This window comes from Staphylococcus caprae (assembly GCF_002902725.1).
Taxonomy (GTDB): domain Bacteria; phylum Bacillota; class Bacilli; order Staphylococcales; family Staphylococcaceae; genus Staphylococcus; species Staphylococcus caprae.
The window spans coordinates 1-57671 of sequence record NZ_PPRT01000034.1; the positions used below are offsets into that span (position 1 = coordinate 1).

Here is a 57671-nt window from a genome sequence, read left to right on the forward strand (position 1 = left end):
AAATAACGCATTATTACAAAAATAGCCCTTAAAATGAACTTTTAAATACACTCACTTTATGGGCTATTATTTATGTGTAATAATCTTACGCTATCATTTTTTGTCGGAAAGAAATTAATTTTCATTTTCTCATTTATTATTCAACTATATCGATAAGTTCTGATAAATCACTTATTTCAAAATGTGGTTGAATATCAGTTTGATTTATTTTATTCCGTTTATTAAACCAACATGTTGCAATATTTGCATTTAATCCTCCCATAATATCAGAAGTCAATGAATCCCCAACTATCATTGATTGTTCCCTTTCATTTTCTCCGATTTTTTCGAAAATGTAATCAAAAAACTCAGGCATAGGTTTTTGATAACCTGTTTGTTCCGAAATAAAAATCCCATCAAATATCTCATTAAAATTTGTCTGTGCAATTCGACGCTGCTGCGTTATTGTCACTCCATTAGTAACAATATATAAACAGTGATTGTGTTGAAGCTGTTCGATTGTTTGAATAGTATGATCAAAAAATTTTAAAGGTGCTTTGGCTAATTCGTCTCGAAATATTTCATCAGCTTCTTTACCATTAACTTCAATTTGATAGTCTTTAAAATAATTGATAAATCTGTGTGATAACACTTGTTCTTTAGTTAATTTATTTTGTTGAAAAGCTTCCCAATGCGCTTGATTGACCTTTCGAAAATGTAGAAAATCTTTTTCACTAGGAAAATGGTGATACTGATGTGCCATATTATAAAAAGCCTTCTCCTCAGCATCAAAAAAATCTACAATTGTATCATCAAAATCTAAGAATATATTTTTATATGTCATTACTACTTCTCCTAGTCCAAATATGATTAAAGTAATTCATATATTTCATATTATCAAATATTTTTACATTAAAAAAAGACCAGAGCGCTTGCCCTGGTCCATTTATATATTAAGAAAATTAGAATCCGAATACTTTACCTAATAAGCTGATTCCATTTTCTGCAATTCCTACGATGCTTGTACCTAATTTTGCCCAGTCTTGGTCTTGTCCTGCTTTAACTGCATTTGCAATTGCGTCTGCTAATTTTGTCATGAAAATCTCTCCCTAACTTTTAATAAGATTGATAATTTAGCGTGAAAATTAACCGCCAAATACTTTGCTTAATAAACCAATACCATTTTCAGCGATACCAACGATACTAGTTCCTAATTTTGACCAATCGTGATCTTGTCCTGCTTTTACTGTATTTGCGATTGCTTCTGCTAATTTTTCCATTCTTATCTCTCCCTTTAGTAATTGATTATTATAATATTTGTAATTTGTTTAACTTAGAATCCGAATACTTTACCTAATAAGCTGATTCCGTTTTCTGCGATTCCTACGATGCTAGTTCCTAATTTTGCCCAATCGTGGTCTTGTCCTGCTTTTACTGCATTTGAAATTGCTTCTGCTAATTTTGTCATGAAAATTTCTCCCTTTCTTTATTTAAATTTATTTATTATCCACCGAATACTTTAGTAAGTAAGTTAACACCATTTTCTACGATATCTACAATGCTTGTACCTAATTTAGTCCAATCGTGATCTTGTCCTGCTTTTACTACGTTTGCGATTGCGTCCGCTAATTTTTCCATGTTAATCTCTCCTTAATATTTGTATTAATATTTAAAAATTAAGCACCGATTAATTTAGAAATAACACTTACACCGTTTTGAACGATGTCTACGATGCTTGTACCTAATTTAGTCCAATCGTGGTTAATACCAGCATCTACAGTATTTTTAATTGCGTCGAATAATTTTTCCATTACAAACACTCCTTATAGTATATTAGAATAATGCGTGAGTTAATTAATTTAAAACGATGAATGAACTTGTGTTGTTTGTTTATCTATCGTTTTGTTACTTATACTATAAAGCCCATATGGCACAATTTGTTCATATTTTCTTAAGACGGCAATTAAAGGTCATAACTGTCGAATGTAAACGTTTACACAACAGTTTGGCATTCATCACTGTATTGTTTGCAATTTAATTGTTAAAAATTCCTTGCACCTTTACAATTAATTAACATTTAAGGATAAAATGCACTACTATAGTGAAAAATATAAACATTTTTTATAAGTCAGCTATTGCTAAAAGCCTCCTGTTTAGATATAATAATTCTTGTGTTAAAAAATGTCCTGGTAGCTCAGCTGGATAGAGCAATGGCCTTCTAAGCCATCGGTCGGGGGTTCGAATCCCTCCCAGGACGCTAATAACCTAAAGTTAAACACTTTTCGACATTGAGAACTCCGTAACGACGGAGTTCTTTTTATTTTGTCTATTAATAGCACACTATATAATACAAACCTAAACTGCACCAAGACTTCACCAAAAATGTTGTGAAACAAAATTAGTTCCTACCATTGTATGTTTGATTTTTTGAGGTATAAATAAAAAACCACGCCTTTTAGTGACGTGGTTAATAATTGAAGTACAATTATGATATTTCTATTCCATATAATACATAAAATTTATTTTTGTAAAATCTTTCCTTTGTTAGCGACTATTATTCCATTTTCAGGTACATCTTCAATAACTAAAGCCATCGCTCCAATTTTAGCATTATCTCCAATTGTCACATCCCCAATTATAGTCGCTCCAGCACCAATTAACACATTATCCTTAATTACTGGTGTTCCACCTTTTGAATTGCCTCCAATAGTTACGTTTTGGAGTATCTTACAGTTTTTTCCGATAACTGTTCTTTCATGTATAACACAACCTAAACCACTGTGAGCGAATTTAGTACCTTTTCCAATTTTAACGCTTTTAGGTATATCAGTTGAAAACAATGCTCTGTTAAACCATTGCATAACTCTAGGTACGATTGGAACTTTCTTCTGATATAATTTTGTTGTTAAATGAATCGATTTGTTCATTAATGACATATTTTTCTTCTCCTCGAACAATAAAAGTGTATTACAGACTATAATTATAATACACTATTTACTTTTCATTTTATATGTATAAATATATGCAGTCTGAGATATAGTCTTTGATACGCTCCCTCCAAAGTGACATTTAAAAATGAAAACTTTAAAGGAATCACTTCGATTTAATATCTCAGCCTCTTTAAACATATAGGAAGTATATATAGATGAATTGAAGTTGCACATATATCAAGCTCCTATCGATTCTAGTCATCTTTGCTGGTGGGTCTTCAACATAGAAAATTTCTTTTTAAAGAAATTTTGCAAACAATGCAAATTGAATGAGGGATAACGAAAATAATTTTGCTAAATTATATTTCTGTGTCACTCCCTTACCATGCTTAACTGTTTAAATAACTATCTTAACTGTATCGATAACTTTATTTTCTCTATTTCTAAAGTTTAGTTTTGCTTGCTTATTCGTATCATCAATAAGCAGTTCGGCAAATGTCTCTTCTATATTACTTCGTGATTGTGAAATACTACCTGGATTAATGACGTGAATTCCACCAATATTTTCATATTTAGCTATATGAGTATGTCCATAAAATGCAAATTGACAAGCGAGAGATTTAGCCTTTTCAGCAAGTTTCATGCGTGTGCGATTAACATCATAAAAATGACCATGTGTATAAAAAGCTTTAATACCGCTATTTTCAATTATTTCTTCCTCAGGAAACTCAGGATAAAAATCACAATTGCCTTTTACTCTATGATATAAACTTAATTCCGTATCATCATATTGAAATTGAGAATCTCCTAGATGAAGAAATACATCTGCGTCTTTGTGCGCTTCAAACACTTCATATAGAATCCCTGCTTCATTATGATTATCACTCACTATAATCCATTTAGACATGGTTCTCACCTTCTAAGTATGCATTCAACTTTTGAATCGCATTACTTCTGTGACTTATTTTACTTTTTTCTTCATTAGATATTTCTGCCATAGTACGATCTTTATCAGGTACAAAGAAAACGGGATCATACCCGAAGCCATTCTCTCCTCTTCTTTCACGAGTTATCTCACCAGAAACTGTTCCTTTAAACGTTTTGGTTTCTTCACCTGGGGCACTCATGCTAATAACACAAACAAATTGCGCACGACGGTCGGACTCATTTTCCAAATTAGATAATAACTTATCAATATTGGCATCGTCGCTCTTATCTAAACCTGCATAACGTGCGGAATATACACCAGGCTCCCCATCAAGTGCGAAGACTTCAAGACCACTATCATCAGCAATCACTCGTTTATTAAGTACTTTAGCCACTGCTTCTGACTTTAATATTGCATTCTCTTCAAACGTCGTACCAGTTTCTTCCACATCGAAGTCTTGAATCAGTTCAGAAATACCAATCACGTGATCATCTTTAAATATCGCTTTAAAGTCATTAATTTTACCTTGGTTGTTTGTAGCAATGACAATATCTTCCATAGTCATCGGTTCCCCCTTTATCTAGTTATCTAAAGTAATTCGTTCAACATGTACATTCATCTTTAGCCATTCAGCAATAATGTTCTCAATGTGTGTCGTATCTCCAGTAGCGAAGAAACGGTGTTTTGGATGTTCAGTATAACTTGCATGTTCGTTACTGAATGTTAATAATGCGCTCACTTCACGTGCCGTTTCTAGTCCAGAAGAAATAACAGTTTTTGTACCGTCAAAGTAATCATAAATTGGTTTATAAAGTAATGGATAATGCGTACATCCTAATATGACTGTATCCGCATCACTATTTCTCCATTGTTTCAATGTTTGGTGAATGACAATACTTGTAATCGTTGGGTCGTTGTATCTCATTTGTTCAACTAATGGAACGAAGCCTGGACAAGCAACACCGTATACATTCACATTGGGATTAATCTTTTTAATATGTGTACGATATGCTTCAGATTTAATTGTACCTTCCGTACCTAATACTAATACATTTTGATTTTTGGTCGTCATAATGGCTGTTCTTGCACCAGGTTCAATAACGCCAATAACAGGGATAGGCAGTAATTTTTGTAAATGTTCCAATGCGACGGCAGTTGCAGTATTGCATGCAATCACTAACATTTTGATATTAAACTCCATTAATTTTTGAGCTATTTCAGTAGTAAACTGTTTCACTTCTTCACCGGGTCTAGGACCATATGGACATCGGCCGATATCACCAAGATAATATATCGTTTCGTTAGGTAATTGTCTCATTATCTCTTTAGCTACCGTTAAGCCTCCTACACCGGAGTCAATAACACCTATAGGTTTATTCATATGTCTTCATCCTTATTTTTTCAGTTAACTTTCATTTTATCACAATGGACTTTCGCTGTTGATTATTACGATTTTTGCTTCAATATTTATTTTTTAAAATAACCGCAATATCGATGAATGTTATTTTTAATCATTCAATCTTTCAAGCCTTTATTTTCAAAATTAAATAAAAATACAAAAAACGACTAAGACTTGATAGCCTTAGCCGTTACATTATATATATTAATCTACTTTGTGATCAGAACCGAAGAATGATTTAAACATATGGAATGAAGTTTCTCGGTTTAATGCTGCAATTGAAGTTGTTAAAGGAATACCTTTAGGACAAGCATTCACACAGTTTTGAGAGTTACCACATTCTTGTAAACCACCTGTGCTCATTAATGCATCTAAACGTTCATCCTTAGTCATTGAACCAGTTGGATGTAAGTCGAATAGACGTACTTGTGAAATCGCTTGAGCACCTACGAATTTATTATTAGGTGTTACGTTTGGACATACTTCCAAGCAAACACCACAAGTCATACATTTAGATAATTCATATGCTGTTTGACGTTTTTTCTCTGGCATACGTGGTCCTGGTCCTAAATCATAAGTACCATCGATTGGGATCCAAGCTTTCATACGTTTTAAGTTGTCAAACATTCTTGAACGGTCTACTTGTAAGTCACGAATCACTGGGAATGTGCTCATTGGTTCTAAACGAATAGGTTGTTCTAATTGATCAACGATGGCAGAACATGATTGTCTCGCACGACCATTGATTACCATTGAACAAGCACCACATACTTCTTCAAGACAGTTCATATCCCAAGTTACTGGTGTTGTTTTTTCACCTTTTGCATTCACTGGGTTACGTCTGATTTCCATTAAACAAGCGATAACATTTAAATTTTCTTTATATGGAATTTCAAATGTTTCTTCGTATGGTTTAGATTCATTATTGTCTTGACGTTTAATAATTAATTTAACCGTTTTTTGTTTAGGTTGTTGATTCTTTTCTTCTGTTTGTTGATTACCTTGAGTGTCTGGAGTATTTTTTACTGATTGTTCAGCCATTATTTTTTACCTCCTTTAGACTTACTAGTGTAATCACGTTTACGTGGTGGGATTAAACTTACATCTACTGGCTCGTAAGTAAATTCTGGTTTTTCAGTTCTACCTTTGTAATGAGCCATTGTAGTTTTTAACCATTCATCATCGTTACGATCTGGGAATTCTGGTTTGTAGTGAGCACCACGAGATTCATTACGGTTGTAAGCCCCAATAGTAATAACACGTGCTAATACTAGCATATTCCATAATTGACGCGTGAAGAATACTGCTTGGTTACTCCAAGTTTGTGTATCTTCCATATCGATATCTTCATAGCGTTTCATTAATTCTTGAATTTTCTGATCTGTTTCTAATAATTTATCATTTTCACGTACTACTGTTACGTTGGCTGTCATAATTTCACCTAGTTCACGGTGAAGTTTATACGCATTTTCAGTACCACGCATATTTAACAATTTATCGAATCGTTCTTGTTCTTCTTTTACGCGTTTTTCGTAGATACTTTCATCTAATTCAGTATAAGATGTCTCAATATCTTGAACATATTTGATCGCATTTGGTCCAGCTACAGTACCACCATAAATTGCTGATAGTAATGAGTTGGCACCTAAACGGTTACCACCATGTTGAGAGAAATCACATTCACCAGCTGCGAATAAACCTTTGATATTCGTCATTTGATCATAGTCAACATATAATCCGCCCATTGAGTAGTGAACCGCTGGGAAAATTTTCATTGGTACTTTACGTGGATCGTCACCAGTGAATTTTTCATAAATCTCAATGATACCACCTAATTTAACATCTAATTCATGTGGATCTTTGTGAGATAAATCAAGGTATACCATGTTCTCGCCATTGATACCTAATTTTTGGTTAATACATACATCAAAGATTTCACGTGTGGCAATATCACGAGGTACTAAGTTACCGTAATCTGGATATTTCTCTTCTAAGAAGTACCATGGTTTACCATCTTTATATGTCCAAATACGTCCACCTTCACCACGAGCTGATTCACTCATCAGACGTAATTTGTCATCACCAGGAATAGCTGTTGGGTGGATTTGGATAAACTCACCATTTGCATAAATTGCACCTTGTTGGTAAACAATTGATGCAGCTGAACCTGTATTAATCATTGAGTTCGTTGTTTTACCGAAGATGATACCAGGGCCACCTGTTGCCATGATAACGGCATCAGAACCAAATGATTTAATTTCTGATGTTGTCATATTTTGAGCAACGATACCTCTTGCAGCATCTTCATCATCTTTAACGATACCTAGGAATTCCCAGCCTTCGTATTTCGTTACTAATCCATCTACTTCAAAAGAACGAACTTGTTCGTCAAGTGCATATAATAATTGTTGCCCTGTCGTAGCACCTGCGAATGCTGTTCTGTGGTAAAGCGTACCACCGAAACGTCTAAAGTCTAATAAACCTTCGTTTGTTCTACTGAACATAACGCCCATTCTATCTAATAAATGGATAATTTTCGGTGCCGCTTCAGCCATCGCTTTTACTGGTGGTTGGTTAGCTAAGAAGTCTCCCCCATAAACAGTGTCATCGAAGTGAATCCACGGAGAATCTCCTTCACCTTTCGTATTAACCGCACCATTGATGCCCCCTTGGGCACAAACAGAGTGCGAACGTTTTACAGGCACTAATGAGAATAAATCTACATGCGCACCTTGCTCTGCCGCTTTAATTGTTGACATCAGACCGGCAAGCCCTCCACCGACAACAATAACTTTTTTCTCTGCCATAGAAATGTCACTCCCCTGATATTATAAATCTAAGACTTAAGTTGAAATGTTTCTCAATTACATAAACGCGATAATAGCTGATACACCGATATATGAAACCACTAAGAATACAATTAATGAAATCCAAGTGAATACACGTTGAGATTTCTTAGATTGTAAAAAGCCCCACGTCACACAGAATGACCATAAACCATTTGCGAAGTGGAATACCACAGCAATAATACAAATGATATAGAAAATTGCCCATAATGGATTTTTCAATGTTTCATGCATCATATTGTAATCTACTGCTTTACCGAAAAATGCTTTCTGTAAGCGTGTTTGCCATAAGTGCATTGCAATAAATACGAACGCTAAAATACCACTAACACGTTGGAAAAAGAACATCCAGTTTCTGAATAAAGAATAATGTCCGATGTTTTCCTTAGCAGTAAATGCAATATGTAGTCCAAATAAACCATGGTATAACAATGGAATGTAGATAAGTACAAATTCAACCACTAAAAGAAATGGTAATGATTCCATAAAACCAGATGCTTTATTGAAAGCTTCTGCGCCTTGTGTTGCTTGATGGTTTACCAATAGGTGAACAATTAAAAATGCACCGATTGGGATAATACCTAATAACGAATGAAGTCGTCTAAGGTAAAATTCGTTTTTTGATTGAGCCAAAAGGAGTCCCCCCTGTGAAACAAATAATTAAATTTGCTAATTCCCCCAAAATTGTATGCAATATGCCCCGAAATTCCATATAAAAGACTAGCATACATTTACTTCTTTATTTTGTACTTGCACGCCAAAACATCACAAAGAAAGTAAATGAGTTATGAATCCACACACAAGTATTGCTTAAAAAAGTAAAAGGCTAGTGATTTAATAGAATTCTTTAATAAAGATGTGACGACTCATGGCTGTTGTTATCAATACCTAATTGATAACACTTCTCATTTAGAAAACGCTTCCACACAACCTTAAAAAAATTAGCTTTTTGTTAACCATATTGTAACATTATTTCTAGTATTTTTGGGCATGAGAATAATTCTCACACCCATTTTTTTAAATTTTTACTTATTTTGTAGGGCTTGTTGTAGGTTTTTCGCAACTTTTTCTGGTAAACCAGATTTTTTTAAATCATCTAAGCTGGCTTCTTTCATCTTCTTAATAGAGCCAAATGTTCTTAAAAGTGTAGTTTTTCTCTTGGAGCCGATACCATCTACATCATCCAATACTGATTTGAGTCCAGTTTTTTGTCTAGTTTGTCTATGAAATGTAATTGCAAAACGGTGTACCTCATCTTGTATTCGATGAAGTAAATAAAACGCTTGGCTATTTTTCTTTAATGGAACAACTTCTGCACTTGCACCATAGAGTAATTCTGATGTTTGGTGTTTATCATTCTTTTGGAGACCAGCGACAGGAATATCTAATCCTAATTCATTTTCAAGGACATCCATTACCCCATTCATATGACCTTTACCACCATCAACAATAATTAAATCTGGTAATGGAAGACCTTCATTTAATACACGCGTGTATCGACGTCGAACAACTTCGCGCATTGACTTATAATCATCAGGGCCTTCTACTGTTTTAATCTTATATTTACGGTAGCCTTTCTTATCTGGTTTACCATCTACGAATGTAACCATCGCAGAAACTGGATCCACGCCTTGAATATTAGAATTATCAAAAGCTTCTATTCTAATAGGTGTTTGAATTCCCATACGTTCACCTAATTCTTCAATCGCTTTTACTGTACGAGATTCATCTCTCGCAATCAATTCAAATTTATTCTCTAATTGGACCTCGGCATTATGATTGGCTAAATCAATCATTTCTTTTTTGCTACCACGAGATGGTTGAACAATTTTGGTATCAACCACTGATTTAATAATATCTTTATCAAGATTTTTCGGTACATGAACTTCTTTCGGAAGGATATGTTGATTGAGACTATAAAATTGACCAATAAATGTATAGAACTCTTCTTCTTCCGTCTGCTGAATGGGTATCATCGTTGCATCGCGTTTAATCATATTTCCCTGTCTGATAAAGAATACTTGGACACACATCCAACCTTTGGACACGCTATAACCAAAGACATCTCTAATCGTATTATCCGTAGACATAATTTTTTGTTTCTTAGTTAAATTATGAATATGTTGAATCATATCACGATACTCTTTCGCTTGTTCGAAATCGAGAGATTCACTCGCTTTAGTCATTTTATCTTCGAGATTATTAATAATGGTTTTATCTTCACCATTTAGAAAGTCCGTAATTTCTTTAGTCATTTGAGCGTAGACATTTAAATCAACATCATACACACATGGACCCATACATTGCCCAATATGATAATATAGGCATAATTTATCCGGCATATTATCACATTTTCTAAATGGATAAATACGGTCTAGTAATTTTTTAGTCTCTTGTGCCGAATAAGCATTGGGATAAGGTCCAAAATATTTCCCTGTCCCTTTCTTTACCGTACGAGTCACTATAAGACGCGGATGCTTCTCTTTTGTAATCTTAATAAATGGATAACTTTTATCGTCTTTAAGTAATATATTGTATCGTGGCTGATACTGTTTAATTAAGTTTAGTTCCAATAACAACGACTCTGTTTCACTAGACGTGACGATAAACTCGAAATTTCTTATTTCACTTACGAGTCGGGTTGTTTTAGCATCGTGCGCACCAGTAAAGTAAGAACGTAGTCGGTTTCTTAACTTTTTCGCTTTCCCCACATAAATAACCTGAGCATTTCTATCCTTCATTAAATAGCAACCAGGTTCTAAAGGTACGACATTGAGTTTTTCTTTAATTTTCTTTTGATAATCCTCCAATGGCCTCCTCCTTTCTTCAATTTTTTGAAAATAAATGTTCCAATAACATAATAAAGCTGGAGCATTTACTTAATGAAATGCCCCAGTCTTCAGTCATCTATTTCTTATAGGTGTTTATCTAATACTTCTGCTAAGTTTTCTTTAGGTTGGAAACCTACAACTTTATCAACTGGTTGACCATCTTTAAATACGATTAAAGTTGGAATACTCATTACTTCGTATTTCGCAGCAGTTGATGGGTTTTCATCAACATCTAATTTTAAAATATCAGCTTTACCATCATAGTCCCCAGCTAATTCTTCTAAAACTGGAGCGATCATTTTACAAGGTCCACACCAAGTAGCCCAGAAATCTACTAATTTAACGCCAGATTCAATTTTTGTATCGAAATCAGAATCAGTTACTTTTACGATTGCCATAAATGCCAATCCTCCTTAATTTTTCAATGATGAGCAAATTATAACAGACTTTAAGCGTAACTGCATTGCTATTGCTCAATTAAAGTATTGTTATCGTTTTGCTCTATCATATCATTTTTAATTATCAATAATACTGCGTTCATTGTACGTTATTTTCTCAAAAAATCAAATGCAGTGCTCTCTCAAAATCAACAACACTTTATTTAAGTTCTGCTACAGTAACACCAAATCCACCTTCACTTGGCATACCACCTCTAAAGTTGCTTACACTTTTATGTTTTTTTAAGTGCTGTTGCACACCTTTTTGAAGTGCGCCGGTACCTTTACCATGTATTATATAGACTTGCTCGTAATTACTTAACACTGCTTGATCGAGGTATTGATCCAATTCCGTTAACGCTTCTTCATAACGATAACCTCTTAGATCAAGTTCAGTTTTGATCGTTTGTCTATTTTGGCGAGTGACCATTTTCGTCGGTTTTTCTTTTTTCTTCTTCGTTTTCTCTAAATCTTCAATAGGTAATTTCATTTTAATAATACCCATTTGTACTACTGCTTCATCTTCGCCTACGAGTTCTAGCACTTCCCCTTTTTGACCATAGGATAGTACTTTCACTTCATCACCAGCGTTGATCTTATCGTATTTCTTCTTCTGAACATTTTGTTTAATTGATTTTTCTTCATATTGTTCATCCAATTGCTTTTTCTTATCAATTAATTCATGTTCTTTAACCTCAACGCCTTTATTATCCCTTAAATCTCTTAATTCTTTAAGAATTGAGTCCGCTTCTTTAGTTGCTGATTTCACGCGTTGATTTGCTTTTTCCTTAGATTCGTCCATTAATGATTTTTCGTAATTTTGGTATTGCTGATATTGTTTTGATAGTGCATCGTGCGTTTCTTGAGCTTCACGTACAAGTCGATCTAACTCAATTCTTTGTTCATCCACACGTTTAGAATTTCTCTCCAATGATTCAATCATTGAATTGATTTCTTGTTCATCTGTACCAATCATTGTCTTCGCTTTATTAATGATGTTGAGGCTGAGACCTAACTTTTTAGAAATATCGAATGCATTAGAACGTCCAGGTACACCCATCAATAGTTTATAGGTCGGACTTAACGTATCCACATCAAATTCAACACTCGCGTTCATCACACCTTCACGATTGTAACTATAAGCTTTCAATTCAGGATAATGTGTTGTCGCCATGACAAGTGATCCTAAGTTGCGAACGTAATCGAGTATACTCATTGCTAAGGCAGCACCTTCACTCGGATCTGTTCCAGCTCCTAATTCATCAAATAATATTAAGCTATTTTTATCTGCTTCATGTAAGATCTCGACTATATTTTTCATATGAGAAGAAAATGTTGATAGTGACTGTTCTATCGACTGTTCATCGCCAATATCGCAGTACACATTTTCGAAAACACTTAACTGACTGCCATCTAAAGTAGGTACTAATAACCCTGATTGCGCCATCACAATAATAAGCCCTAGCGTTTTGAGTGTAACTGTTTTACCACCTGTATTCGGTCCAGTAATAATGACCGTTTCCACATCATCAATAAATTCAATCGTGTTCGCAACGACTGTTTCCTTATTTAATAATGGATGAAACGCATTAGGTAAATAAACCGTTCGTTCCTTTTTAAAAGTAGGTTTCGTCCCCTTAATTGAACGTGCATAGCGCGCTTTAGCCGTTAAGAAATCGATTTGGCCCATCACTGATTCAGCAATGAGTAACGCATCAGCCTCTGCAGCTACTTGCCCAGTCAGTTCAGTAAGAATTCGTTCTCGTTCTACCGCCTCATCATTACGTAAACGGCTGATTTGATTATTCATTTCAACTACAGAACTCGGTTCGATGTAAAGTGTCTGTCCAGAAGCTGATTGATCATGAACAATACCATTGAAATCTTGACGATATTCCGCTTTGACAGGAATCACATTGCGATCATTTCTAACTGTTACAATCGCATCAGATAATTTCTTTTGATTACTTTGACTTTTAACAATACGGTCTAAATTTTGACGAATGCGTTGATTTGTACTAGAAATTTTACTTCTAATTCCCTGTAATGCATAACTTGCATGATCAAATAAATCATATGTGTCACATTTATCTTTAATTTCTTGGAATAAATCACTCAATACAGGTAGCTGATTCATTTTTTCGTCTAAAATAGGATACTTTACTTCTTCATCTTCTTCTAAAAGTTGGTTATAGAATGTCTTGAATTGATTTTGTACTTGAATCAATCGTTTAATCACATTGAGTTCTGTGACATTCAGTACGCCACCAATATTCGCTCTATGAATGAGTGGTGAGACCTTTGCTAGGCCACTCAAACTTGGTAAACGATGTTTATTGTAGATTTGAGAAATTTCATCGGTTTCATTAATTTGAAATTCTACCGTATCAAAATCTGTCGCCGGAGCCATTTGCTCTACCTTTTCACGACCTAAATCACTTATCGTTTCTTCAGCGACGAATGATTTAATTTTATCGAATTCCAAGACATCTAATGTTTTCTGTCTCATGCAATCCCTCTATTTCTTCAATTTAATATTATTTTCAATGAATGATTTAAACGCTTCTCGTGATAACGTATTAATCACTCTATCTTTTTTAACAAAACCTTTTTGTGCAGTCGCAACCCCATATTTCATAAATTCCAAATGATTCGTATGATGAGCGTCCGTATTGATAGTTAACTTCACATTTGGGTATTTACGTACCGTTTCAGCATTTAGATCTAAACGCTTAGGGTTCGCATTTATTTCTAAAATGGTATGAGTTTCCTCAGCAAGTTGCATCAATTTCTCTATATTAGGTTCATAACCAGGACGTCGTCCAATAATTCGGCCTGTTGGATGAGCGATATGACGAACATATGGATTTCTACATGCCGTTTCTAATCGTTTCATAATTTCTTCTTCAGATTGATTAAAACTTTGGTGAATCGCGGCAATAACATAATCAAGTTGTTTTAGAACGTCATCTTCATAATCTAATGAACCATCTGGCAAAATATCCATTTCCGTACCAGAATATATATCAATGTCTTTATATTCTTCATTTAACTTTTTAATTTCTTCATTTTGGCGTAGAAGACGCTCAACCTGTAATCCATTTGCAACTTTTAAACTTTGAGAGTGGTCTGTAATAACCATAAACTGATAACCTTTAGCAATATTTGCCTCAATCATATCTCTAATTGAAAAAGCCCCATCACTATAGGTTGTATGCATATGAATATCACCATTAATATCATTTAATTGAATGATATCGCTTAAATCTTTATCAAATTCACTACCATCTTCACGCATCGCTAGTGCAATCCAATTCACATTAAAGTGTTGATATATTTCTTCTTCACTCTGGTACTGTAATAAATTTCCATCCGCTTGTTCAATTCCGTATTCACTTACTTTTTCATTACGTTCCTTAGCTAATTGACGGATACGGATATTGTGATCTTTTGAACCAGTGAAATGTTGAAGCGTATGATAAAAAGCTTCAGGTTCTATCAATCTGAAGTCTACACCAATCGTCTCATCGTCATATGATAACTCTAAAGACACCTTCGTATCTCCTACCGCCACTTCTTTTATTTTATTTGGAATTTCAAGCAATTGTTGTTGTACCTTTTCAGGAGCGCGCGTGCTAATAATAAAATCTAAATCCTTACTCATTTCTTTGTAACGTCTAAAACTACCCGCTGAAGAATAATTATCAACATCATCCAATTGTTTAATAAATTCAATGATTTCATTGTTTAATCCTCTCATTTGGTCAATCGGGTAGCGTTCTTTTTTAGCGCCTAGAGCTTTAACCGCTTCTAAAATGTTTTGTTCTGTTTTCTTAGCGAATCCACTTAATTCACTTACTTTCCCCTCTTCACAAGCCTTTTGTAAACTTGCTTTATCAGTAATATGAAGCTCTTTATATAATTTAGCTATTTTCTTACTACCTAAGCCTTGAATCTTCAATAATGGGACTAAACCTTCAGGCACTTCCTTTTGTAGTTCTTCTAGAGCTGTAGATTGACCTGTTTCTCTATATTCATTAATAACGTCCCCCACGCCTTTACCAATACCTTTAAGCTCTGTAACATCCTCAATTTCATCCAGTGGACGTTCATCAATTTCTAAACTTTGTGCTGCCTTTCTATATGCAGATACTTTAAAGGTATTTTCACCTTTTAATTCCATATAAGTTGCTATTTTCTCTAATAATTGAATTACATCTTTTTTAGTCATATACATCTCTCCATAAAAAGAAGACCAGGACACAACATCAAAGTTCGCTCTTGTCCTGACCTCATATCATAGTTTATAAATTTAAAATAAAATGCGATACAAACGGCATATTTAAAATCCATCGTTTACATAATAGTGATTGTGAAATTTGGTTCTGTATAAACGTATCTGGATACAGAGAAATTAAATAAAGTCCAATTTGAATGACAATCAAACTCATTAATATCCCTAAGATCACTCCCATTATACGACTTACTAAATGTAGTTTCTTATACGCCACTATCTTATCAAATGTAACAATAATTAGATACAAAATAAGCTTGACTAAAATCACTAATAAAATAAAAGCGACGATATTTTCAAACCTTTGTTGCAATGAATTAAAATGAATTGCATACTCTGTGTCGTAGGCAACTGTTTTAGGAAACGGTAAAAAAACAATCAGCCTCTTTGCAATAGGTTGATAGAATTGATATGCAATCCATAATGATACAATTGAAGAAATAAAATGTAATGTCGACAACCAAATGCCTCTTCGAAAACCAATCACCATGAAATAAGCAATAATGATAATAACGATGAAATCGAAAATCATCTATTCTTCACTTTGTTTTAATTGATTGATTTCTTGTTGTAATCGACGATTTTCTTCTTCTAGTAAAACCTTTTCATGCATAATATTTACTGCTGTTAAAATCGATTTGCGTGTTGTATCTAAGCCTGCTGATTTTTGACCTAACTCTTGCATCTTCTCATCTACAAGATGTGCAACATAACGGATATGTTCAGGACTATCTTCGCCAATAATTGTGAAATGTTTATCGTTAATCGTAACATTTATTCTATTTTTAAATTCACCCATATTTAATTGCTCCTGACCTTATATTTAAATGATTTTAACTTTCTTTAGTTGACTTCTCAAAGAGGTTCGAACATCACCGTTTATCATGACCTCATATGAGATATGTACTTTTTTACTTATCAACACACATTATACATGAGAGTATTTAATTATGTAAGTAGCTGTTAACAAAACATTGAAACGACCAACTCGTGTTGATGATGTAATCTAAAATTAAGTTGTTTGGCTTAAATGTTTTCATTAGTAAAATTTGATAAAATGTAGAAATACGTAGTTAAAAGTGAGGATTGAAAAATGGGAAATGTCGTTCATAAATTAACACAAAACGAAATTCAAAATTTAATGTCTAAAATACAATTTGAAACGAGCAATTTGCCTCAAGGAATGAAAGCAAGAACGAAACATCAAAACACAACGATTAACATTTATAACTCAGGTAAAGTGATGTTTCAGGGGAAAAGTGCTGAAACAGTAGCGCTACAATTGTTGCCAAATGATGCTTCAGCTACTCCGACAGCTTCAACTAAGCCATCAACTAACGTTTCATCTACTATTAAATACAATACACATAATTGCATTGGCAGTGACGAAGCCGGTAGTGGCGATTACTTTGGGCCTTTAACTGTCTGTGCTGCCTATGTTTCAGAAAAAAACGCTCAAGTATTAAAGACACTTGGTGTCGATGATTCGAAAAAATTAACCGATACTAAAATTGTAGAAATTGCAGAGCAATTAATTACATTTATTCCTCACTCATTGCTTACACTTGATAACGTTAAATATAACGAACGTCAAAAAATGGGCTGGTCACAAGTTAAAATGAAAGCAGTTCTACATAATGAAGCAATTAAAAATGTTACTCAAAAAATTGAAATCGAAGACTTAGATTATATCGTTATTGACCAATTTGCTAAACGAGAAGTGTATCAACATTATGCTCTATCTGAACTACCGTTTCCTAAAAAGACTAAGTTCGAGACGAAAGGTGAATCTAAATCTTTAGCTATTGCAGCCGCAAGTATTATTTCTCGCTATGCTTTCGTAAAACATATGGATCATATCACACGCCAAATTAAAATGGACGTTCCAAAAGGCGCAAGTAATAAAGTAGATTTATTTGCAGCAAAGGTCATACAAAAGTATGGAATCGGTCAACTAGATGCCATTTCTAAAAAGCATTTTAAAAATCGAGACAAAGCACTCGCTTTAATTGATAAAAAATATAATTAAACAGATAAAAGCTGAGATATCACTCGATATCTCAGCTTTTTAACATATTGGCAGTGATAACTGAACTGAAAGTGCACTTATATCATGCTTCTTTCAATTCTAGTCATTACGCTCCAATTATCTAATTGTTGCACCTTGTTGTTGAAGTGCTTCTAAAATTTTATCGTGTACAGCAGTGACACGTTCATCTGTAAGTGTATTTTCTGTATCTAAATAACTCAATCTAATCGCAACTGATTTCTTACCTTCTTCTAAATGTTCACCTTCGTAAACATCAAATACCAACGTATCGTTTAAGATATCTTCACCATTTTCATGAATTGTAGATAATAGTTCAGATGCTGGGACTTCATGATTCACTTCTAAGGCAATATCTCGAGTGACACCTGGGAATCTAGGAATAGGTTCATAATTGATATAACCTACAGAAACGTTCATTATTGCATCATAGTTAAGTTCAAACACATACGTACGTTTTAAATCATTGTCTGCCGCTAATGTTGGATGTAATTCTCCGATAAATCCAATATCCTCGCCATTTAAAGAAACGATGGCAGTTCTACCTGGGTGTAATCCATTGATTTTACCTGCGCGATAATCAAATTTGAGGTTTAGTTTTTCAGCAACACGGTCCACGACACCTTTAGCTAAGTAAAAATCAACAGTTTCTTTCTTACCTTGCCAAGCATGATTCACATATTGACCTGTTAAGATACCACTTAAGTATTCAACTTCATCAGGTAATTCTCCTTCTCCATTACCAAAGAAGACACGACCAATTTCATATAATTTTACGTCTGTATTTTTACGAGCAACATTATATGCTACAGCTTCAATTAAATGTGGTAAAAGACTTTGTCTCAAGGTAGAATGCGCTTCACTCATTGGCATCAATAGTTCTATAGTTGAACGATCTTGTAATGCAAAATCTTTAGCATGGTCTTTAGATACTAATGAATATGTGATGGCTTGATCAAGACCCGCACCTTCTAATGTGTCTTTAACAGTACGTGTTTTATACTGACGGTCCGTAAGAGATCCACTCGTTACATCATCGAAGACTGGAAGTGTAGACGGAATATTATCGTAACCGTAAATACGTGCAACTTCCTCAATTAAATCTTCTTTAATTGAGATATCTTTACGACGTGACGGCACATTCACTATCAATTGACCATCTTTATTTTCAGTGTCAAAACCGAGTTGTTCAAAGATATTAACAATATCTTCATCACTTAGACTAAATCCAATTGTTTGATTAACCTTGTCAGCAGTAATTTCAATTGGAGTAACAAATGAACCTAAATCGCCAGCTGATACTCTATCGCTTAGGACTGTACCAGAAGCATACGTTTCTAGTAAATAACAAGCTCTGTCTACAGCTTCATCTACAAATTCTGTTGCTATACCCTTTTCAAAGCGACTTGAAGATTCGCTTCTTAAATTTAAACGACGTGATGTATGACGAATTGATACTGGGTCAAAAATGGCACCTTCTACCACAACATTACGTGTTTGGTCCGTTACTTCAGAGAAGTCTCCGCCCATCACACCACCTAAAGCAATCGGTTCACGACCATTAGTAATAACGATGTCCGTATTTAGAAGTTGACGCTCTACATCATCTAATGTTGTCATCTTCTCATCTTCATTCGCTTGTCGTACTTCTATCATTTTTGAACCGATTTGATCTTGATCAAACATATGAAGAGGTTGACCATATTCTAATAATACATAATTAGAAATATCTACTACATTATTAATTGGTCGAATGCCTGCTTTCATTAAACGTGCTTGCATCCAGATTGGTGATGGTGCAATTGTGACATCATGAACAACTCTTGCACTATAATAAGGTACTTTGTCCTCATTTTTAACGGAAACTGATAATTCATCTTTCGCAGAAATATTACTTTCTTGACTAGAAGTTTGAGGTTTCGTCATGTCCGTTTGATATAATGCAGCAACTTCATATGCTGTACCTACCATGCTTAACGCATCCGCACGGTTAGGTGTTAAATCAAATTCCATAACTTGATCATTAAGATATAACGCTTCAAGTGCATCTGTACCTGGTGTGACTTCTGTAGGGAAGACGAAAATGCCATTTTCAAATGCTTTTGGCGTCACATGACTTGAAATACCAATTTCTTGTAAAGAACAAATCATACCTTCAGAACGTTCGCCACGTAACTTCGCTCGTTTAATTTTAACGCCACCTGGTAAACGGCCACCTACTTTTGCGACAATCACATATTGACCTTCGTCAACATTTGGCGCACCACATACAATTTGAACTGGTTCGTCCTCACCTAAATCAACCTGGCAAATATTTAATTTGTCGGCATCTGGGTGTGGGGATTTTGAAACGACATGACCGACAACTAAATTTTTAATATCTTTTGTATAATCAATAATATCGTCTACTTCGATACCAGTTCTTGTAATTTTTTCCGCTAAATCTTGAACTGATTGGTTTACATCTACATAATCTTTTAACCATTCATTTGAAATCAACATTACTGGTCACCTCTATCTTCTACTGCTTTAAATTGATCTAAGAAACGTACATCATTTGTGTAGAAATGACGAATATCTTCAATACCATATTTCAACATTGCAATACGATCTGGACCCATACCGAAAGCAAATCCTGAATATTCATTAGAATCAAATCCTGCCATTTCGAGTACATTAGGGTGTACCATTCCTGCACCTAAAATTTCAATCCAACCGGTATGCTTACATACGTTACATCCTTTTCCTTTACATTTAAAACAAGAAATGTCTACTTCAACAGAAGGTTCTGTGAATGGGAAATAACTTGGGCGCAAACGAATTTCGCGTTCTGGACCAAAAAGTTTTTTCGCAAGTAGGTCTAATGTCCCTTTCAAGTCACTCATTTTAATATTTTTATCGACGACTAATCCTTCAATTTGTGTAAATTGGTGACTATGCGTCGCATCATCTGAGTCACGGCGATACACTTTACCTGGACAAATAATTTTAACCGGACCTTTGCCTTCACGTTTTTCCATTGTTCTCGCTTGAACTGGAGACGTATGTGTACGCATTAAAATTTCTTCAGTAATGTAAAAACTGTCTTGCATATCTCTTGCAGGATGAGATTTAGGCAAATTCAAAGCTTCAAAATTGTAATAATCTTGTTCAACTTCATAACCATCAACAATTTCATAACCTAAACCGAGGAATAAATCTTCAATTTCTTCGACCGTTCTTGTTAATGGATGTTTTGAGCCAATTTCAATATGTCGACTAGGTAAAGTCACATCAATAGTTTCTTCTGCAAGTTGTTGATTTAATTTTTCTTCTTTAAGTATATTTTGTCTTTCATCTAATTCATTTTGAATCGTTTGACGTAGTTCATTCACTTTTTGTCCGTAAGCAGGCTTTTCTTCATTAGGTAAATCTTTCATATTCTTCATTAATCCACTTACAGAGCCCTTTTTACCTAAATACTTAACCTTCACATCTTGTAATGCACGTTCATCATTAGCTTCATTAATATCGACAAGCGCTTGTTGTTTTAACTCAGCCATCGTATCATTTTGAGTCATGACCAAACTCCTCCTTTTTAAATGCCACTTTTCAATTTTGATTTCGGAAAATAAAACACTCAAACTTCAACATCAAAAAAAGCTTCCACCCCAAATCAAACTGGGACGAAAGCTTTCCGTGGTACCACCCAAATTTATGCATAAGCATACACTTGTAAATCTATTGATAACGGAATGACAATTCCGACTTAAATTTCTTTAAGTAACCAAAAAGATGAAAAAAATTATTTCAGGTTGGAATAACTTTCAGTCGCGGTCATTCTCCCTTGGCAACCCTTTAAATAATTTACGTCTTTTTATTGGCAGTTCATTTAGTTGTTTAAGTGATGTTCAAATTGATGATGATTGCTTTAATTCTTATAAATTTCATTCATTATTATAGCCGAACTTTGAACATAGGGTCAACCTTTCAACTGATATAACAGTATACTTCCAGCAATAGCTACATTTAAACTTTCCGCTTTACCGTAAATTGGAATAATTAAATTTTTCGTTGTTTGTTGTAACAATTCCTGATTAACCCCTTCGCCTTCATTGCCTAATAGCAAAGCGAAAGTTGATTGAGCTTCTATTTCTTTAAAGCTCACCGCATTTTCAAGTGCAGTACCGTAAACCGGCCCATCAAAATTGTTCATGTAGTTCGCCAAATCTTCCGTTACAACTGGAATATGGAAGATGCTTCCTTGACTTGCACGCATGACTTTATCTTGATAAGGATCAGCAGTGCCCTTTTCCATTACAATTAAATCTAAACCTGCAGCATCAGCCGTACGAATGAGCGTGCCTAAGTTACCTGGATCTTGAATACGATCAATTAATAACACTTGTTGTGCTTTCGATACATCATATTGTGGTTTGTCAATTACTGCAAAGAAACCTTGTGGCGTAACAGTACCTGAGAGCGCCTCAGCAACTTTCATATTAATTTCATACGTTTCATTCGCATAGTTTAAAAGCGCCTCATCAGTTCTATCTGGTTCTATAACAAATAATTGTTGAATCGTAATGCCGCTTTGCTGAGCCTCTTCAATAAGATGAATACCTTCAATCAAAGCCTGTCCTGTTTTATCACGGTCGCGTTTCTTTTTTAATTTATTGGCATTTTTTATTTTATTATTTTGAGCAGACGTAATTTGTTCCATTATATAGATTCTCCAACTCTTAAAGTGATGTATATATTGTAATTCAATTTGAGCGGATTTCAAACCTTACATTCATTCTATTATCAACTCAATGGTAAAAAATAAAAGCAAATCGGGAGCCTATTCAATTGGAATGACTGCATCGACTTGCTTCATAGGATTGCATTTAATATTTTGAAAATAAGTGTATGTAATTTAAGCTATAACTTGAACTATATACATACTCATTTAAATGATTACTTAAAATATTGATACCCTATATCGTATTTTTTCACGACATTTTCATGAATTGGACTCGTAGCATCTGCAGATTGATGACGCACATTTTTGTGCGCTTTCTTGAATACGTCAGATTTCAACCAGTCTGTAAATGCTTGTTCAGATTCCCATAAAGTTAAGATTTTCACTTCATCAAAGTCGTCTTGTTCTTGCGTTTTAGTAACAAACATTCCTTTGAAACCTTCTAATGTTTCAATGCCATGCCTTGTGTAGAACCTTTCTATAATACCTGGCGCTGTCCCTTTGTCTAATTTTAATTTGTTTTCTGCCATAAATTTCATGATGTTTTCCTCTTTTCTGTTAATTTATTTTGACTAATTTTGCGACCACAACGATTCTTCCAGATGTTTGATTATAAGCATCCTCGCATGTTGAAAAGGTCACTAACTTATCTTGATCACTGACTTGAACATGAGATTGAATCACTGATTTTTGTTTTGTTTTATTTATAAATTGTTGAAACTCTGAGCTTGATGCGAAATCTGTTTGAATATAATTATCTTTGGTCGTAGTTTGATACGCACTAAATACTTGCAGCTTATATTTACCATATTTCGTATCATATTGAATGTCTTGATGACGATGATAATATTCTTGCTTTAAATATTTTTCTAGAACATCAAACATCGTGTCATCACCCATATGATGACCATAAATAATTGTATTTAAGTTTGGATTCTTCACAGAATTCCTATAATCCATGAAAATACTGCCCTTACGACTCTTCACATGTTCGAAATCCTGCCTCAAATATTCATGATTTGTTTTACCTTGTAGCACAGGGTAATTTAACGTAGTCCCTTTAAGCTGAATCCAACCCACAATATCTTTATTAATTGCTTCTAATTTATTAAATTGAGGTCTTGTTTCACTTTTAGAAGTTAAAGACTCAAATTGAAATTCCTTCTGAAGTTCAGCGTAGCGCTTAGCTGAAGCCTTATCTTCAAGATACGTTTTGACTAATTGGTAACTAAAAACAATGATGACAACAATTAATATGATTTGAACGATTCTTATGATTTTAGTCACTTGATGGTGTCACCCTTTTTCTACAAATAATCATGCCACATTCATCATCCTGAATAATTTTAGTGTCTATTTGGTACATTTCTTTTAAAATCTTTTCATTAATTACTTGGCTTGGTTCACCTTGTGCAAGCACCCCATCGGTACTCAAACATATGACTTCATCACTGTACTCAATCGCTTGATTAATATCATGAAGTACCATAATAAATGTGATATTATAGCGTTCCTTCAAAAGTCGAATTGTATCTAGAACTTGATATTGATAATGAATATCTAAATACGTCGTTGGTTCATCTAGTAATATGTATTGTGGCTCCTGAACGAGAGCTGTAGCCAGAAATACTCTTTGAGCTTCTCCACCTGACAAAGTAATTAACTTTTTATGTTGTAGATGTTCCAAATTTAATTGTTGAATAGTATGTTGAATAATCCTTTCTTTATGTTGATCTCTATTCAACACACTTCCATAACTATAACGACCTAATTCAATATATTCTCTCACTGTAAAACCTTCAGGAATTTTCATCGTTTGGTGAACCGTTGCGAGTTCATGTGCCAACGCCTTTTTACTAAACTTTTTCAAATCCTGTTGATTAAGATAGATTACTCCAGACGAAGGTTTCAAATTACGAGAAAGTATTTTCAATAATGTTGATTTACCGCAACCGTTGGGGCCTATAATTGAAGTGATGGCATTTGAGCTAAATGTTAATGAAAGATTTTTAATGATTTCCGATTCATTCTTATATTGAAAATGAAGTCCCTCAGTATGCATCATTAACCGCTCCTTTACAAATGAGATAAATTAATACAGGACCTCCAATTAACATCATGATGACATTAGCCGGTATTTCAAGAGGCGGATGAATCGTTCTACCTAGTAAGTCAGTCATTACTACAAACCATGCGCCTATAATTATGGATAGTGGAAGGACTTGCTTATAATTTGCGCCTATAAGTTTCCTTACAATATGAGGAATGATTAAACCGACAAATGCAAGTGGACCGACAATCGAAGACGATGCACTTGCTAGAAATACTGCAACCATTCCAACTATTAATCGATATTTCGTAATATGGAAACCTAAATTATTCGCTTGTTTCTCCTCTAAAGCTAATAAATTTACCTTAGACATTAAAATGATTGTCATTGCTAAACCTATCACTGCTGAAAGCACAATCATTTTGACATCATTCCATGTTTTCATAGTGAAACCTTGAGGCATTTTCAAAAATGGATTCTGAGCAAATAAATCTAACAAACCAGTTAACATTGCAAACATGGCTACCCCAATCAATATCATTCGTGTCGGTAGCAGTTTAAACTTAACACTTAAAATGAACAACATTAAAAATGGTAGCATCCCTCCAACAAAACTAAGTAAAGGAATATAGAAAAAGAGTTGCGGTGCAAGTAATAATAAAATCGTTCTCGCTACCAAAGCTCCGGAAGATACTCCGAGTAGTTGCGCTTCAGCCAAAGGGTTCTGTAATACTGCTTGTAGTAAAGCTCCGGAAGCTGACAACATGGCTCCTACACATAAGGCAATCAATATTCTAGGTAATCTTAAATCTATAATGGTATCTATATTCGATGCTTCCCCAGTTGAAAGCTTCTGAAGTATGTCTTTAAAATGGATTGGTATCGTTCCTATTACAAACGAAATATAGATGGTAATACAAAGTAAGATAAGTGAAATAATAACTAATATTCTAGGATGTTGTTGAAACATTATTTATCTCCATTACTTTTTATAAAATAGATTATAGAGTTGTGTCATGGCATCATCAGCATCTACATTCGCAGTGATGCCAAATGGAATTTCTTCCAAATCATAGACTTGGTTGTTCTTTACAGCTTTAAAGTGTTTCCAAATATCATTTTGTTTAAATTCTTTCTGGAACATTTTTTTAACTTCATCGGGCATACCATGTGGGAGTCTCAATATGATATCTGGATTGACGTTAACAAGGTGCTCTGTATTCGAAGAAATATATTGCTTTGAGTGATCTTGAATGACATTTTCTCCCCCAGCAATTTTTACAAGATCTCCAATATAAGATTGATCTGTGGCTACTAAATAACTTCCTGGAATACCCATAAGTATCAGTACTTTAGGATGTTTCTTCTCTTTCGCAACTTTGCTTTCAATATTTGCCTTTACAGTATTAAGATGATCATTCAATTCTTTAGCTTTTTTCTCTCTATTAAATTGCTTCCCTAATTCAGTTATAGATTTTTCCATCCCATTTAGACTGTCATAATCATAGAAATACCCCTTCATATTCAACTGTTTGTAAAATGGTTTCATCTCATCTTTAATCGTAGAAACACTTAATACATGTGTTGGATTTACTTTTTTAACCGCTTCTACACTCGGTTCCATTGGTTGCCCTACTTCAGGTACATTTTTATAGCGTTCTGGTAATTTCTTATATGACGTTGGTTTGCCGACTATTGGCAAATCGAGTTTATCTAGTGTCATTGTTAATGCGACTGTCGTTGGTACGATTCGAAATTCTTTTGTTTGCGCACTGTCTTTCTTTTTATCTTTACCACTAGAGTCACAACCACTTAGTAAAATGATAAATATTATTAAAGTAGTAATTAACCTGGTTATTTTCATTTTTTAGACTCACTCTTTCTATTAACAAAATATGTAGCTATTAGTACTAATAATGCCAATAAAATTAGTGAACCTAAAATCACATATGTCTTTGTATGATGCGAAGGTTTCATTTCTTTAAATTCCTTTTTAGGTTGAGGTTTCTTATCGGCATCTCTATTGAAATTCGGATTTGGTTTATCTTTTTTACTTTGAAAAGGATTTAACTGAGTTTGATGACTTGGTTTAGACTTTGTGTGAGTATTTCCAAATGAAGGTGTCATTGGAAAATGATTGTTAGTAGTTATTGCGTTAGAATTACCCATACTATCTTTGAACAATTGATGTTGATTTTCGGGCTTTAATGTTTCTTGAGAAATAGGTTTCTTTTGTTTTGAACTTACATTATCTTCTGGAATTAAAGTTTGGTTAGACAAAACGTCTGAATTTTTCTCAACATTATTATTTTCATCAAATTTTTTACTATTTAAATTGCAATCTTTATCGTCACATGTATTTACTTCGTTTTTATGATCAATTTTCAATTTATCTTTATTAGTCATAACGATGTACGTCACGTAATGATGGTCATATTTTAATGAAGGTATATTGATATGGATACGAGACTTTATTTCTTCTTTTATGTCATTGATAGGCATACGTATGGTTATAGTATCTTTGTCTTTATCCTCATCAATTGTAGTTATTTTTAATTCTTTATTTTTTTGATAAAAGTGAAAACTCTGCCACCATTTTCTATTTAGAATCGTTATTTCGAAATAGGTTTTCCCTTCGATATTCACTAAAAATCCAGGATGTTTAACATAGTCGTTCATGTGCGAAGGTTCCTTATCATTTTGACGTCGCACATAAAATTGCACAGCTTGTTTCTTTATATCTTTATCATTATGTATAGTGGTATCAGTCTTACCATTTTTTATTTTTCTTTCTATATAAGAATTGGCTGATGATTGAGTCTCATCATCAGCCTTAGCTAGATATGTGTGATTTTCATTTATTAAAGTTACGCATAAAGTCAAAGCGATAATAAAGTTTTTCGCCTTTATACGGCCCCATTGATTCATTATTGGTTACCTTTTTTCAACTTAAATGTCATAACTGAAATTGTAATCAATGCAAATAAAGAAACAATTGGAATCAAATATGTATATGTTGGAATTCCACCACTAGTTTGAGGATTTTCTACATTGGATTTATCTTGCACGATATTTGGTGAGCCAGTAGCTCCCGAATCTTTCCCATCAAATTTAAAAGTAATATTGTAATGATGATCATATTTAAAAGGTTTACCATTTACTGGTTCATTAATATAAACAGAGATTGTACCATTCACTTTACCTGAAGCTTTGCTTAGTTCAAATTCTGACGTTCTAATATCTTTACTGGCATCTTTATTAATGATTTTTTCTTTGTGACCATCAATACTCATTCCAGTAATCCAATGACTATGATTGACTGTAATTTGCAGTACCTTTTTACCATCTTTTTCAATTAATTTTGCTGGCTTTTCAAAATAATCATTCGCCATTGAAGTATCATTCGTATTATATTTGAGAACTTCGAAATTGATTGATTTCCCTTCAGCCGCATGACTTACATTTGGAACCCAACTAAATAAAAATATAAATAAAACTAGGATAAAACTTAGTGATTTATATGTCACTTTCAATTCAAAAACCTCCATGAGAGTGATGAATGTAAACACTTTCCACTCTAATTCTTGTTAAAAGAATAAATGATAATAGTTATCAATGTCAACAAAAATTTGATAATATTTTTAATTAGTTGTTTAATGCTTGTAAAATATGCTAATATATTGTTTGTCCATTATCATTTGATAATGCTCTATTTCACTCTAATTCTATAACTTCTCAAAACACAACTGAGAGAACTACTTATCAAAGGAGAGAAAAGTTATGAACAAACCTAATCATTTTTCTAACAACACCCCCACAAAGAAAAATCATTACTCAATCAGAAAATTTACAGTTGGTACTGCCTCAATTATTGTAGGTTCATTCTTATTCTTCGGACAAGCACATGCTGAAGAAAATCCTCAAGGTACGACTGGTACTGGTTTCCAAAGAGAAACTGTAGGAACAGTTGAAACAACTGGTCAACCTGCTGCTGGTAATCCTGGAACAGCTACACCTGCTCAAGGCGCTCAAAACGATCAAAATAATCAAGCTGGCGGAGCACAAACAGGTACACCTAATAATGCGCAAGATACTGGTGCACCTGCTCAAGCTAAACCAGAAGCAGGAACAACTCCAGCAGGCAATCAAGCTGAACAAAATGCTGGTACACCTCAAAATAATCAAGCAGACACTACAGTAACGCCTGCTCAAAGTGCTGGTCAACAAGGTCAAGGTACACCAGGAGCTGATCAAAACGCTACTACTGGTCAACAAACTGGTACAGCTGCTCAAGGTGCTGATACTAAACCAGGTGAAAATGGTGCTGGAACTGCAGTAACGCCTGCTCCAACAACTGGTAATAACAATCAACAAGATCAAGCCGGAGCAACAGGAGGCACTCCAGCTAAACCTGATACTACTGCAGGTCAAGACACTGCTAAACCAGGTAACACTGACGCAAGTCAAACTCCAGGTAACAACCAACAAGGTCAAGATACTACACAAGCTGGCGCATCAAAACCTGATGCTTCTACTCCAAATACAAATGCTGAAGCTAAACCTACGCCAGGCACACAAGGTCAACAAACAGATCAAAACAATCAAGCTGGCGCTGGTACTACAGTAACGCCTGCCCCTGAAAATAATACTCAAGCTGGTCAAGGTGCAACTGGAACTCCTGCCCAAGGTACTGAAGCTAAACCGGGTAATGACCAAAACGCAGGTACTGGTCAACAAACTGGTACGCCTGCTCAAGGTACTGAAACTAAACCGGGTAATGATCAACAAGGCCAAGGTGCAACCGGAACTGGTACACCTGAAAACACTAAACCAGGTGAAAATGGTGCTGGTACTACAGTAACACCTACTCCAGGTGAAAATGCAGGTCAAACTAAACCAAATGGTCAAGAAAATCAAGAAAAACCAGGTGCACCTGAAACCGATCAAAATGCTGGTACTGGTCAACAAACTGGTACGCCAGACCAAAATAACGCTGGAGACACTACAGTTAAACCACCTACTGCTCCTGATCAAGGTACTGAAGCTAAACCTGATACTCAAACTAAACCTGATGCAACTACACCAGACCAAAATGGTACTGGCGCACCAGGACAAGACGCTGGTACTAAACCTGGTACTACTCCTGACCAAACACCTGGTAATACAGAACAACAAGGTCAAGGCGGTACTCAAACAGGTACAACTACACCTCAACCGGGTACAACACCAGATCAAAACAACCAAGCTGGTGCTGGTACTACTGTAACACCTGCTCCTGAAAATAATACTCAACCTGGTCAAGGTACTGAGACTAAACCAGGTACTGACCAACAAGGTCAAGGTACGCCTGACAACACTAAACCAGGTGAAAATGGTACTGATAATACAGTAACACCTACTCCAGGTGAAAATGCAGGTCAAACTAAACCAGATGGCCAAGAAAAACCAGGTACGCCTGGAACTGATCAAAATGCAGGTACAGGTCAACAAACTGGTAAGCCTGATGAAAATAACGCTGGAGATACTACAGTTAAACCACCTACTAAACCTGATCAAGGCACTGAAGCTAAACCTGATACTCAAACTAAACCAGGTACTACAACTCCAGATCAACATGACCAATTAGGTGCTGGTGTTAAACCAGGTACAGGTACAGATCAAAATACTCAAGTTAAACCAGATGATGAACACAAACCTGATACTCAAACTAAACCTGATACTCAAACTAAACCAGGTACTACAACTACTCCTGATAAAAATGACACTGACGACCAAGATGTTAAACATCACGTAACAACTGTCGGCGATCACAAAACAACAACTACAAATGTTAAAAAAGAAAAAACTGAATTACCTGATACTGGTGTAAGTAATGAAGCTGCTTATACTACAACTGTGTTCGGTACAATCTCTTTAGCATCTGCACTACTTCTATTCAGAAGACAAAGAAAATCATCTAAATAGTTAGATAATCATAGAGACGAGTTAATCATTTGAAAGATTAGCTCGTCTTTTTATTTGGCGTAATATAATAATAAAATAATATAAAAACTATTCACTTAATTTTCAGTTAGTGTATAATATCTATGTATTAATTGATAAATGCTATCAATTGAAAAATTACATAGGAGTTGTTAACAACATGAAAAAACAGCATAGTAAAGATACTTTTATTTTTAAGAATAACTTTTCAATTAGAAAACTTAAATTTGGTGTAGCTTCAATCACTTTAGGTTCAGCACTTATTATCGGTGCTCATCAAGAAGTTAAAGCCGATGAAAATTCAGGAAACCAAAATGATAATGTATCTACAAATCAAAATGTTCAAAATAAAGATCAATCAACTCAACAAGTACAAAACCAACCTAAAAATACATCAGCTACACAAAATTCAAATACTCAAAATACTCAACCTACTACTGTTCAAGACCAAAACGCTCAAGCTAACAATAAAAAAAGCGATTCTTCACAATCAGCTGAGCTTTCAGAATCATTAAATTTCCAAGTTCAAAAAGATAAAACGAATGAAGTTTCTCACATGGATCAATACGTTCAACATCCTGGTAAAGTAATTAAGAAAAATGATAAATACTATTTCCAAATTACGCTAGAGAATGCTTCTTGGTGGAAGAGTTTCCAATTTTTTGATGAAAGTGAGACAGAATTACCTACTACAGTGGTAGATGATAATACTGAAAAAGACACTAAAACAGTTAACATAGAAGTAACTCCTGGTATGAATAATATTATTAGTAAAGTACATATTGTAATACCTGCATTAAAATATGATCACGAATATACAACACATATTGAATTAGAAAGTGTCATTCCTACTATTGAGGATCCAGAACCAACAACTCCTCAAGAGCAACCTAAACAAAATGACACTACCCAAGATCAACAACCTGCTTCTGATAAAACTGAAAGCTCTACTCCTGAAAAACCATCAACTTCAGTAAGCAATACTGAGACTCAAAAACAAGATACAAAAGTTGACGCACAGTCTAAGCAAGATGAAACATCTAAAAATCAACAACCTGCTACTGATAAGACTGAAAGTTCTACTCCTGAGAAACCATCAACTTCAGTGAACGATACTAAGTCACAAAAACAAGATGTTAAAGCTGAAACACCGTCTGAAACAGGTAAAAAAGAAGACAATAAAGTTGAAAAACCTACAACAACTCAAACTGACATTACTTCTAAACAAAACAAAACGACTACTAACCCTTCTGAAAAGGATAGAAAGGATAAAAAAGACAAACAACCTAAAAAAGATAAGAAAGTCAAACAACCTAAAAAAGATGTTAAAAATCCCGTTACAGGTGGCAAAACAGGTAAAGATTCTGGTAAAGAAGGTAAGAATGGTAAAGGTGACGATAAAGACCGTAAAGGTGTTAAGAAAGAGAAAGGTAATGATAAAGACTATAAAAATAATCAAGTTTCAAAAACAGACACTGTAAAAGATTCTAAAGTTAATAAAAATGATAGTGATTCAAAATCTACAAATGAATTACCTCAAACTGGTTCTCATAAAGAATCTAATAACGGCGTAATATTTAGTCTAATTGCACTATTCTCATCATTATTCTTTATTAAAAGAAAAAGTAATAAAAATATTTAATATTATTTAGACCACTATAACAAGTACATCATTAAGCGATGTACTTGTTTTTTAATTGTACAAATAAAAATATAAAATATTTTAAAAATACTATTCAATTTAAAAATAAATAGTGTATAATAATCCTAAGCTAATTGATAAGGTTTATCATTTAGAAATCTATCTTAGGAGTTGTTAACAACATGAACAAACATCAGAAGAATCATACACTAAGGTATGCCAATTACTTTTCCATTCGTAAATTAACAGTTGGCGTAGCTTCAATCACATTAGGAACTGCCCTCTTCCTAAGTTCAAGTCACGATGCACAAGCAGCAGAAAATTCATCTATTCAATCAGATACTAAGACAACAACTACTACTGGTCAAAACAGCGATGGTACATCCCCTACTGGAACAGCTACAACGACTGGTACGTCTAATCATAAAAACCAAGCAGATTCATCGCAAAACCAAAACAACATTCAACCATCGACTACACCAACAAACAATTCAAGTTCACAAACAACAACGAAACCTAACAGCCAATCAGACAAAAAGATTACCGCTAAGGACTATCAAGCTACAACTTACAAAAATCTTTACGACGATGTAGTCTACGATAAAAATAAATTACATAAAGAACTTCCACTCTTTGTAAGTGGTCACTTTAGAAATGCGATGAATAATGAAGAAACTTCTCTTTATGAGGGGGCGCTGAATCCTAACGTTAAAATTGAAAAAGTAAATGATTTATATAAATACACTGTACGTTTACACCCTGGGATTGCAGATGTAGGTGGCGAATTTTATGACTTTGACCTTTTCAAAATGGAGTACAAAGACCAACCATTAGAATTAAGAACAATCAATGAGAAGAATAGAATTAAAGAATTCTCTGTAACTTCAAAAGATTTATTAGAAAAAATTCAACTTACTGGTACAACTAAATATCCGGAAAATGTTAATAATCCAAGTAAAGGTCGAGATCAAGCACATGACGTAACACTTCAATTGTATTATGACAGTGCTCGAAAATTTAATGACGCACTATGGAACGACCCTAAAGAAGTACCATCAAAGCCAGCTAAACCGGCTAAAACTGCATCTTCTACAACACAAACAAAACTAGCAAATCAAACTACAACATTGACTCAATCATCTGTAGCAGATCATGAAGTTGAAGCAAACAAAGTTCCTAATGCATATCCAGTTACAATTCAAGGTGAATTAAAATATCAAAAAGATAATTCTCAAACTTCTACTTATGCTAATTTGTTTGAAAAAGATGTCAAAGTCGAAAAAGATGGAGACAAGTACAAATATACTTTTAAAGTAAAAGAAGCAAACGGTAATACACTTATCACGAAGAGAACGAAGTATCAATTCTCTAAAATTACTCACAACGGTGAAAATGTACTATTAACTGAACAAGCTGATAAAGTGAAAGAAGCAGTTTTAACTACGGATAAATTATTAGATAAAATTCAACTTAAAACAACTGTAGTTTCTAAATATGACAAAGCTGGTAATGAAGTAGATACTACCCTTGATCTCGACTTTCCTATTGTGGAAAAACCGCAGACCGATACTACTAACAATGCAACTACAAATACAACTGAAGTCACTCCAGTCAAAACAGAGTTTGAAAATGCAACACCAACGCCTACAGTATTAAAAGATGAAAAAGCCGTTGATTTCTCTGTTCTAAAGAGCTTAAAAGATCAACCGTCAGTAATGGAGAATTATATTCAAAAACCTTTCAAAGTAGCCGTTGATGAAAAAGGTAATCAACTTGTTGTTCTTACATTAAACAATGATTCTTATTGGAAAGAATTTAAAGTTGAAGGTACACGTGTAACAACAATTGCTAAAGATAAAGAACATGATACACGTACTATCACGTTCCCTTACGTAGAAGGTAAGAAAGTCTATCAGGCGTTTGTAAGCGTTGAAGTACCTAAAATCGGTTATAAAGGAAATTACAAAATTAGAATTGTAAATAATAATCCGAAAAAAGAGCCTGAGAAAGTACCTGAGAGAATCCCGAATAAAGAACCTGAGACACCACACATGAAGGATCCGAATAAGACACCAACTACACCAACTACACCAACTCACAAAAAGGAAACAATCAAAATTACTAAAAAAGACGAGACAAAAGTAAAAGGTAAAAAGACTACTAATGATGACACGTCTATCACTAAAGATAAAAAGCATGAAACTAAACATCAATCTGATAAATCTAAAACGTTACCTAATACTGGTGCTGATACAACTACACCAACAATTTGGGCAAGTGTATTATCATTCTTCGCAGGTGTATTACTGTTAAAATGTCAAACACGTAAAAGTAATAAAAAACACTAATTTCATAAAGCATTCATCATAACTTGATGATGCACAATGACCTACAGTTACCTCTATCTAAAGCTGTAGGTCATTCTTATAAATGGATATAAAAAAATCCAACAACCTCATATAGATTGTTGGATAAAAATAAATAAATTCTATATTATTTAGAAACGATTTCTTCACCATTGTAAGAACCACAGTTTTTACATACACGGTGAGATAATTTGTATTCGCCACAGCTTGGGCATTCAGTCATACCAGGTACTGAAATTTTGAAATGCGTACGGCGTTTATTTTTTCTAGTTTTAGACGTTCTTCTTTTTGGTACTGCCATGATTAATCCTCCTTAGAATAGACACTTAATTCAAAATGTCAGTTCAATTAATATTATTATATCATTAATTAAACTGCTATTGCTCTTTATCGTATAATTGTTGTAATTTCTGAAGCCTTGGATCAACTTGCTTACTTTCAGAATCATCATTATCTTGTTCTTGTTGAACTTCAATCAATTGATCTTCATCAATGACTTCCCAACCATTACCTTCTGTTAGCATATGATTGCTATTTTCAGAGAAGGCGCGCATAGGCTTTTCAATAATTACAAGTTCTTCAGCAATGTCTTTAATATTAATCATACCGTCGGAAACAAGATGATAATGTTCATCTTCTTGATCTTCACTGTCGATATAATCATTATAGCCCTCTAAGTCAAAAACTTCTGAAGTTGTTACATCTAACGGCACTTCAACTGGTACGAGTGTACGTGCACAAGGCATCGTATACGTTCCAGTCACATGCATATCAGCAATGACTTCATTGGATTTCACTGTTAATTGGCCTTCAACATTTATTTCTGATAGATCAATTAAATCTAATGATTCTTTCAAATGATCAAAATGAGCCGTTTGGTTAAACTCAAATGGCTTACCTTGATACTTTCTTAATTGTGTTATTGACCATTTCATATGGCTTCACCTCTAACAAGCACAAAATTTATTTTAACTTTCCCAACAAAAGTTGTCAAGATTTTTTCTTAACATATATAGTTCTGTTACAATACTAATGATGAATACTGAAAGGACGAATTGCAAATGAAAAGTGTTGGCCTCATTACTGAATATAATCCTTTTCATAATGGGCATTTATATCATGCTCAACAATCTAAACAACGCTCTAATTCAAATGTAACAATTGCGTTGATGAGTGGCAACTTTGTTATGCGTGGTGAACCTGCCATCTACAATAAATTCACTCGAACTGAAATGGCGCTCACAGGCGTTGATTTAGTGGTTGAACTTCCGCTTCTCGCTAGCCTATCTTCGGGTGATACTTTTGCGGAACTGGCTGTGAAAGTGGCGCAATACCTTGATATCGATACCATTTCTTTTGGAAGTGAAAGTGCAGATTTGAATGATCTTCAACAACTTGCAGATCAAATTTCAACTTTAGAAAGTCATGCTAATTTTAAAAGTAAACTTAAAGAAGGCAAGAGTTATCCTCGTATATTAAGTGAACTCACGGATAGCCATGAACTCTTACAATCCCCTAACAACTTGCTAGGAATGAGTTACCTTAAAGCAATCAATCAATTCGCGCCTCAAATAGAAGCGATGACAATTAAACGAGAAGGTTCACATCATCACCATTCAGAAATAACGCATCATCAATTTGCGAGTGGTACATCGATACGTCAGTCTCTGCTACAGGGAAATCATCATTGGCGAAACGTCGTTCCACAAGTAGCTCATAATTTATATAAATCACCACATGTTTCAGCAGAAGATACATTTCCGTTCATTAAATATCAATTAACCGTGCAACATCAAGAAGACTTGAAATCCATATATAATATAAATGAAGGATTTGAAAATCGATTGAAATCAATGATTCAACAGAGTCATTCATTTAAAGCGTTTATGCAGAATCTTAAAACTAAACGTTACACTTATACACATATTCAGCGCATTCTTATGACCATATTATTGAATATAAAGTCTCAAGATGTACATAAAGATACACATGCTGTAAGAATATTAGGAATGAACGACGTAGGTAGATATTATTTAAAACATTTAAAAAATAAATTTCCTGAACGTCAATATATTACCAATATTAACCAAAAAAATGCCCACTATTTCCAAAATGAAATTAAAGCAACACACGTGTATAATTTAATGAGTCATCAAACACAAACCGATTTCAATACACCCATCATACGTAAATAAAACCATTTCAACCCGAACCATACAGCAATTTCAATAGTTATTGATTGCAAAGCTGGTACACGTTGAAATGGTTATTTTTTAAACATCAAACTTGTCTTTTAGCGCCTTCTCTACATGTGGCGGCACGAAAGCTGAAATATCCGCTTTATACGCTGCTACTTCTTTAACAATGCTTGAACTAATAAACGAATATTTAGTACTCGTCATCATATACATCGTTTCAATGTCACTATTCAGTTTTTTATTCATCGACGTCAATCGCAACTCGTATTCAAAATCACTGACCGCTCTAAGACCTCTAATAATTGTCTTAGCTCCAACTTGATCACAGAAATCGACGAGTAATCCATTAAAATGATGAACTTCAACATTCGATAAATGTTGGACTGAATCTTTGATTAAATCTATTCGTTCTTCTGAATCAAATGTTCCACCTTTGCTGCTATTCTTTAACACACAAACATGAATCTCATCAAAGCGATCGGCACTTCGTTCTATAATGTCTAAATGACCGTATGTAATAGGATCGAAACTACCGGGAATAACTGCTCTTGTCTTACTCATATTATTCTCCTTTTTCAAGTAACAAAGTATCTGTTAAACCATAATGATAACGCTTAATCAATTGGAATGGCTCATATTGAATATCCTCATGATTACTAAACTCACAAACGATAATACCATTTTCTTTTAATAAATTAAACTCCGAAATTCTCTCAATCGCCTCATCTATGAGTCCCTTTTTATATGGTGGATCTAAGAAGATGATATCAAATTGTATCTCTCGTTTAGCGAGTGCTTTAAGCGCTCTATCAGCATTGTTCTTATAAACTTCAGCTTGTGACATGAGATCTAATTGGTTTAAATTCGCTTTTATCACTTTGACTGCTTTAAAGTTTTGATCTACGAAAATGACTTTCTCCATACCACGTGACAATGCTTCTATACCAAGGGCACCGCTTCCTGCAAATAAGTCTAACCCCAAACCTGAAACCTCGTGCAAACTATTAAAGATGCCCTCTTTTACTTTATCCATAGTTGGACGGGTATTTCGCCCTTCAAGACTTTCTAAACCTTTACTTTTATGTTTTCCTGCTATTACACGCATTTGCTCACACTTCCATTTCAATAGGTTATTTAATATAATTTGTTGTAACAAAGGAGAATGATAATCTTATGAAACAATCTTTTATCAAAATCGGAGAAGGTTTAACCGACTTGTTCGAATTCACTACGCTCATCGAGTATAATCATCCCCGAATTAATCGCATCATTTACTTTCATTCACCGCAATCTGAGAAACAATTATCCTCAGTAGCAATGGTTATGAATCCAACATCTGGCAATCATTTTCAAGCGATGTACATCATGGTTAATGCCCTTAACTATCCTTATCCAGATGGTAACAAGAAATTCGACATCATCAATACAGAAGCTGAAAAGTACGATATCCCAGTCGTCGGCATTGATGTACAACCGCCCGAGACCTATCCTGACTTAGATTTATACTTTAACTATCTTATCAGTGTCTTACGTCTCCAACGCTGGATTCCACCTTTACAATAAACGATATTTTCTTAAAGCATTTCATGTTTTTCTTTCTCATACGTTTTCTTTAGAAATTTATAAGGTGATCCGTCGATAGCGCGAACGTATTTAAGTTGCATCAATTTATGAACAATACTATCAGCATCCGCTTCGTCAACATACATGACGACATATTTTCTTTGTTTATTTGAATGAACTATATGTCCATATTTTCTAATTTGACGTTCATGCTTAATATGCTTTAAATAAATAATTAAACTTACTCTAGGAATTAAATTCATATCTCGCTCACTCCATTATTTATACATTTGTAATCATATCACGTCTGTGTGCGTATTGAAATCACTATGACACTTCTCTGAGTGTTGTTTATTTATACTATTTATAATTTTATTTTTGGAAAATGAATATCCTCATCAACTATGACACGATATCGATATGATTTAATATTAGGATAATATTTGTTAAGCTAATTCTATTAAAAACGAGGAGGCTCACATATGAGTAACACTAAAAAATGGTTGATTAATGGTTCCTTAGCTACAGCTGGGATACTTGGCAGCTTATTCTACTTCAATAAGAATAAATCACCAAAAGAAGTCAAAACAATCCCTGCATTCTTCTCTGGTCAAGCACCCTACTTATTTGCGCATAGAGGTGGCATGGCCGTTCGACCTGAACAAACACAATTAGCATTTGACAATGCTGTGGAACACGGATTAGATGGTTTTGAAACGGATGTACGTTTAACTCAAGACGGTAAATTAATCGTCTTTCATGACGCACTTGTCGACCGTACGACCAATGGTTCAGGTAAAGTGAGCGAACATACATTAGCAGAATTGAAACAATTAGATGCAGGGTATCATTTTACAGATATTAATGGGGATACACCATATCGTAACCACCCTCATGCTAAAATTCTTTCATTTGAAGAACTACTTGAAATGTATCCAAATATGTATATCAATGTAGATTTAAAAGACGCTCCAAATACGTACGAAGGACGTCTCGCTCCTGAAATCATGTACAACAATATTGTTAAACACCAAGCACAAGACCGTGTGCTAGTCACAAGTTTCCATAAAACTCAAATCCAACGTTTTGTCGAATACAGTAAAGGAGAAATAGCAGTCGGTGCAAGCCAAGCTGAAGTTGCTGAAGGCTTCATTAAATTTAATAGCATGCTTGGAAACACTTTTACTCCACAAGCAGATACGTTTCAAATGCCAACAGAATTTAAAGGCATTCCATTGACCTCTAAACGCTTTATTGATTGGCTAAATCTTAATAATATCGTACCAGGTTTCTATGGCATTAATAGTATTGATTTAATGACAGACTTGTATCATAAAGGCGTTCATACCATAGTCACTGACCGCCCTGACCTAGCAAAGCAATTTAAAGAAACCTTACTTAAAAACTAAAACTGCATGAGGCAGGAACGGAAATATAATTTTGCAAAATTATATTTATTGTCTCACACCCAACTTGCATTGTTTACGGAATTTCTTAAAAAAGAAATTCTCTATGTTGGAGCCCAAGATGGCTACGATTGAAAGAACATTATATATGCGCACTTTCAATTCAACCATCTACAGCCAATTTGTTAAAAAGTACTGAGATAATAAATGATGCCTCAACCTCAGATCGATAATGAGATATGAAGTAAAATGATGTGCACCCCTAACTCTCTTTAGAAGTGCACATCATTTTTGTTTTATATTTTAATGTACGGTTAAAACCAGAAAAATGCCGGAGGGTCTGCTTCATATTTTGATTTATCTAGATGTTCTTTCTTGATAATCTCATCAATATTTATCGAATCGCCTGTCTCTTCATTTTTTAATAACTTCCCAAAAGTCTTAGGATTATAGATTAAATCACCTATAAATTGAAGATTATCTACAGTAGATATTTGAGCTTTGAAATGATATTTTTTATTTTTATTAATATAACCACTTACAAAGTAAGCTCCCGTCGGATTCTTTCTAAATGAAGTTACATGCATAGTGTTATAATTTTTTAGATTGTATTTGAAATATAAATTTATGCGTTCCTCTTGAGTTTCTATGTAATTTTCTTTCTTATTTTTATGCATAATGTATCCTATAGTTAAACAAATGATTGCAGCTATAACGATGAGAAGGATTATTTTATTTTTACTATTTTTCATTGATAACCTCTCTTTTTAATATATTTTCAGGATATTATATCTCAGGAAAATAACAAAAATGATAATCAAAAAATAAAAAACAATGGTGGATATGCTTCATATTTTGATTTATCTAAATGCTCTTTTTTGATTATCTCATCAGGTTTCCACTGATTTTTAGATTCATTTTCTTTAAATAGCTTTTTTAAAGTTTTACCATTATAACTAATTCTTCCATTAAATTGAAAATTACTATCATAAGAAACAGTTGCGCTAAAATTGTAATCTTTATCATGATTAACATAACCATAGAAAAAGTATCCTCCCATTGGATTTTTTTCAACTTTAACAATCTTCATAGAGTCATACTTTTTTAGGTTATATTTAAAATATAGGTCTATTCTTTTTTCTTGGGTTTCTATAAAATTATCTTTCTTATTTTTATGCAAAATATATCCTATAGTTAAACAAATGAGTACAGTTAAAACTGAGCAAAGGAGTATTTTCTTTTTCTTATTTTTCATAAATAACTTCCTTTTGTAGATTTTCTAATTAGAACATAAAGATTTTGAAAGTAGAAAAATACATTACCGATAATCAGTAAACAATTATAGATATACTTCAAATTACAATCTAACGAAATTAATCAAACTCCCTATATGTTTATAAAAGTTACTCCAAGCCTCAAATCTATTAAATTTTAAAATATTAAACAAATTAAAAATGTTTCCATATTATTAATTTATAATAAATTAATGTGCACCACTAAAGTTGGATTTTTATATAACTTTGTGTGTGAACATCAGTTCTTATAATATTTCTAAAACCATATAAATAATGGTGGATTAGCTTCGTACTTTGTTTTATCTAAATGTTCTTTTTTGATTATTTCGTCAGGTTTCCACTTATTCTTTGGTTCTTCCTCTTTAAATAACTTTCCCAAAGTTTTGGGATTATAGTTTATCATTCCATTATATTGATTATTATCTTCAATAGACAAGAAAGCTTTAAAATCATAATCTTTCTTACCATTGACATAACCATCTATAAAGTAGTCTCCCATTGGATTCTTTTCAACTTTAGTTATTTTCATAGAAGTATATTTTTTTAGGTTATATTTAAAATATAAATCAATTCTACTTTTTTGAGCTTCGATATAATGATTCTTTTTACTTACATGGGAAATATATCCTACAGCTGTTAATATTGTCATAATTAAGATTATGAACAACAGTGTTTTCTTTCGCATTAATAATCTCTCTTTTCTATTTTAAGTTAGCTAATATAGAAATCAAAACTATAAAATTATATTAATTAAAACCAGAAAAATGCCGGAGGATATGCTTCGTACTTTGTTTTATCTAAATGTTCTTTCTTGATAATTTCATCAGTATTTATCGAATCTGCTCCCTCTTCATTTTTAAACAACTTCCCAAAAGTCTTAGGATTATAAATAAAATCACCTTTAAACTGAAGATTATCTGTAGTCGATATTTTAGCTTTGAAATGATATTTTTTATTTTTATTAACATAACCACTTATGTAGTAAGCTCCCATCGGATTCTTTCTAAATGAAGTTACATGCATAGAGTTATAATTTTTTAGATTATATTTGAAATATAAATTTACGCGTTCCTCTTGAGTTTCTATGTAATTATCTTTCTTATTTTTATGTAGAGTATATCCTATAGTTAAACAAATGATTGCAGCTATAACGATGAGAAAGATTATTTTCTTTTTACTGTTTTTCATTCAAAACCTCCGTTTTTAGGATTTTTAAGTAATACTTAATGTCTTAGAAATGGCATAAAATACATTATTATAAAGCAAAAAATAATGGAGGTTTAGCTTCGTATTTTGTCTTATCTAAATCATGTTTTTTTATAATGTCACTTGGATTTAACAAGTTTTTAGGATTATCCTTCTTGAATAATTTTCCTAGAGTTTTAGGATTGTACCCAATATCCCCATTAAATTGATAATTATTCATGTCTGTTATTAAAGCATGAAAATAAAACTTCTTATTATTATTTATATAACCCTTAACAAAATACCCTCCCATTGGATCTTTTTTAAAACTAGTAGTTTTCATGGACTTATAATTATTAATATTGTATTTGAAATATAAATTTATGCGTTCCTCTTGTGTTTCTATGTAATTTTCTTTCTTATTTTTGTGCAAAATATATCCTATAGTTAAACAAATAATTACAGCTAAACCAATGAGAAAGATTGTTTGCTTTTTCTTATTTTTCATAAATGACCTCTAATTCAAATTGGGTTTCCATTCATATATTAGTTAAGTTTTAATATAATGTTTCCTTTTATATAATTTCCAAATATAAAAACATATCATTATTATTGGTACTATATGTATTAATATAACACTAATCTTTTTCCTATACTATACTTCTAATAGAACTCAAATATTATAATTACAAAAATCCCATAATATTTTTATTATTTGTTTAACGAGGCTACTCATTACCTATACCTACAAATAAGGTATTTCAGGTTAAATATAACAATTAGAAAAGAAATAATAGAATATCATCTTCGTACAATGAGTTTTCTATTCTTACTATTAATCTTAATTACTTAGTTTTTGTAAATTTGTTATTTCTAATCTAGCTCAATTGTCAAAATGTATTACTAGCAATTAAAACACTCGTTTACTTCTTAATGCTTTAAAGCAAATAGCAAATCTCATTTACCTCTAATTCCAATAATAAAAAACACTTTCGATGGGGGCTTCATTTGTCTACCATCGAAAGTGTTTTTATAGTTAAATTAAGTTTTTATATCATCTCATCTGTTCTCAACCATTATAATGAACAGTTACATGAACCACCTGTTGCGCATCCGTTATGTCCTGTTTGGAAGAACGGGTTGCCTGCTTCAATTTTCACATTTTCAGAAACTGCAAATGCTATTTTTGTTACTACTTCATCGATTAGGTTTTGGAGTGCGACTTCCTTTGTTTTGTACTCCATGACAACTGGAAGCATTTCATATGCACGTTTACGTTGACGTGTTTCCATCATAATTCTTTTATAATCAGGGTGATATTTGCCAAATCTCATAACATCATCGTATTGATCTTTCGACTTTAAGAATGCTTGATAAAGTAAATGTGCTTCATCATCATTTTCCAAATAATCTTTAGCATGTTGATACGATTGATACACCTCTGATTGAACAATCATATCAGAGAGATTTTCTATTTCATCTAAAATTGATAACGTTTCTTCAGTAATCATGTTTTCACCCTTTCGATTTTATTTTTCCAAGAATATTAATGAATAATAATCTTTCATCACTTCGCCACCCATTTCATCATATTTATTATTTAACATACGAGAGCGATGAATGTCAGAGTTCATCCAACTATGAATTAATGTTGGTACATCGTCAAAGTCATACCCAACGTTCTGACTTGTAGATTTATATGTCACATTGTTTTCGTCTAATTGTTGCGTAAGGGCATTCTCAGTAAATTCAACACTATCTGATCCATTGTCTGTGGCTTCATATAGATTAATAGAGGCGATATGTGCAATATCATTATTCGTTTTAAGAGGTTTTAGACCTTTAAGATGTCTCATCTCATTTGTCACTTCGTATAATGTAATCAGCTGATTGGGATTTTGTTCATAAGGAATAGACGCTTGGTCATTTGAACTACTATTTTCTTGCTTATTAATTTTATAGGGTTGAAGTGCTGTTAGTGTATCTGCATCTATAAAGCGTACGGCTAAAATTTTATTTGTTTCTTGATCTGAATACACTTGGGCGTAAATGTTCCCATATTTAATTAATGTTTGTGTCTTCATATCTTCATCGGACATTTCGAATCGATATGTTTTACCCTTTGATTGAATTGTTGGTTCAGGATTAATACTTGTATTTTCAAAAAGATGAGAGGCACTTTCACCAATCTTTAATGGATTCACTTTAACGTTGTCCCCTGTGGCGTACACTGACGTAATGATATCTTTTTTAGTGCTCACAATATAATATTGGTCACTTTTTTTAAATATGTAATTCTTATAGCCATTTTTAAAAGGATATGTTCGATCAGCTTGTCCATAATGTTTTGTCATAAAGTCAATATTCTTACCTATCCATGTTCCAACACCTTGTTTGGGTTTAGGATTTTCAGTATGATTGTTGGACTTCTCAAATTGCTCAGTATGATTACTTTTATTTCCTTTATTCGGGTTCTCTAAGACATCAAATTTGAGACGTGGTGAGTAAAATAAATAAATTAAAAAAGTAATTAAAAAAATGACGCCTACTACTTTGATAACTAACTTTTTCATTTCTCACCCACCTCTAAAGAATTATATTTATTGTACAAAAATATTCTGCTATTTATCAAGACAAGTGGTCATACTTGTCTGACTATTTCATTTTCGTCAAGTTAATTTGGTTTAATTTTAATAAAAAAACTGATAAAACCTCATATGAAGTCTCATCAGTATTGTGAAATAGATTGAACTTGTTTATAAACTAAAGTCCTAATGTTGCTTTAATTAATGACGTTGTTTCTCCACCTGGATAAAGTACATATAAAAGAATGTAAACAGCTACGCCTGTAATCGCAGTGAAGAACCAAATAATTGAAGCAATAGGTCCAATCTTTCTATGAATATTGAATTTATCTTTAAATGCTAAAATAATTTGAATTAATCCTAGCACGCCACCAATCGTAGCTAAATTAATATGGAAAACTAAAAAGATAGTGTAGTAAATCTTCACTGAGTCTGGACCACCGAAAGCGGTATTTCCAATGAAAATTGTTCTACTTGCATAAATAATAAAGAAAGTTAATGCAAAAATTGCTGCCCATAACATGACTTTTTTATGTTTATCAATTTGACGTTTCCAGATTAATCTCCAACCGATAGCGACTAATATCGCACTAATGACAATACATGAAGTACTGATCGTGGGTAAAATGGGTACGCTCATAAGTTTCATCCTTACTTAAGTAATTTTATATCATTTTTATTAATGAAACGACAACAACGAGTACGAAAAATACGACTAAGTAGTTCAATGAATAGATGAACATTTTTGTCGCCCATTTCGTTTGGTCTGAATCCTTTTTGAAGGTTGTAAATCCTAAAGCTAACCATCCTAGGTTGAGTAATGTAGCAATGACTACAAAAGTGACACCTAAGTTTGATAATAAGAATGGTAACGGCAATAAGAATATTAACCAAATAAACATGCTTATTCTCGTACGTTTGAAGCCTTTAACGGATGGTAACATTGGAATATTCGCTAATGAATATTCGTCGCTTCGTTTAATGGCCAATGCGTAAAAGTGAACCGGTTGCCAACAAAATACGACTAAGAATAGTGCAATGGCAGCCAAGCTCATTTGACCATCTATTGCTACCCAACCAATTAATGGCGGTACAGCACCTGGAAAGCTTCCTACAACAGTATTCCAAGTTGTGTGTCGTTTAGACCAAATGGAGTAATAAGAAACATATCCTACGATACCAATTAAACCTAAAACGCCTGATGGCACGTTTAATAAGAATAGACAAGCTTCACCTATTAACATCATCCCGAAGCTTAAAATTAATAAGTTTCTGTCTGAGATTCTATCGTTTACAGTTGGTCTACCTTGTTTGCTAGGCATGATGCTGTCAATATCTTGATCGTAATAGTTATTTAACGCACATGCGCCCCCCATGATTAGGGTAGACCCAACAATCATCATCAATATTTGAGGAATAGACGATAGGAAGGAATGGTTTGTCATTACAACTGCAAGCCAAGCGCCTGCAAATGCAGGAATTAAGTTACCTTGAACGAGACCCATCTTAATAATTTGTTGTAATTCTTTGAAGGTTACACGGCCCGTATCCTGTGACAAAGTTTGATCTTTGTTCATAGTTCCCCTCCTTGAATTTTTCATATAGTACAATGATATAGCAATTTTTATTAAAAGACTAGGTTTTATAAAATTAAATTGTGACACTTTAGCGACATTATAAATCGTCGATTTTGTGACACAATTAAAAATGGTATTCTTGTTATAATAGGTTAAAAGTAAAAATATGTACATTAATCTAAAGTACTGAATCATCAAGTGTCATCACAAGTGTCTCATGAAGTAGTTTAAGGCTTAACTTTGAAGTTAAACTCATCGTTTAATTGATAATAAAGCTAGTTTCTACATATCGTTTAAAAGTGAGTACTTTAGTTAATGATGGGGTGTTTATCATTGTTTAGAAAGCAAAACCTTAAATGGTTAGGTGTTTTAGCTACGATTATTATGACCTTTGTTCAATTAGGTGGCGCCCTCGTAACTAAAACAGGATCAGAAGATGGCTGTGGTTCATCATGGCCATTATGTAATGGTGCACTTCTTCCTCAGAACTTACCAATTCATACAATTATTGAGCTTAGTCATAGAGCAGTATCAGGTCTTTCTCTTATTGTTGTCCTTTGGTTAGTAATTACAGCATGGAAGAATATTGGGTATATTAAAGAAATAAAACCACTTTCAATCATCAGTGTTGCTTTCTTACTTATCCAAGCACTTATTGGAGCTGCCGCCGTGATATGGCAACAAAATGCATATGTCCTAGCATTACATTTCGGTATTTCTTTAATTAGTTTTTCATCTGTATTTGTAATGACTTTAATTATATTCTCTGTCGACCAGAAATATGAAGCTGATGAATTATTTATTAAAAAGCCACTTCGTACGTTGACATGGTTAATGGCCATTATTGTCTATCTTACAATTTATACGGGTGCATTGGTAAGACATACGAAATCAAGTCTTGCTTACGGTGCTTGGCCTGTACCTTTCAATGATATTGTGCCTCATAACGCACATGACTGGGTACAGTTTGCACATAGAGGTATGGCGTTTATTACTTTCATGTGGATTATGTTCACATTTATTCACGCGATTAAGAATTATTCAGATAATCGTACTGTAAGATATGGCTATACAGCAGCGTTTATTTTAGTTATTTTACAAGTCATTACTGGTGCATTATCAGTGATTACGAATGTGAATTTAATCGTTGCATTATTCCATGCATTGTTTATTACATTCTTATTCGGTATGATCGCTTACTTCATCTTGTTGATGTTAAGAACAACTCGCAGTATGAAGTAGTCTCATTTATCGAACAAACACACACTAAAGTTCATAAGCTATTACACATCATAAATACGCGCCCTTCAAGGTATACTCACGTAAATTATCCTTGAAGGGCGCGTATTTATCTATGCTGAAGTACCAAACCGTTATCGTTGGCGAATACAGAAGCCCGCCCAATTGTGTAAACTGACGTATTGTCACACAATTGGACGGGCGGGCATGTTATAATAGCTTTTCTATTTCAACGAGTAAATCGCCTGTCGCAATCGCATCGCCACTGACTACATTCACTTGTTTAATTACACCATCAAATGGCGCTTGTATAGTAGTTTCCATCTTCATCGCTTCAGTAATCAACAATGGTTGATTTGCTTTTACTTCATCGCCTACAGATACTTTTACTTCTGTTACTGAACCAGGCATTTGTGCCCCAATATGACTAGGATTCGTTTTATCAGCTTTTGGTTTTACATTTGCATTCGTCTTTACATTTTCATCTTTAATATAGATACGACGTGCTTGACCATTCATTGCGTAATAAATGGTACGATTACCATTTTCATCAGGTTCACTAATCGTTTCAAGTTTAATAATTAAACGTTTACCAGTATCAATTTCAATTTCTACTGTTTCACCATTACGCATACCAAATAAGAATGTTGGTGTATCTAATAACGATAAATCACCATATTGAGCTTTCGTTTGAATATATTGCTCATAAACCTTTGGATATAAGACATAGCTAATCACATCTTGCTCAGTCACTTCATCATGTTGTTTCTCAGCTAACGCTTCACGAATTGCTTCAAAGTCCACAGGCTCTAAATATTCTCCTGGTCTTTCAGTAAGTGGAACTTGTCCTTTAAGAATGACATCTTGTAACTTTTGATTAAATCCGTTTACCGGTTGACCAATTTCTCCTTTAAAGAATGAGACTACCGATTCAGGGAAATCAAGTTTATGACCTTCGCTAAGTACTGACGATTCATCCAAATCATTCTGTACCATGTAGAGTGCCATATCACCGACCACTTTAGAAGATGGTGTCACCTTTACAATATCTCCAAATAAGAAATTCACTCTACGATACATATCTTTAACTTCATCGAAACGCTCTCCTAAGCCTAAACTTTTAGCTTGTTGACTTAAATTTGAATACTGTCCGCCTGGCATTTCATGTTGGTAAATTTCAGTATTAGGTGATTTTATGTCACTTTCAAAGTCCGTATAATATGGACGAACTGTTGCCCAATAATGGCTCAGTTCTTCTAATCCTTCAATGTCTGTTCTTAAATTACGAGGGAACCCATTCAATGCGTAGTAAAGAGAGTTTGCGCTAGGCTGACTTGTTAACCCGCTCATAGACGCGACAGCTGTATCAATAATATCAACACCTGCATCAATCGCTTGTTTATACGTGAGTAAGCCATTTCCACTCGTATCATGTGTATGCAGATGAATTGGTAAATCGACTGCTGATCGTAATTCTCCAATTAACTCATTCGCTGCTTTTGGTTTCAGTAGGCCTGCCATATCTTTAATTGCTAAAATATGGAACCCTTCTCTCTCGAGTTCTTTAGCCATATTCACATAATAATCTAATGTATAAATATTAGAACGTTCAACATTTAAAATATCTCCAGTATAACAAATTGCACCTTCAGAAATTTTACCTGCTTCTTGAACGGCCTCGTTTGCGACTTTCATTTGATCTACCCAGTTTAATGAATCAAATATACGGAATACATCTACGCCTGCTTTAGCACTTTCCTCTACAAACTTTTTAATGACGTTATCAGGATAATTTTTATATCCTACTGCATTGGATGCACGTAAAAGCATTTGGAATAATACATTTGGGATTGCTTTACGTAGACGTTCAAGACGTTCCCATGGATTTTCCTTTAAGAAATTATAAGCAACGTCAAATGTTGCACCGCCCCACATCTCTAAAGAAAAGCTATCTTTAAATACTTCAGCCGTTTTAGAGGCGATATTCATCATATCTTTCGTTCTTACACGTGTAGCTAGTAAAGATTGATGTGCATCTCTAAAAGTTGTATCCGTAATTAATACATCTTCTTGTGCTCTAACCCAATCTGCTACGCCTTTAGGGCCCTGTTCATCTAGAATTTGTTTCGTACCAGATAAATGATTGATACGCTCTTGAGACACTTTAGGTATAGAAGTAGATTCATAATCTGGTTTAAGACGTTGCGCTACATTAGGGAAACCGTTAATCGTCACATTCCCAATATATTCCAGTGTCTTCGTACCTCTATCAAGCGTCGGTGCAATATCAAATAGTTCTGGCGTTTCTTCTATAAATTTAGTTGTATAATCGCCACTTCTGAATTTATCGTTACGCATCACATTAATTAAGAAAGGTATGTTCGTTTTCACACCACGGATACGCATTTCACGTAATGAACGTTCCATCTTCTCTTCGGCTTGCTTAAATGAAAATGCATGCGTAGAGAGTTTAACAAGTAATGAATCGTAATAAGGAGAGATTTCAGCACCTTGGAAACCATCACCAGCATCTAATCTTACACCAAAACCACCACTTGAACGATAAGCGATAATTGTACCTGAATCAGGCATGAAATCATTGGTTGGGTCTTCTGTTGTAATACGACATTGAATTGCATACCCAAGTGTTTGGATATCTTGTTGTTGTGGCATTGCTATTCTCTCACCAAATAACGATTCGCCATCAGCAACTAAGATTTGTGTTTTAACAATGTCAATTCCCGTAATCATTTCAGTAATAGTATGTTCAACTTGAACACGTGGATTCACCTCTATGAAGAAGAATTCATCGCCTGAAACTAAAAATTCAACTGTCCCAGCATTGACATATTTAATATTCTCCATGAGTTGAATAGCCGCTTCACAAATACGTTCTCTCAAACTTTCCGATAAACCAACTGAAGGTGCGACTTCTACAACTTTCTGATGGCGTCGTTGTACCGAACAATCTCTTTCATATAAATGTATGATGTTACCTTGTTCGTCACCAATTACTTGCACTTCAATATGTTTCGGATTATCAATGTATCTCTCAATATAAACTTCGCTATTGCCGAAAGACTTTTCAGCTTCTGACTTAGCACGGTGAAAGGCATCTTCAAGTTCACTCTCTTCACGAACAATACGCATCCCTTTACCACCGCCACCACTTGTAGCTTTAATCATCAGTGGAAAACCAGCTTCAAGAGCAAATTGCTGTGCCGCTTCAAAGCTTTCAATTGGCCCATCAGTACCTGGAATCACAGGTAAATTGGCGCGAATGGCTGTTGTTCTTGCCTTAACTTTATCTCCAAACATATCTAAATGTTCTAAATGAGGACCGATAAACTTAATACCTTCTTCTGCACAACGACGCGCAAATTGTTCATTCTCACTTAGAAAACCATACCCAGGGTGAATCGCATCGACACCTGCACGTTTTGCTACCTCGATAATTCGTTCAATATTTAAATAACTTTCAGCAGGACCTAAATCACTACCAACGAGATAGGACTCATCTGCCTTATATCTATGTAATGAACTTTTATCTTCATTAGAATATATTGCTACTGTACTGATATTTAATTCTGCTGCTGCTCTAAAAATCCTAATGGCAATTTCACCACGGTTAGCAACAAGTAACTTCTTTATATGTTTCAAAAGCTGAGACACCCCTCGTAATATTTTGAATTTTCTAACTAATTAGATAATAAAATTTTATCTTAAATGCTTGAATAATTCTATAGTAATTTACAAAGTTAAAAACAATTTATCGTTTTGTAACATTTTGTTGAATCAAAAATTTTCCCACCACTTCAAAATGAAATAACGATCATGTTTATGATTTAACTTCAATAAAACTTATTACTATTGATAACTTAATATTATCATCTATATTTCTCATATGCTAGTTTGACATCTTTCCTTTACAGAATTTTAAAATTTTCACCAGTCTAATTTAGTTTATAGACAAAAAAAGACAACCTATAGAGAAGTGATTCCTACATAGTAAGGACACAACTTCAATAGATTGTCTCTCTTTTATATTCAATTATAACGGCGTTTGATATCGATTTTACGTTGTTTAAGACGTTTATCATCTTGTTTGATTTGTTTAGCGGTAATTAATAAAAGTCCCATCGCAATACTTAAACTAATCATAGCTGAACCACCAAAACTAATAAATGGTAACGGGACACCTGTTAACGGAATCGTCGCAGAAATACCACCAATGTTTACAAATGTCTGACTTCCAATATAACTTGCGATACCGACACATACTAATTTATAGAAATGTGAAGGTGTTTTATTCGCTAATTGGAACGCACGATATACAATGAAATATTCTAAAATAATAACGATTAATCCACCCACAAGACCTAATTCCTCACAGATGACTGCGAAAATAAAATCGGTATGTGGTTCAGGTAGATACCCTAGTTTCATTATACTGTTGCCAAGTCCACGTCCGAATAAGCCTCCATTACCTATTGCCATTAACGAGTTAGAAATATGATAACCCGTACCAGATTCCTGACCAAATGGATTAGTTAATGTGCTAAAACGCGCCTCTAAGTAACTTGGAACCATGTGTAAAATCAACATAAAGGTGGCAATGATAACAAAGCCTATAAATACTAATATTCCCCATTTCAACATGTTCTGTACACCGATGCCAGAATAGAAAATGATAGAGAAAAATATAATCAGTATTAACATTGTTTGTCCGACGTCTTTTTGGAAAAGTACAAGTACCAGACATGTTACTACAAATAGAATTGGACCTAAGATTAACTTGATGTTTTGTCTCACTGCCGGCATTTTCTTTTCAATCATAAAAGGTATGTAAAGAATAATGGCAATTTTAAGTAACTCTGATGCTTGTAGGTTCATAAATCCTAAATTAATCCAACTTTTAGAACCATTGATATTTTTACCAATAACTAATGTTAAAAGTAAAAGTAGGAATATACCAATCATCATTCCCTTTTGAACATTAGGTTTCTTCAGGATTTTCACATTCATGATGAATGCCATAAAGAATACGATGGCGAAACTCATAATGACGTACAGTAGCTGTCTATTATAAAAGTACGTTCCAGAAACGGCTACACCACCGGTTAAGGTACCTTTAGTCGCAGCGACCATACTTGCACTATAAACCATTACTAATCCAATCAAACAAAGGACTACATATGTAACCAACAATGGATAATCGATAAATTTAGAAGTTTTTCCAATATACCGCATTATATTTTTAAAATTATTCATATACTAGATCATCCAATTCTAAATTTTTAAAGTTAATCACTTCGTTGACTTAGTAAATTTATCTTCACTTTTTAAAAAGCTGTCTTACCTATTATATACTTGAATCCTTAGAATTAACAAATATTATTAGGTTAAATGCGCATTTATTTTAAAAACAATTAAACAAAAATGACTGAGCAAGATATCGAATTAGATACCATCTCAGTCACTGATACGATAACGTATATGTACAATGGATGTTTATACGTGGTCGCGATTATATATTAAATCAACGCAATTATTTCGACACTTTAAATAAGTGCGTTATGTTATCTATGATAAATAAAACATTAAACGTTTGTGAAAGCTTCATGTAATTTAGAAAGTTCTTTTTCCAGTCTTAACATTAATTGCTTACCATCTTCTTTATCAACTAAACCAAGTTGAACAGCAAAATCAACCTCTTTTTGAAGGCCAAACATTTGAGTATCTAGCACTTCTTCATAAAGCGGACAAGAAGGTAAAGTTAAGTTATCCATTTGAACTTTAATTAGATGTAAAATTCTATCCGCATCTTTATTCAACTGGTCATATGCCGCATTATTTAATTTCGATTGGTTAGCCATGACATATTCCCCCTATCATTTCAATTAATATCTTCACATTAGAAGTTTATCTTAATAGATATTAAAAAGCAAGTGAATTTGAATTAAGTCGGTATGAATTTATGTTAAAATAATTGAAGATAAAAAATTAGGGAGTGGGCATATATGATTCAAATTAAAGGCGCAGTCAAGTTCCCTATCTCATTAGATAGTACAACTTGGATTTTTGATGACAGAAAGGTAAGTATCGACGATTTAGAACGTGGGGTATTCGACGGTACTCGTCCAGTTAAGTTTGAAGATAACACTGAATGGAATCGAGCAATTCTAGAAGGACAAACAAATCCGCCTACGCTTGATTCTGAAATTAAATATAAAAAACGTTCAGTTCTAGAAGGTACATTTGTGATTAATATGACTCCATTTTTCAAAAATGCTGAACCACATCAAGAAGCAAAAGCGATTAAATTATATAATGAAGAGCATTCTATTGAAGTACCAATGGATTTATTACCATATTTATTCTTCCAATTCGCAAAAGATGGCAAACGTTTATACAACGATAACGCAGTAGATAGCTTTGTTTACATTCCTGAAGAAGGGTATACATATGAATTTAAATATGTAACTCATATTGAGGTGATTTAATGTGTTAGAAGTTCAATGTATCATTTGTGAAACTAAAGTATTCATAGATGAGAATACTTTGGAAGCTAAACGTCTAAGAAATAACCCTATTCGCACTTTTATGTGTGATGATTGTAAGAGTCGTTTAGACACGCCTAAGCAACGACAACCACAAGTGATCAATGAGAATCCTCAAAAGCAAGATAGTAACTCACAAAATAATAATGAATCGTAACTGAAAAAAGGGGGAGAGGGACAGAAATATAATTTAGCAAAATTATTTTCGTTGTCCCTCTCCCAACTTGCATTGTTTGTAGAATTTCTTTTTAAGAAATTCTCTATATTGGGGCCCCGCCGGCAAGGATGGCTAGGATTGAAAGAAGCTTGATATAAGCGAACTTTCAATTCAGACATCTACTGCCAATATGTTAAGAAGGCTGAGACATTTGATTATGTCTCAGCCTCTTCTATATCTTATTGATCTTCTTGCATCATTTGTTTAACACGTTTTGCTTCTTTTTCACGTGCAGATTTATTTAAGATTTTCTTTCTTAATCTAATACTTTCTGGTGTTACCTCTACTAACTCATCGTCATTGATAAATTGTAGCGCTTCTTCAAGCGTTAAAATTCTAGGACGATTCATTGTTTGTGTTTGGTCTTTCGTTGCTGAACGTACGTTAGTTTGATGTTTCGCTTTAGTGATATTAACTGTTAAGTCATTTTCACGATTATGCTCACCAACGATCATACCTTCATAAACTTCTGTACCTGGTTCCATAAAGTTTACACCACGGTCTTCTAAGTTAATAATCGCATATGATGTTGCTTGTCCTTGGTCCATTGAAATCAATGCACCATTACGACGTCCACCAATTTGAGCTTTAACACGAGGTCTGAATTCTTCGAAAGTATGGTTGATAATACCATAACCACGTGTCATAGACATGAATTCAGTTGTATAACCAATCATACCACGCGCTGGAACCATAAAGATTAAACGAGTTAGACCATTATCTGTTGTCAACATGTCTAACATTTCACCTTTACGTGCACCTAATGATTCGATAACTGCACCGGCATTTTCTGAAGGAACCTCACACTGTACACGTTCAAATGGTTCACTTAATACGCCATCAATTTCTCGTAAGATAACTTGAGGTTTAGAAACTTGTAATTCGAAACCTTCACGTCTCATGTTTTCAATTAAGATTGATAAATGTAATTCACCACGTCCAGCTACAACCCATGCATCTGGTTGGTCTGTTGGTGTAACCTTTAATGAAACGTCTGTTTCAAGTTGTTGTTCTAATCTTTCTTGAATTTGACGTGCAGTTACGTAGTCACCTTCACGACCAGCGAATGGTGAGTTATTAACACGGAAAGTCATTTCAAGTGTTGGTTCATCAATACGTAATACAGGTAACGCTTCTTGATGATCATGTGGTGTAACTGTTTCACCAACGTTAATGTCTTCCATTCCTGATACAGCAATCAAGTCGCCTGCTTGTGCTTCTTCAATTTCTTCACGTTTTAATCCGAAATAACCAAAGATTTTAGTTACACGGAAGTTCTTAATAGACCCATCTAATTTAATTAATGAGACATTATCACCAACACGCATCTTACCTCTGAATACACGTCCAATACCAATACGGCCAACGTAGTCATTATAGTCTAATAATGCAACTTGGAATTGTAATGGCTCATCATGATTGTCAACAGGTGCAGGTACATAATCAATAATTGTTTCATAAAGAGATTGCATATTTTCATCTTGTTTATCTGACTCAAGACTTGCTGTACCATTTACTGCTGATGCATAAACAACTGGGAAGTCTAATTGTTCATCATTTGCTTCTAATTCGATAAATAAGTCTAATACTTCATCTACTACACCTTCTGGTCGTGCAGCAGGTTTATCGATTTTATTTACAACTACTACAGGTTTTAAGTTTTGCTCTAATGCTTTTTTAAGCACAAAGCGTGTTTGAGGCATTGTACCTTCATAAGCATCGACAACAAGCACAACACCGTCTACCATTTTCATGATACGTTCAACTTCCCCACCGAAATCGGCGTGTCCAGGTGTATCTAATATATTAATACGTGTGCCCTTATAATCAATCGCCGTATTTTTAGCAAGAATCGTAATACCACGTTCTCTTTCTAAATCGTTTGAATCCATTGCACGTTCGTCGACATGTTCATTCTCTCTGAAAATACCAGACTGTTTAAGCAACTCATCTACTAAAGTTGTTTTACCATGGTCAACGTGCGCAATAATCGCTATATTACGAACATCTTCTCTTAAATTAGTCATTTTATAAATTTCCTTTCTTGAGTAAACTCCCACTTTTAATTACAACTGTTTTATTATATCATATATTAGTGAAAAGATAAGTAAAAGGTGGGGTATGGGATGCAACAAAAAAAATCAAAAGGCATCTTCTGGGTGTTCTCTATTTTAGCAGTCGTTTTCTTAACTTTATTTAGCTTTGCAGTAGGCGCTGCAAATGTTCCAATGATGATTTTAACATTTATACTACTCATTGCAACATTTGGCGTTGGCTTCACAGTTAAAAAGAAATACCGTGAAAATAATTGGCTATAAAGAAATCATCTGATTAATTTATTTTGAATCATGTTACAAACTGGCTAGACCATTAATATAAGCATAATAGCTCCTAAAATGAAGGATATTCACTTTCATTTTAGGAGCTCATTTTATTTCAAGATTTCATTTATCATTTTCAAAACAAAACGTTGTGTCTTGTCGTCTTTTCCATTATTTTCTACCAAATCGCTTTTCATGATGCGACGCGATGGTCTCTTTAAACTCACTTAAATATTGATTTAATATTTGGTCATGTAATTGTTTATTTGCCATTACTATAGAATTAGGTCGATTCATTTCCAATGGGTCACCTAATAAGTTTGTACCTATTCCTCCAACTTCATTCAAAATCATCAAACCACCGGCATAGTCCCATGGTTGCAATCTTGGAGTGAGATATGCAGCGAGTTGTCCTTTAGCCACACTTATAATTTCGAGTGCAGCACTTCCATAAGCACGTGCACTTCTTGCATCATTTACAATTGGCATAAATATCTTGCCCATAATCGGTTTGGTTAACCAATTAGGATTGATTCCAATGATACTTGTTTTAAGTTCAGTATCTTCTAGAGGCTTAAGTAGATGAGTATTTTCATAGGCACCTTCTCCAACCTTTGTATGATACAGAACATCCTTCATGACATCGTAAACAAAACCAGCATAAGGTTCCCCATTATAATAAATCCCAATTGAAATAGCGAAATTTTCTTGTTGATGTACAAAGTTAAGCGTTCCATCAATTGGATCAATGACCCAAATGACACCATTCGTATCCGTTAATTCATGTCCATGCCCTTCTTCCCCTATCACACGGTGGTCTGGATAATTATGGTGTATTGTTTCATAAAGGAAATTTTCAGTAGCTTTATCTACATTTGTAACTAAATCATTAGGATTAGACTTCGTTTCAATATCCAAGTCTTCTTTCATCCAATGTCTTACTTTATTCCCAGCCTCTAATATTATACCTTTAGCAAAATCGTATAGTGCCATCGTATCATCTCCTATTACTTAACATTATACATGATGTTTTCTCGAAAATTATATTAATACATATTGATATACCTTAAT

The 57671-nt window shown here is 33.7% G+C and carries 59 protein-coding genes and 1 tRNA gene; 12 read left to right on the plus strand and 48 right to left on the minus strand.

Annotated elements, in window-relative coordinates; translation table 11 throughout:
• Positions 1–136: 136 nt before the first annotated feature.
• From CD155_RS07395 to CD155_RS07420, 6 genes are all read right to left on the minus strand, one after another.
• Positions 137–823: a YjjG family noncanonical pyrimidine nucleotidase gene (locus CD155_RS07395; RefSeq protein ID WP_103212959.1), complete on the minus strand. Its 687-nt coding sequence runs from the start codon at positions 821–823 to the stop codon at positions 137–139.
• 118 nt (positions 824–941) lie between these two features.
• Positions 942–1076, minus strand: a complete 135-nt coding sequence (locus CD155_RS07400; RefSeq protein WP_002442402.1) for a beta-class phenol-soluble modulin — start codon at positions 1074–1076, stop codon at positions 942–944.
• Between the two features lie 48 nt (positions 1077–1124).
• Complete coding sequence (locus CD155_RS07405; RefSeq protein WP_002442400.1) at positions 1125–1259, minus strand: beta-class phenol-soluble modulin; 135 nt, start codon at positions 1257–1259, stop codon at positions 1125–1127.
• Positions 1260–1312: 53 nt separating this feature from the next.
• Entirely contained in the window at positions 1313–1447 is a 135-nt protein-coding gene (locus CD155_RS07410; RefSeq protein ID WP_002442398.1) for a beta-class phenol-soluble modulin, read from the minus strand.
• A 35-nt stretch (positions 1448–1482) separates the two neighbouring features.
• Positions 1483–1617 carry a beta-class phenol-soluble modulin gene (locus CD155_RS07415; RefSeq protein WP_002442396.1) on the minus strand — a complete coding sequence of 45 codons (135 nt, stop codon included), beginning with the start codon at positions 1615–1617 and terminating at the stop codon, positions 1483–1485.
• Between the two features lie 38 nt (positions 1618–1655).
• Positions 1656–1790 (minus strand): beta-class phenol-soluble modulin, encoded by a 135-nt coding sequence (locus CD155_RS07420; protein ID WP_070831744.1) that lies wholly within the window; start codon positions 1788–1790, stop codon positions 1656–1658.
• Positions 1791–2162: 372 nt separating this feature from the next.
• Here CD155_RS07420 and CD155_RS07425 point away from each other — a divergent pair.
• Positions 2163–2236: transfer RNA gene (locus CD155_RS07425), tRNA-Arg, on the plus strand.
• A 262-nt stretch (positions 2237–2498) separates the two neighbouring features.
• On the opposite strand, the gene CD155_RS07430 is transcribed toward CD155_RS07425, so the two are convergent.
• The 13 genes from CD155_RS07430 to zapA all read right to left on the minus strand — a co-directional run bounded on the left by CD155_RS07430 (position 2499) and on the right by zapA (position 16443).
• Positions 2499–2915, minus strand: a complete 417-nt coding sequence (locus CD155_RS07430; RefSeq protein WP_070831746.1) for a serine O-acetyltransferase — start codon at positions 2913–2915, stop codon at positions 2499–2501.
• A 391-nt stretch (positions 2916–3306) separates the two neighbouring features.
• Positions 3307–3816 (minus strand): YfcE family phosphodiesterase, encoded by a 510-nt coding sequence (locus CD155_RS07435; RefSeq protein WP_002442266.1) that lies wholly within the window; start codon positions 3814–3816, stop codon positions 3307–3309.
• Complete coding sequence (locus CD155_RS07440) at positions 3809–4396, minus strand: XTP/dITP diphosphatase (protein ID WP_103212989.1); 588 nt, start codon at positions 4394–4396, stop codon at positions 3809–3811. The genes CD155_RS07435 and CD155_RS07440 overlap by 8 nt, the downstream gene beginning before the upstream one ends.
• A gap of 21 nt (positions 4397–4417) precedes the next feature.
• On the minus strand, positions 4418–5218 hold the full coding sequence (gene racE, locus CD155_RS07445) for a glutamate racemase (RefSeq protein ID WP_002442262.1): 801 nt from the start codon (positions 5216–5218) through the stop codon (positions 4418–4420).
• A gap of 222 nt (positions 5219–5440) precedes the next feature.
• Positions 5441–6277 carry a succinate dehydrogenase iron-sulfur subunit gene (sdhB, locus tag CD155_RS07450; RefSeq protein ID WP_002442260.1) on the minus strand — a complete coding sequence of 279 codons (837 nt, stop codon included), beginning with the start codon at positions 6275–6277 and terminating at the stop codon, positions 5441–5443.
• The gene (gene sdhA / locus CD155_RS07455) at positions 6277–8043 is read right to left on the minus strand and encodes a succinate dehydrogenase flavoprotein subunit (RefSeq protein WP_002442258.1); all 1767 of its coding nucleotides are present in this window, start codon (positions 8041–8043) and stop codon (positions 6277–6279) included. The genes sdhB and sdhA overlap by 1 nt, the downstream gene beginning before the upstream one ends.
• A gap of 57 nt (positions 8044–8100) precedes the next feature.
• Positions 8101–8715 carry a succinate dehydrogenase cytochrome b558 subunit gene (locus tag CD155_RS07460; protein ID WP_002442256.1) on the minus strand — a complete coding sequence of 205 codons (615 nt, stop codon included), beginning with the start codon at positions 8713–8715 and terminating at the stop codon, positions 8101–8103.
• A 392-nt stretch (positions 8716–9107) separates the two neighbouring features.
• The gene (gene uvrC / locus CD155_RS07465) at positions 9108–10892 is read right to left on the minus strand and encodes an excinuclease ABC subunit UvrC (protein ID WP_002442255.1); all 1785 of its coding nucleotides are present in this window, start codon (positions 10890–10892) and stop codon (positions 9108–9110) included.
• A gap of 104 nt (positions 10893–10996) precedes the next feature.
• Positions 10997–11311 (minus strand): thioredoxin, encoded by a 315-nt coding sequence (trxA, locus tag CD155_RS07470; RefSeq protein ID WP_002435174.1) that lies wholly within the window; start codon positions 11309–11311, stop codon positions 10997–10999.
• Between the two features lie 199 nt (positions 11312–11510).
• Positions 11511–13859, minus strand: a complete 2349-nt coding sequence (locus CD155_RS07475) for an endonuclease MutS2 (protein ID WP_103212960.1) — start codon at positions 13857–13859, stop codon at positions 11511–11513.
• Between the two features lie 9 nt (positions 13860–13868).
• Entirely contained in the window at positions 13869–15581 is a 1713-nt protein-coding gene (gene polX, locus CD155_RS07480; RefSeq protein WP_103212961.1) for a DNA polymerase/3'-5' exonuclease PolX, read from the minus strand.
• A gap of 73 nt (positions 15582–15654) precedes the next feature.
• On the minus strand, positions 15655–16176 hold the full coding sequence (locus tag CD155_RS07485; RefSeq protein WP_002442248.1) for a CvpA family protein: 522 nt from the start codon (positions 16174–16176) through the stop codon (positions 15655–15657).
• Positions 16177–16443 (minus strand): cell division protein ZapA, encoded by a 267-nt coding sequence (zapA, locus tag CD155_RS07490; RefSeq protein ID WP_002442246.1) that lies wholly within the window; start codon positions 16441–16443, stop codon positions 16177–16179. It lies immediately after the preceding gene.
• A gap of 294 nt (positions 16444–16737) precedes the next feature.
• Between zapA and rnhC the strand changes: the two genes are divergently transcribed.
• Positions 16738–17673 (plus strand): ribonuclease HIII, encoded by a 936-nt coding sequence (gene rnhC, locus CD155_RS07495; RefSeq protein WP_070872861.1) that lies wholly within the window; start codon positions 16738–16740, stop codon positions 17671–17673.
• Between the two features lie 117 nt (positions 17674–17790).
• Here rnhC and pheT read toward each other — a convergent pair whose 3' ends face one another.
• From pheT to isdC, 10 genes are all read right to left on the minus strand, one after another.
• Positions 17791–20193 carry a phenylalanine--tRNA ligase subunit beta gene (pheT, locus tag CD155_RS07500; protein ID WP_103212962.1) on the minus strand — a complete coding sequence of 801 codons (2403 nt, stop codon included), beginning with the start codon at positions 20191–20193 and terminating at the stop codon, positions 17791–17793.
• Complete coding sequence (gene pheS / locus CD155_RS07505; RefSeq protein WP_002442238.1) at positions 20193–21251, minus strand: phenylalanine--tRNA ligase subunit alpha; 1059 nt, start codon at positions 21249–21251, stop codon at positions 20193–20195. Before pheS ends, pheT begins: the two co-directional genes overlap by 1 nt.
• Before the next feature lie 401 nt (positions 21252–21652).
• Entirely contained in the window at positions 21653–22393 is a 741-nt protein-coding gene (locus tag CD155_RS07510) for a TrmH family RNA methyltransferase (RefSeq protein ID WP_103212963.1), read from the minus strand.
• Between the two features lie 236 nt (positions 22394–22629).
• The gene (locus CD155_RS07515) at positions 22630–22953 is read right to left on the minus strand and encodes an antibiotic biosynthesis monooxygenase (RefSeq protein ID WP_103212964.1); all 324 of its coding nucleotides are present in this window, start codon (positions 22951–22953) and stop codon (positions 22630–22632) included.
• 19 nt (positions 22954–22972) lie between these two features.
• Positions 22973–23701, minus strand: coding sequence for a class B sortase (gene srtB, locus CD155_RS07520; RefSeq protein WP_103212965.1), 729 nt, complete (start codon positions 23699–23701; stop codon positions 22973–22975).
• A complete protein-coding gene (locus CD155_RS07525; RefSeq protein ID WP_103212966.1) occupies positions 23694–24476 on the minus strand; it encodes an ABC transporter ATP-binding protein in 783 nt (260 codons plus the stop codon). The genes srtB and CD155_RS07525 overlap by 8 nt, the downstream gene beginning before the upstream one ends.
• Complete coding sequence (locus CD155_RS07530; RefSeq protein ID WP_103212967.1) at positions 24466–25434, minus strand: FecCD family ABC transporter permease; 969 nt, start codon at positions 25432–25434, stop codon at positions 24466–24468. Before CD155_RS07530 ends, CD155_RS07525 begins: the two co-directional genes overlap by 11 nt.
• A 12-nt stretch (positions 25435–25446) precedes the next feature.
• Positions 25447–26328: a heme ABC transporter substrate-binding protein IsdE gene (gene isdE, locus CD155_RS07535; RefSeq protein WP_103212968.1), complete on the minus strand. Its 882-nt coding sequence runs from the start codon at positions 26326–26328 to the stop codon at positions 25447–25449.
• Complete coding sequence (locus tag CD155_RS07540) at positions 26325–27347, minus strand: NEAT domain-containing protein (RefSeq protein WP_180991833.1); 1023 nt, start codon at positions 27345–27347, stop codon at positions 26325–26327. Before CD155_RS07540 ends, isdE begins: the two co-directional genes overlap by 4 nt.
• A 44-nt stretch (positions 27348–27391) precedes the next feature.
• The gene (gene isdC, locus CD155_RS07545; protein ID WP_103212970.1) at positions 27392–27997 is read right to left on the minus strand and encodes a heme uptake protein IsdC; all 606 of its coding nucleotides are present in this window, start codon (positions 27995–27997) and stop codon (positions 27392–27394) included.
• Positions 27998–28244: 247 nt separating this feature from the next.
• Between isdC and CD155_RS07550 the strand changes: the two genes are divergently transcribed.
• From CD155_RS07550 to CD155_RS07560, 3 genes are all read left to right on the plus strand, one after another.
• Positions 28245–30428: a YSIRK-type signal peptide-containing protein gene (locus tag CD155_RS07550; RefSeq protein ID WP_103212971.1), complete on the plus strand. Its 2184-nt coding sequence runs from the start codon at positions 28245–28247 to the stop codon at positions 30426–30428.
• Positions 30429–30606: 178 nt separating this feature from the next.
• On the plus strand, positions 30607–32088 hold the full coding sequence (locus tag CD155_RS07555; protein WP_103212972.1) for an NEAT domain-containing protein: 1482 nt from the start codon (positions 30607–30609) through the stop codon (positions 32086–32088).
• Between the two features lie 182 nt (positions 32089–32270).
• Positions 32271–34436 (plus strand): NEAT domain-containing protein, encoded by a 2166-nt coding sequence (locus tag CD155_RS07560; protein WP_103212973.1) that lies wholly within the window; start codon positions 32271–32273, stop codon positions 34434–34436.
• A 145-nt stretch (positions 34437–34581) separates the two neighbouring features.
• Here the strand turns inward: CD155_RS07560 and rpmF are convergent, their stop codons facing one another.
• Complete coding sequence (gene rpmF / locus CD155_RS07565; RefSeq protein ID WP_002442221.1) at positions 34582–34755, minus strand: 50S ribosomal protein L32; 174 nt, start codon at positions 34753–34755, stop codon at positions 34582–34584.
• A gap of 76 nt (positions 34756–34831) precedes the next feature.
• Entirely contained in the window at positions 34832–35389 is a 558-nt protein-coding gene (locus tag CD155_RS07575; RefSeq protein WP_103212974.1) for a YceD family protein, read from the minus strand.
• Between the two features lie 126 nt (positions 35390–35515).
• On the opposite strand from CD155_RS07575, the gene CD155_RS07580 reads away from it, so the two are divergent.
• The gene (locus tag CD155_RS07580) at positions 35516–36649 is read left to right on the plus strand and encodes a nucleotidyltransferase (protein WP_103212975.1); all 1134 of its coding nucleotides are present in this window, start codon (positions 35516–35518) and stop codon (positions 36647–36649) included.
• A 78-nt stretch (positions 36650–36727) separates the two neighbouring features.
• Here the strand turns inward: CD155_RS07580 and coaD are convergent, their stop codons facing one another.
• Positions 36728–37213 carry a pantetheine-phosphate adenylyltransferase gene (gene coaD, locus CD155_RS07585; RefSeq protein WP_037541352.1) on the minus strand — a complete coding sequence of 162 codons (486 nt, stop codon included), beginning with the start codon at positions 37211–37213 and terminating at the stop codon, positions 36728–36730.
• 1 nt (position 37214) lies between these two features.
• The gene (gene rsmD / locus CD155_RS07590) at positions 37215–37757 is read right to left on the minus strand and encodes a 16S rRNA (guanine(966)-N(2))-methyltransferase RsmD (RefSeq protein WP_103212976.1); all 543 of its coding nucleotides are present in this window, start codon (positions 37755–37757) and stop codon (positions 37215–37217) included.
• 68 nt (positions 37758–37825) lie between these two features.
• On the opposite strand from rsmD, the gene CD155_RS07595 reads away from it, so the two are divergent.
• The gene (locus CD155_RS07595; RefSeq protein ID WP_002442215.1) at positions 37826–38215 is read left to right on the plus strand and encodes a DUF7147 family protein; all 390 of its coding nucleotides are present in this window, start codon (positions 37826–37828) and stop codon (positions 38213–38215) included.
• Positions 38216–38226: 11 nt separating this feature from the next.
• On the opposite strand, the gene CD155_RS07600 is transcribed toward CD155_RS07595, so the two are convergent.
• On the minus strand, positions 38227–38478 hold the full coding sequence (locus tag CD155_RS07600) for a DUF2129 domain-containing protein (RefSeq protein WP_002442214.1): 252 nt from the start codon (positions 38476–38478) through the stop codon (positions 38227–38229).
• Positions 38479–38697: 219 nt separating this feature from the next.
• Here CD155_RS07600 and CD155_RS07605 point away from each other — a divergent pair, with 219 nt between their 5' ends.
• Positions 38698–39624, plus strand: a complete 927-nt coding sequence (locus CD155_RS07605; RefSeq protein ID WP_103212977.1) for a lysophosphatidylglycerol phospholipase D — start codon at positions 38698–38700, stop codon at positions 39622–39624.
• A gap of 311 nt (positions 39625–39935) precedes the next feature.
• On the opposite strand, the gene CD155_RS07610 is transcribed toward CD155_RS07605, so the two are convergent.
• From CD155_RS07610 to cyoE, 9 genes are all read right to left on the minus strand, one after another.
• Positions 39936–40373 carry a DUF1433 domain-containing protein gene (locus CD155_RS07610; protein ID WP_103212978.1) on the minus strand — a complete coding sequence of 146 codons (438 nt, stop codon included), beginning with the start codon at positions 40371–40373 and terminating at the stop codon, positions 39936–39938.
• A 65-nt stretch (positions 40374–40438) separates the two neighbouring features.
• Entirely contained in the window at positions 40439–40876 is a 438-nt protein-coding gene (locus CD155_RS07615; protein WP_002442209.1) for a DUF1433 domain-containing protein, read from the minus strand.
• A 296-nt stretch (positions 40877–41172) separates the two neighbouring features.
• Complete coding sequence (locus tag CD155_RS07620) at positions 41173–41601, minus strand: DUF1433 domain-containing protein (protein ID WP_172605837.1); 429 nt, start codon at positions 41599–41601, stop codon at positions 41173–41175.
• A 65-nt stretch (positions 41602–41666) separates the two neighbouring features.
• Entirely contained in the window at positions 41667–42104 is a 438-nt protein-coding gene (locus CD155_RS07625; protein ID WP_103212979.1) for a DUF1433 domain-containing protein, read from the minus strand.
• 67 nt (positions 42105–42171) lie between these two features.
• Positions 42172–42609: a DUF1433 domain-containing protein gene (locus CD155_RS07630; protein ID WP_103212980.1), complete on the minus strand. Its 438-nt coding sequence runs from the start codon at positions 42607–42609 to the stop codon at positions 42172–42174.
• A gap of 568 nt (positions 42610–43177) precedes the next feature.
• The gene (locus CD155_RS07635; protein ID WP_103212981.1) at positions 43178–43612 is read right to left on the minus strand and encodes a YlbF/YmcA family competence regulator; all 435 of its coding nucleotides are present in this window, start codon (positions 43610–43612) and stop codon (positions 43178–43180) included.
• An 18-nt stretch (positions 43613–43630) separates the two neighbouring features.
• Positions 43631–44674 carry a CAP-associated domain-containing protein gene (locus CD155_RS07640; RefSeq protein ID WP_002442198.1) on the minus strand — a complete coding sequence of 348 codons (1044 nt, stop codon included), beginning with the start codon at positions 44672–44674 and terminating at the stop codon, positions 43631–43633.
• Between the two features lie 190 nt (positions 44675–44864).
• Positions 44865–45326, minus strand: coding sequence for a DUF420 domain-containing protein (locus CD155_RS07645; RefSeq protein ID WP_037541344.1), 462 nt, complete (start codon positions 45324–45326; stop codon positions 44865–44867).
• 25 nt (positions 45327–45351) lie between these two features.
• Complete coding sequence (gene cyoE / locus CD155_RS07650; RefSeq protein ID WP_037541341.1) at positions 45352–46263, minus strand: heme o synthase; 912 nt, start codon at positions 46261–46263, stop codon at positions 45352–45354.
• A 333-nt stretch (positions 46264–46596) separates the two neighbouring features.
• On the opposite strand from cyoE, the gene CD155_RS07655 reads away from it, so the two are divergent.
• Positions 46597–47505 (plus strand): COX15/CtaA family protein, encoded by a 909-nt coding sequence (locus CD155_RS07655; protein WP_037541339.1) that lies wholly within the window; start codon positions 46597–46599, stop codon positions 47503–47505.
• Between the two features lie 207 nt (positions 47506–47712).
• On the opposite strand, the gene CD155_RS07660 is transcribed toward CD155_RS07655, so the two are convergent.
• The 3 genes from CD155_RS07660 to CD155_RS07670 form a co-directional block, all read right to left on the minus strand.
• Positions 47713–51162, minus strand: a complete 3450-nt coding sequence (locus tag CD155_RS07660; RefSeq protein ID WP_172605838.1) for a pyruvate carboxylase — start codon at positions 51160–51162, stop codon at positions 47713–47715.
• Between the two features lie 387 nt (positions 51163–51549).
• Positions 51550–52773, minus strand: coding sequence for a cell division peptidoglycan polymerase FtsW (gene ftsW, locus CD155_RS07665; RefSeq protein WP_002442184.1), 1224 nt, complete (start codon positions 52771–52773; stop codon positions 51550–51552).
• 329 nt (positions 52774–53102) lie between these two features.
• A complete protein-coding gene (locus CD155_RS07670; RefSeq protein ID WP_002435383.1) occupies positions 53103–53378 on the minus strand; it encodes an Fpa/YlaN family protein in 276 nt (91 codons plus the stop codon).
• Positions 53379–53522: 144 nt separating this feature from the next.
• Here CD155_RS07670 and CD155_RS07675 point away from each other — a divergent pair, with 144 nt between their 5' ends.
• The gene (locus CD155_RS07675; RefSeq protein ID WP_103212983.1) at positions 53523–54005 is read left to right on the plus strand and encodes a hypothetical protein; all 483 of its coding nucleotides are present in this window, start codon (positions 53523–53525) and stop codon (positions 54003–54005) included.
• Between the two features lies 1 nt (position 54006).
• A complete protein-coding gene (locus tag CD155_RS07680; RefSeq protein WP_103212984.1) occupies positions 54007–54219 on the plus strand; it encodes a YlaI family protein in 213 nt (70 codons plus the stop codon).
• Positions 54220–54458: 239 nt separating this feature from the next.
• On the opposite strand, the gene typA is transcribed toward CD155_RS07680, so the two are convergent.
• Positions 54459–56306 (minus strand): translational GTPase TypA, encoded by a 1848-nt coding sequence (gene typA, locus CD155_RS07685; protein ID WP_037541334.1) that lies wholly within the window; start codon positions 56304–56306, stop codon positions 54459–54461.
• Between the two features lie 99 nt (positions 56307–56405).
• Here typA and CD155_RS07690 point away from each other — a divergent pair, with 99 nt between their 5' ends.
• The gene (locus CD155_RS07690) at positions 56406–56597 is read left to right on the plus strand and encodes a DUF5325 family protein (protein WP_002442175.1); all 192 of its coding nucleotides are present in this window, start codon (positions 56406–56408) and stop codon (positions 56595–56597) included.
• A gap of 174 nt (positions 56598–56771) precedes the next feature.
• Here CD155_RS07690 and CD155_RS07695 read toward each other — a convergent pair whose 3' ends face one another.
• A complete protein-coding gene (locus CD155_RS07695) occupies positions 56772–57593 on the minus strand; it encodes an inositol monophosphatase family protein (RefSeq protein WP_002442173.1) in 822 nt (273 codons plus the stop codon).
• Between the last annotated feature and the right edge of the window lie 78 nt (positions 57594–57671).

Coding starts and splice junctions, on each gene's coding strand:
- CD155_RS07395 (WP_103212959.1), bottom strand. CDS start 823: ATGACATATAAAAATATATTCTTAGATTTTGATGATACAATTGTAGAT.
- CD155_RS07400 (WP_002442402.1), bottom strand. CDS start 1,076: ATGACAAAATTAGCAGACGCAATTGCAAATGCAGTTAAAGCAGGACAA.
- CD155_RS07405 (WP_002442400.1), bottom strand. CDS start 1,259: ATGGAAAAATTAGCAGAAGCAATCGCAAATACAGTAAAAGCAGGACAA.
- CD155_RS07410 (WP_002442398.1), bottom strand. CDS start 1,447: ATGACAAAATTAGCAGAAGCAATTTCAAATGCAGTAAAAGCAGGACAA.
- CD155_RS07415 (WP_002442396.1), bottom strand. CDS start 1,617: ATGGAAAAATTAGCGGACGCAATCGCAAACGTAGTAAAAGCAGGACAA.
- CD155_RS07420 (WP_070831744.1), bottom strand. CDS start 1,790: ATGGAAAAATTATTCGACGCAATTAAAAATACTGTAGATGCTGGTATT.
- CD155_RS07430 (WP_070831746.1), bottom strand. CDS start 2,915: ATGTCATTAATGAACAAATCGATTCATTTAACAACAAAATTATATCAG.
- CD155_RS07435 (WP_002442266.1), bottom strand. CDS start 3,816: ATGTCTAAATGGATTATAGTGAGTGATAATCATAATGAAGCAGGGATT.
- CD155_RS07440 (WP_103212989.1), bottom strand. CDS start 4,396: ATGGAAGATATTGTCATTGCTACAAACAACCAAGGTAAAATTAATGAC.
- racE (WP_002442262.1), bottom strand. CDS start 5,218: ATGAATAAACCTATAGGTGTTATTGACTCCGGTGTAGGAGGCTTAACG.
- sdhB (WP_002442260.1), bottom strand. CDS start 6,277: ATGGCTGAACAATCAGTAAAAAATACTCCAGACACTCAAGGTAATCAA.
- sdhA (WP_002442258.1), bottom strand. CDS start 8,043: ATGGCAGAGAAAAAAGTTATTGTTGTCGGTGGAGGGCTTGCCGGTCTG.
- trxA (WP_002435174.1), bottom strand. CDS start 11,311: ATGGCAATCGTAAAAGTAACTGATTCTGATTTCGATACAAAAATTGAA.
- CD155_RS07475 (WP_103212960.1), bottom strand. CDS start 13,859: ATGAGACAGAAAACATTAGATGTCTTGGAATTCGATAAAATTAAATCA.
- polX (WP_103212961.1), bottom strand. CDS start 15,581: ATGACTAAAAAAGATGTAATTCAATTATTAGAGAAAATAGCAACTTAT.
- CD155_RS07485 (WP_002442248.1), bottom strand. CDS start 16,176: ATGATTTTCGATTTCATCGTTATTATCATTATTGCTTATTTCATGGTG.
- zapA (WP_002442246.1), bottom strand. CDS start 16,443: ATGGGTGAATTTAAAAATAGAATAAATGTTACGATTAACGATAAACAT.
- rnhC (WP_070872861.1), top strand. CDS start 16,738: ATGGGAAATGTCGTTCATAAATTAACACAAAACGAAATTCAAAATTTA.
- pheT (WP_103212962.1), bottom strand. CDS start 20,193: ATGTTGATTTCAAATGAATGGTTAAAAGATTATGTAGATGTAAACCAA.
- pheS (WP_002442238.1), bottom strand. CDS start 21,251: ATGACTCAAAATGATACGATGGCTGAGTTAAAACAACAAGCGCTTGTC.
- CD155_RS07510 (WP_103212963.1), bottom strand. CDS start 22,393: ATGGAACAAATTACGTCTGCTCAAAATAATAAAATAAAAAATGCCAAT.
- CD155_RS07515 (WP_103212964.1), bottom strand. CDS start 22,953: ATGAAATTTATGGCAGAAAACAAATTAAAATTAGACAAAGGGACAGCG.
- CD155_RS07525 (WP_103212966.1), bottom strand. CDS start 24,476: ATGCATACTGAGGGACTTCATTTTCAATATAAGAATGAATCGGAAATC.
- CD155_RS07530 (WP_103212967.1), bottom strand. CDS start 25,434: ATGTTTCAACAACATCCTAGAATATTAGTTATTATTTCACTTATCTTA.
- isdE (WP_103212968.1), bottom strand. CDS start 26,328: ATGAAAATAACCAGGTTAATTACTACTTTAATAATATTTATCATTTTA.
- CD155_RS07550 (WP_103212971.1), top strand. CDS start 28,245: ATGAACAAACCTAATCATTTTTCTAACAACACCCCCACAAAGAAAAAT.
- CD155_RS07555 (WP_103212972.1), top strand. CDS start 30,607: ATGAAAAAACAGCATAGTAAAGATACTTTTATTTTTAAGAATAACTTT.
- CD155_RS07560 (WP_103212973.1), top strand. CDS start 32,271: ATGAACAAACATCAGAAGAATCATACACTAAGGTATGCCAATTACTTT.
- rpmF (WP_002442221.1), bottom strand. CDS start 34,755: ATGGCAGTACCAAAAAGAAGAACGTCTAAAACTAGAAAAAATAAACGC.
- CD155_RS07575 (WP_103212974.1), bottom strand. CDS start 35,389: ATGAAATGGTCAATAACACAATTAAGAAAGTATCAAGGTAAGCCATTT.
- CD155_RS07580 (WP_103212975.1), top strand. CDS start 35,516: ATGAAAAGTGTTGGCCTCATTACTGAATATAATCCTTTTCATAATGGG.
- coaD (WP_037541352.1), bottom strand. CDS start 37,213: ATGAGTAAGACAAGAGCAGTTATTCCCGGTAGTTTCGATCCTATTACA.
- rsmD (WP_103212976.1), bottom strand. CDS start 37,757: ATGCGTGTAATAGCAGGAAAACATAAAAGTAAAGGTTTAGAAAGTCTT.
- CD155_RS07595 (WP_002442215.1), top strand. CDS start 37,826: ATGAAACAATCTTTTATCAAAATCGGAGAAGGTTTAACCGACTTGTTC.
- CD155_RS07600 (WP_002442214.1), bottom strand. CDS start 38,478: ATGAATTTAATTCCTAGAGTAAGTTTAATTATTTATTTAAAGCATATT.
- CD155_RS07605 (WP_103212977.1), top strand. CDS start 38,698: ATGAGTAACACTAAAAAATGGTTGATTAATGGTTCCTTAGCTACAGCT.
- CD155_RS07610 (WP_103212978.1), bottom strand. CDS start 40,373: ATGAAAAATAGTAAAAATAAAATAATCCTTCTCATCGTTATAGCTGCA.
- CD155_RS07615 (WP_002442209.1), bottom strand. CDS start 40,876: ATGAAAAATAAGAAAAAGAAAATACTCCTTTGCTCAGTTTTAACTGTA.
- CD155_RS07620 (WP_172605837.1), bottom strand. CDS start 41,601: ATGCGAAAGAAAACACTGTTGTTCATAATCTTAATTATGACAATATTA.
- CD155_RS07625 (WP_103212979.1), bottom strand. CDS start 42,104: ATGAAAAACAGTAAAAAGAAAATAATCTTTCTCATCGTTATAGCTGCA.
- CD155_RS07630 (WP_103212980.1), bottom strand. CDS start 42,609: ATGAAAAATAAGAAAAAGCAAACAATCTTTCTCATTGGTTTAGCTGTA.
- CD155_RS07635 (WP_103212981.1), bottom strand. CDS start 43,612: ATGATTACTGAAGAAACGTTATCAATTTTAGATGAAATAGAAAATCTC.
- CD155_RS07640 (WP_002442198.1), bottom strand. CDS start 44,674: ATGAAAAAGTTAGTTATCAAAGTAGTAGGCGTCATTTTTTTAATTACT.
- CD155_RS07645 (WP_037541344.1), bottom strand. CDS start 45,326: ATGAGCGTACCCATTTTACCCACGATCAGTACTTCATGTATTGTCATT.
- cyoE (WP_037541341.1), bottom strand. CDS start 46,263: ATGAACAAAGATCAAACTTTGTCACAGGATACGGGCCGTGTAACCTTC.
- ftsW (WP_002442184.1), bottom strand. CDS start 52,773: ATGAATAATTTTAAAAATATAATGCGGTATATTGGAAAAACTTCTAAA.
- CD155_RS07670 (WP_002435383.1), bottom strand. CDS start 53,378: ATGGCTAACCAATCGAAATTAAATAATGCGGCATATGACCAGTTGAAT.
- CD155_RS07675 (WP_103212983.1), top strand. CDS start 53,523: ATGATTCAAATTAAAGGCGCAGTCAAGTTCCCTATCTCATTAGATAGT.
- typA (WP_037541334.1), bottom strand. CDS start 56,306: ATGACTAATTTAAGAGAAGATGTTCGTAATATAGCGATTATTGCGCAC.
- CD155_RS07690 (WP_002442175.1), top strand. CDS start 56,406: ATGCAACAAAAAAAATCAAAAGGCATCTTCTGGGTGTTCTCTATTTTA.
- CD155_RS07695 (WP_002442173.1), bottom strand. CDS start 57,593: ATGGCACTATACGATTTTGCTAAAGGTATAATATTAGAGGCTGGGAAT.